Annotated in this window: 62 protein-coding genes (2 of these 62 cut by a window edge); 34 read left to right on the forward strand and 28 right to left on the reverse strand. The window is 69.4% G+C overall.

The window, feature by feature from the left end:
• On the reverse strand, nucleotides 1-464 hold the 5' portion of the coding sequence (gene aspS, locus ACFQE9_RS06725) for an aspartate--tRNA(Asn) ligase (protein WP_379742225.1). 850 nt of this gene lie to the left of the window's left edge; 464 of the gene's 1,314 nt are visible here — the first part of the coding sequence; its start codon is at nucleotides 462-464; its stop codon lies beyond the left edge, outside the window.
• 553 nt (nucleotides 465-1,017) lie between these two features.
• Between aspS and ACFQE9_RS06730 the strand changes: the two genes are divergently transcribed.
• Nucleotides 1,018-1,278 (forward strand): DUF7575 domain-containing protein, encoded by a 261-nt coding sequence (locus ACFQE9_RS06730; RefSeq protein ID WP_379742228.1) that lies wholly within the window; start codon nucleotides 1,018-1,020, stop codon nucleotides 1,276-1,278.
• Nucleotides 1,279-1,407: 129 nt separating this feature from the next.
• Here ACFQE9_RS06730 and ACFQE9_RS06735 read toward each other — a convergent pair whose 3' ends face one another.
• From ACFQE9_RS06735 to trpC, 5 genes are all read right to left on the reverse strand, one after another.
• The gene (locus tag ACFQE9_RS06735) at nucleotides 1,408-2,589 is read right to left on the reverse strand and encodes a 3-dehydroquinate synthase II (RefSeq protein WP_379742232.1); all 1,182 of its coding nucleotides are present in this window, start codon (nucleotides 2,587-2,589) and stop codon (nucleotides 1,408-1,410) included.
• A 79-nt stretch (nucleotides 2,590-2,668) separates the two neighbouring features.
• Nucleotides 2,669-3,460 (reverse strand): 2-amino-3,7-dideoxy-D-threo-hept-6-ulosonate synthase, encoded by a 792-nt coding sequence (locus ACFQE9_RS06740; protein WP_379742235.1) that lies wholly within the window; start codon nucleotides 3,458-3,460, stop codon nucleotides 2,669-2,671.
• A gap of 168 nt (nucleotides 3,461-3,628) precedes the next feature.
• The gene (trpA, locus tag ACFQE9_RS06745; RefSeq protein WP_379742238.1) at nucleotides 3,629-4,486 is read right to left on the reverse strand and encodes a tryptophan synthase subunit alpha; all 858 of its coding nucleotides are present in this window, start codon (nucleotides 4,484-4,486) and stop codon (nucleotides 3,629-3,631) included.
• Nucleotides 4,487-5,899: a tryptophan synthase subunit beta gene (trpB, locus tag ACFQE9_RS06750; RefSeq protein WP_379742241.1), complete on the reverse strand. Its 1,413-nt coding sequence runs from the start codon at nucleotides 5,897-5,899 to the stop codon at nucleotides 4,487-4,489.
• Entirely contained in the window at nucleotides 5,896-6,828 is a 933-nt protein-coding gene (gene trpC, locus ACFQE9_RS06755) for an indole-3-glycerol phosphate synthase (RefSeq protein ID WP_379742244.1), read from the reverse strand. Before trpC ends, trpB begins: the two co-directional genes overlap by 4 nt.
• Nucleotides 6,829-7,062: 234 nt before the next feature.
• Between trpC and ACFQE9_RS06760 the strand changes: the two genes are divergently transcribed.
• On the forward strand, nucleotides 7,063-7,530 hold the full coding sequence (locus tag ACFQE9_RS06760; RefSeq protein WP_379743053.1) for an MGMT family protein: 468 nt from the start codon (nucleotides 7,063-7,065) through the stop codon (nucleotides 7,528-7,530).
• Between the two features lie 112 nt (nucleotides 7,531-7,642).
• Nucleotides 7,643-8,449 carry a 4-phosphopantoate--beta-alanine ligase gene (locus ACFQE9_RS06765; RefSeq protein ID WP_379742247.1) on the forward strand — a complete coding sequence of 269 codons (807 nt, stop codon included), beginning with the start codon at nucleotides 7,643-7,645 and terminating at the stop codon, nucleotides 8,447-8,449.
• Between the two features lies 1 nt (nucleotide 8,450).
• Here ACFQE9_RS06765 and ACFQE9_RS06770 read toward each other — a convergent pair whose 3' ends face one another.
• Nucleotides 8,451-9,485: a glutathione S-transferase family protein gene (locus ACFQE9_RS06770; RefSeq protein ID WP_379742250.1), complete on the reverse strand. Its 1,035-nt coding sequence runs from the start codon at nucleotides 9,483-9,485 to the stop codon at nucleotides 8,451-8,453.
• A gap of 320 nt (nucleotides 9,486-9,805) precedes the next feature.
• Here ACFQE9_RS06770 and ACFQE9_RS06775 point away from each other — a divergent pair, with 320 nt between their 5' ends.
• The 3 genes from ACFQE9_RS06775 to ACFQE9_RS06785 all read left to right on the forward strand — a co-directional run bounded on the left by ACFQE9_RS06775 (nucleotide 9,806) and on the right by ACFQE9_RS06785 (nucleotide 11,518).
• Complete coding sequence (locus tag ACFQE9_RS06775) at nucleotides 9,806-10,885, forward strand: aliphatic amidase (protein WP_379742253.1); 1,080 nt, start codon at nucleotides 9,806-9,808, stop codon at nucleotides 10,883-10,885.
• Between the two features lie 74 nt (nucleotides 10,886-10,959).
• Complete coding sequence (locus ACFQE9_RS06780; RefSeq protein WP_379742256.1) at nucleotides 10,960-11,115, forward strand: DUF7559 family protein; 156 nt, start codon at nucleotides 10,960-10,962, stop codon at nucleotides 11,113-11,115.
• A 1-nt stretch (nucleotide 11,116) separates the two neighbouring features.
• A complete protein-coding gene (locus tag ACFQE9_RS06785) occupies nucleotides 11,117-11,518 on the forward strand; it encodes an Hsp20/alpha crystallin family protein (RefSeq protein ID WP_379742259.1) in 402 nt (133 codons plus the stop codon).
• A 6-nt stretch (nucleotides 11,519-11,524) separates the two neighbouring features.
• Here ACFQE9_RS06785 and ACFQE9_RS06790 read toward each other — a convergent pair whose 3' ends face one another.
• Nucleotides 11,525-12,988: a hemolysin family protein gene (locus ACFQE9_RS06790; protein WP_379742262.1), complete on the reverse strand. Its 1,464-nt coding sequence runs from the start codon at nucleotides 12,986-12,988 to the stop codon at nucleotides 11,525-11,527.
• A gap of 278 nt (nucleotides 12,989-13,266) precedes the next feature.
• On the opposite strand from ACFQE9_RS06790, the gene ACFQE9_RS06795 reads away from it, so the two are divergent.
• From ACFQE9_RS06795 to ACFQE9_RS06805, 3 genes are all read left to right on the forward strand, one after another.
• Nucleotides 13,267-13,845: a mechanosensitive ion channel family protein gene (locus ACFQE9_RS06795; RefSeq protein ID WP_379742264.1), complete on the forward strand. Its 579-nt coding sequence runs from the start codon at nucleotides 13,267-13,269 to the stop codon at nucleotides 13,843-13,845.
• A 141-nt stretch (nucleotides 13,846-13,986) separates the two neighbouring features.
• Complete coding sequence (locus ACFQE9_RS06800) at nucleotides 13,987-15,834, forward strand: radical SAM protein (RefSeq protein ID WP_379742268.1); 1,848 nt, start codon at nucleotides 13,987-13,989, stop codon at nucleotides 15,832-15,834.
• A 3-nt stretch (nucleotides 15,835-15,837) separates the two neighbouring features.
• Nucleotides 15,838-16,710 carry an MBL fold metallo-hydrolase gene (locus ACFQE9_RS06805; RefSeq protein WP_379742271.1) on the forward strand — a complete coding sequence of 291 codons (873 nt, stop codon included), beginning with the start codon at nucleotides 15,838-15,840 and terminating at the stop codon, nucleotides 16,708-16,710.
• A 44-nt stretch (nucleotides 16,711-16,754) separates the two neighbouring features.
• Here ACFQE9_RS06805 and ACFQE9_RS06810 read toward each other — a convergent pair whose 3' ends face one another.
• The 8 genes from ACFQE9_RS06810 to ACFQE9_RS06845 all read right to left on the reverse strand — a co-directional run bounded on the left by ACFQE9_RS06810 (nucleotide 16,755) and on the right by ACFQE9_RS06845 (nucleotide 23,194).
• On the reverse strand, nucleotides 16,755-17,246 hold the full coding sequence (locus tag ACFQE9_RS06810; protein ID WP_379742274.1) for a hypothetical protein: 492 nt from the start codon (nucleotides 17,244-17,246) through the stop codon (nucleotides 16,755-16,757).
• Nucleotides 17,247-17,277: 31 nt separating this feature from the next.
• Nucleotides 17,278-18,102: an adenosylcobinamide amidohydrolase gene (locus ACFQE9_RS06815; RefSeq protein ID WP_379742277.1), complete on the reverse strand. Its 825-nt coding sequence runs from the start codon at nucleotides 18,100-18,102 to the stop codon at nucleotides 17,278-17,280.
• Nucleotides 18,095-19,108, reverse strand: coding sequence for a threonine-phosphate decarboxylase (locus ACFQE9_RS06820; protein ID WP_379742280.1), 1,014 nt, complete (start codon nucleotides 19,106-19,108; stop codon nucleotides 18,095-18,097). The genes ACFQE9_RS06815 and ACFQE9_RS06820 overlap by 8 nt, the downstream gene beginning before the upstream one ends.
• An 86-nt stretch (nucleotides 19,109-19,194) precedes the next feature.
• A complete protein-coding gene (locus ACFQE9_RS06825; RefSeq protein ID WP_379742283.1) occupies nucleotides 19,195-20,010 on the reverse strand; it encodes an NTP transferase domain-containing protein in 816 nt (271 codons plus the stop codon).
• Nucleotides 19,995-20,825 (reverse strand): adenosylcobinamide-GDP ribazoletransferase, encoded by an 831-nt coding sequence (gene cobS / locus ACFQE9_RS06830; RefSeq protein WP_379742286.1) that lies wholly within the window; start codon nucleotides 20,823-20,825, stop codon nucleotides 19,995-19,997. Before cobS ends, ACFQE9_RS06825 begins: the two co-directional genes overlap by 16 nt.
• Complete coding sequence (locus ACFQE9_RS06835) at nucleotides 20,822-21,853, reverse strand: CobD/CbiB family cobalamin biosynthesis protein (protein WP_379743056.1); 1,032 nt, start codon at nucleotides 21,851-21,853, stop codon at nucleotides 20,822-20,824. The genes cobS and ACFQE9_RS06835 overlap by 4 nt, the downstream gene beginning before the upstream one ends.
• A 37-nt stretch (nucleotides 21,854-21,890) precedes the next feature.
• Nucleotides 21,891-22,511, reverse strand: coding sequence for an HAD family hydrolase (locus ACFQE9_RS06840; RefSeq protein ID WP_379742288.1), 621 nt, complete (start codon nucleotides 22,509-22,511; stop codon nucleotides 21,891-21,893).
• A 77-nt stretch (nucleotides 22,512-22,588) separates the two neighbouring features.
• Nucleotides 22,589-23,194, reverse strand: a complete 606-nt coding sequence (locus tag ACFQE9_RS06845; protein ID WP_379742291.1) for a translation initiation factor IF-2 subunit beta — start codon at nucleotides 23,192-23,194, stop codon at nucleotides 22,589-22,591.
• A 181-nt stretch (nucleotides 23,195-23,375) separates the two neighbouring features.
• Between ACFQE9_RS06845 and ACFQE9_RS06850 the strand changes: the two genes are divergently transcribed.
• The 7 genes from ACFQE9_RS06850 to ACFQE9_RS06880 all read left to right on the forward strand — a co-directional run bounded on the left by ACFQE9_RS06850 (nucleotide 23,376) and on the right by ACFQE9_RS06880 (nucleotide 28,013).
• Complete coding sequence (locus tag ACFQE9_RS06850) at nucleotides 23,376-23,987, forward strand: double zinc ribbon domain-containing protein (protein WP_379742294.1); 612 nt, start codon at nucleotides 23,376-23,378, stop codon at nucleotides 23,985-23,987.
• Between the two features lie 218 nt (nucleotides 23,988-24,205).
• Entirely contained in the window at nucleotides 24,206-24,388 is a 183-nt protein-coding gene (locus tag ACFQE9_RS06855) for a ribbon-helix-helix domain-containing protein (protein WP_379742297.1), read from the forward strand.
• 2 nt (nucleotides 24,389-24,390) lie between these two features.
• Nucleotides 24,391-25,563 (forward strand): cell division protein FtsZ, encoded by a 1,173-nt coding sequence (gene ftsZ, locus ACFQE9_RS06860; protein ID WP_379742300.1) that lies wholly within the window; start codon nucleotides 24,391-24,393, stop codon nucleotides 25,561-25,563.
• A gap of 135 nt (nucleotides 25,564-25,698) precedes the next feature.
• On the forward strand, nucleotides 25,699-26,529 hold the full coding sequence (locus ACFQE9_RS06865; protein ID WP_379742303.1) for an amidohydrolase family protein: 831 nt from the start codon (nucleotides 25,699-25,701) through the stop codon (nucleotides 26,527-26,529).
• A gap of 185 nt (nucleotides 26,530-26,714) precedes the next feature.
• Nucleotides 26,715-27,269, forward strand: coding sequence for a GMP synthase subunit A (locus tag ACFQE9_RS06870; protein WP_379742306.1), 555 nt, complete (start codon nucleotides 26,715-26,717; stop codon nucleotides 27,267-27,269).
• Nucleotides 27,270-27,375: 106 nt separating this feature from the next.
• A complete protein-coding gene (locus tag ACFQE9_RS06875) occupies nucleotides 27,376-27,750 on the forward strand; it encodes a hypothetical protein (RefSeq protein ID WP_379742309.1) in 375 nt (124 codons plus the stop codon).
• Nucleotides 27,747-28,013 carry a HalOD1 output domain-containing protein gene (locus tag ACFQE9_RS06880; RefSeq protein WP_379742312.1) on the forward strand — a complete coding sequence of 89 codons (267 nt, stop codon included), beginning with the start codon at nucleotides 27,747-27,749 and terminating at the stop codon, nucleotides 28,011-28,013. Before ACFQE9_RS06875 ends, ACFQE9_RS06880 begins: the two co-directional genes overlap by 4 nt.
• An 18-nt stretch (nucleotides 28,014-28,031) precedes the next feature.
• Here the strand turns inward: ACFQE9_RS06880 and ACFQE9_RS06885 are convergent, their stop codons facing one another.
• The 6 genes from ACFQE9_RS06885 to ACFQE9_RS06910 all read right to left on the reverse strand — a co-directional run bounded on the left by ACFQE9_RS06885 (nucleotide 28,032) and on the right by ACFQE9_RS06910 (nucleotide 29,884).
• The gene (locus tag ACFQE9_RS06885; RefSeq protein ID WP_379742315.1) at nucleotides 28,032-28,229 is read right to left on the reverse strand and encodes an HVO_0649 family zinc finger protein; all 198 of its coding nucleotides are present in this window, start codon (nucleotides 28,227-28,229) and stop codon (nucleotides 28,032-28,034) included.
• Nucleotides 28,230-28,347: 118 nt separating this feature from the next.
• Entirely contained in the window at nucleotides 28,348-28,620 is a 273-nt protein-coding gene (locus tag ACFQE9_RS06890) for a DUF3194 domain-containing protein (RefSeq protein ID WP_379742318.1), read from the reverse strand.
• Nucleotides 28,621-29,007 carry a prefoldin subunit beta gene (locus ACFQE9_RS06895; RefSeq protein ID WP_379743059.1) on the reverse strand — a complete coding sequence of 129 codons (387 nt, stop codon included), beginning with the start codon at nucleotides 29,005-29,007 and terminating at the stop codon, nucleotides 28,621-28,623.
• A gap of 58 nt (nucleotides 29,008-29,065) precedes the next feature.
• Nucleotides 29,066-29,407: a KEOPS complex subunit Pcc1 gene (locus ACFQE9_RS06900; RefSeq protein WP_379742321.1), complete on the reverse strand. Its 342-nt coding sequence runs from the start codon at nucleotides 29,405-29,407 to the stop codon at nucleotides 29,066-29,068.
• 76 nt (nucleotides 29,408-29,483) lie between these two features.
• Complete coding sequence (locus ACFQE9_RS06905; protein ID WP_379742324.1) at nucleotides 29,484-29,618, reverse strand: DNA-directed RNA polymerase subunit P; 135 nt, start codon at nucleotides 29,616-29,618, stop codon at nucleotides 29,484-29,486.
• Nucleotides 29,618-29,884, reverse strand: coding sequence for a 50S ribosomal protein L37ae (locus tag ACFQE9_RS06910; protein ID WP_379742327.1), 267 nt, complete (start codon nucleotides 29,882-29,884; stop codon nucleotides 29,618-29,620). Before ACFQE9_RS06910 ends, ACFQE9_RS06905 begins: the two co-directional genes overlap by 1 nt.
• A 163-nt stretch (nucleotides 29,885-30,047) precedes the next feature.
• On the opposite strand from ACFQE9_RS06910, the gene ACFQE9_RS06915 reads away from it, so the two are divergent.
• Nucleotides 30,048-31,205, forward strand: a complete 1,158-nt coding sequence (locus ACFQE9_RS06915; protein ID WP_379742330.1) for an ArsA family ATPase — start codon at nucleotides 30,048-30,050, stop codon at nucleotides 31,203-31,205.
• Between the two features lie 88 nt (nucleotides 31,206-31,293).
• On the opposite strand, the gene ACFQE9_RS06920 is transcribed toward ACFQE9_RS06915, so the two are convergent.
• The 3 genes from ACFQE9_RS06920 to ACFQE9_RS06930 all read right to left on the reverse strand — a co-directional run bounded on the left by ACFQE9_RS06920 (nucleotide 31,294) and on the right by ACFQE9_RS06930 (nucleotide 34,188).
• Nucleotides 31,294-32,145 (reverse strand): SDR family oxidoreductase, encoded by an 852-nt coding sequence (locus tag ACFQE9_RS06920; protein ID WP_379742333.1) that lies wholly within the window; start codon nucleotides 32,143-32,145, stop codon nucleotides 31,294-31,296.
• 73 nt (nucleotides 32,146-32,218) lie between these two features.
• Nucleotides 32,219-33,112: an endonuclease V gene (locus ACFQE9_RS06925; protein WP_379743062.1), complete on the reverse strand. Its 894-nt coding sequence runs from the start codon at nucleotides 33,110-33,112 to the stop codon at nucleotides 32,219-32,221.
• Between the two features lie 119 nt (nucleotides 33,113-33,231).
• A complete protein-coding gene (locus ACFQE9_RS06930; protein ID WP_379742336.1) occupies nucleotides 33,232-34,188 on the reverse strand; it encodes a rhomboid family intramembrane serine protease in 957 nt (318 codons plus the stop codon).
• A gap of 101 nt (nucleotides 34,189-34,289) precedes the next feature.
• Between ACFQE9_RS06930 and ACFQE9_RS06935 the strand changes: the two genes are divergently transcribed.
• A complete protein-coding gene (locus ACFQE9_RS06935; protein WP_379742339.1) occupies nucleotides 34,290-34,556 on the forward strand; it encodes an HAH_0734 family protein in 267 nt (88 codons plus the stop codon).
• A 60-nt stretch (nucleotides 34,557-34,616) separates the two neighbouring features.
• Here the strand turns inward: ACFQE9_RS06935 and ACFQE9_RS06940 are convergent, their stop codons facing one another.
• Entirely contained in the window at nucleotides 34,617-35,717 is a 1,101-nt protein-coding gene (locus ACFQE9_RS06940; RefSeq protein WP_379742342.1) for a tubulin/FtsZ family protein, read from the reverse strand.
• A gap of 174 nt (nucleotides 35,718-35,891) precedes the next feature.
• On the opposite strand from ACFQE9_RS06940, the gene ACFQE9_RS06945 reads away from it, so the two are divergent.
• From ACFQE9_RS06945 to ACFQE9_RS06995, 11 genes are all read left to right on the forward strand, one after another.
• Nucleotides 35,892-36,689 (forward strand): DUF7310 family coiled-coil domain-containing protein, encoded by a 798-nt coding sequence (locus ACFQE9_RS06945; protein WP_379742345.1) that lies wholly within the window; start codon nucleotides 35,892-35,894, stop codon nucleotides 36,687-36,689.
• Complete coding sequence (locus ACFQE9_RS06950) at nucleotides 36,686-37,216, forward strand: DUF7311 family protein (protein WP_379742348.1); 531 nt, start codon at nucleotides 36,686-36,688, stop codon at nucleotides 37,214-37,216. The genes ACFQE9_RS06945 and ACFQE9_RS06950 overlap by 4 nt, the downstream gene beginning before the upstream one ends.
• 24 nt (nucleotides 37,217-37,240) lie before the next feature.
• The gene (locus ACFQE9_RS06955) at nucleotides 37,241-39,295 is read left to right on the forward strand and encodes an ATPase, T2SS/T4P/T4SS family (protein WP_379742351.1); all 2,055 of its coding nucleotides are present in this window, start codon (nucleotides 37,241-37,243) and stop codon (nucleotides 39,293-39,295) included.
• Nucleotides 39,292-41,217: a type II secretion system F family protein gene (locus ACFQE9_RS06960; protein WP_379742354.1), complete on the forward strand. Its 1,926-nt coding sequence runs from the start codon at nucleotides 39,292-39,294 to the stop codon at nucleotides 41,215-41,217. Before ACFQE9_RS06955 ends, ACFQE9_RS06960 begins: the two co-directional genes overlap by 4 nt.
• Before the next feature lie 42 nt (nucleotides 41,218-41,259).
• The gene (locus tag ACFQE9_RS06965; protein WP_379742356.1) at nucleotides 41,260-41,727 is read left to right on the forward strand and encodes a DUF7283 family protein; all 468 of its coding nucleotides are present in this window, start codon (nucleotides 41,260-41,262) and stop codon (nucleotides 41,725-41,727) included.
• The gene (locus ACFQE9_RS06970; RefSeq protein WP_379742359.1) at nucleotides 41,708-42,241 is read left to right on the forward strand and encodes a DUF7285 family protein; all 534 of its coding nucleotides are present in this window, start codon (nucleotides 41,708-41,710) and stop codon (nucleotides 42,239-42,241) included. Before ACFQE9_RS06965 ends, ACFQE9_RS06970 begins: the two co-directional genes overlap by 20 nt.
• Entirely contained in the window at nucleotides 42,238-42,852 is a 615-nt protein-coding gene (locus tag ACFQE9_RS06975; RefSeq protein ID WP_379742362.1) for a DUF7284 family protein, read from the forward strand. Before ACFQE9_RS06970 ends, ACFQE9_RS06975 begins: the two co-directional genes overlap by 4 nt.
• Entirely contained in the window at nucleotides 42,839-46,081 is a 3,243-nt protein-coding gene (locus ACFQE9_RS06980; protein ID WP_379742365.1) for a DUF7286 family protein, read from the forward strand. Before ACFQE9_RS06975 ends, ACFQE9_RS06980 begins: the two co-directional genes overlap by 14 nt.
• Before the next feature lie 70 nt (nucleotides 46,082-46,151).
• A complete protein-coding gene (locus ACFQE9_RS06985; RefSeq protein ID WP_379742367.1) occupies nucleotides 46,152-46,574 on the forward strand; it encodes a DUF5791 family protein in 423 nt (140 codons plus the stop codon).
• On the forward strand, nucleotides 46,571-47,464 hold the full coding sequence (locus ACFQE9_RS06990) for an SDR family oxidoreductase (RefSeq protein WP_379742370.1): 894 nt from the start codon (nucleotides 46,571-46,573) through the stop codon (nucleotides 47,462-47,464). Before ACFQE9_RS06985 ends, ACFQE9_RS06990 begins: the two co-directional genes overlap by 4 nt.
• Before the next feature lie 74 nt (nucleotides 47,465-47,538).
• The gene (locus tag ACFQE9_RS06995; RefSeq protein ID WP_379742373.1) at nucleotides 47,539-48,714 is read left to right on the forward strand and encodes a DHH family phosphoesterase; all 1,176 of its coding nucleotides are present in this window, start codon (nucleotides 47,539-47,541) and stop codon (nucleotides 48,712-48,714) included.
• Nucleotides 48,715-48,720: 6 nt separating this feature from the next.
• On the opposite strand, the gene ACFQE9_RS07000 is transcribed toward ACFQE9_RS06995, so the two are convergent.
• Complete coding sequence (locus tag ACFQE9_RS07000; RefSeq protein WP_379742376.1) at nucleotides 48,721-49,161, reverse strand: DUF5788 family protein; 441 nt, start codon at nucleotides 49,159-49,161, stop codon at nucleotides 48,721-48,723.
• 163 nt (nucleotides 49,162-49,324) lie between these two features.
• Between ACFQE9_RS07000 and ACFQE9_RS07005 the strand changes: the two genes are divergently transcribed.
• Both ACFQE9_RS07005 and ACFQE9_RS07010 read left to right on the forward strand, forming a co-directional pair.
• Entirely contained in the window at nucleotides 49,325-50,209 is an 885-nt protein-coding gene (locus ACFQE9_RS07005; protein WP_379742379.1) for a YkgJ family cysteine cluster protein, read from the forward strand.
• A 106-nt stretch (nucleotides 50,210-50,315) separates the two neighbouring features.
• A complete protein-coding gene (locus ACFQE9_RS07010) occupies nucleotides 50,316-50,723 on the forward strand; it encodes a TRAM domain-containing protein (protein ID WP_379742383.1) in 408 nt (135 codons plus the stop codon).
• Between the two features lie 57 nt (nucleotides 50,724-50,780).
• Here the strand turns inward: ACFQE9_RS07010 and ACFQE9_RS07015 are convergent, their stop codons facing one another.
• Nucleotides 50,781-51,497, reverse strand: a complete 717-nt coding sequence (locus ACFQE9_RS07015; protein WP_379742386.1) for a class I SAM-dependent methyltransferase — start codon at nucleotides 51,495-51,497, stop codon at nucleotides 50,781-50,783.
• Nucleotides 51,498-51,706: 209 nt separating this feature from the next.
• Between ACFQE9_RS07015 and ACFQE9_RS07020 the strand changes: the two genes are divergently transcribed.
• The 3 genes from ACFQE9_RS07020 to ACFQE9_RS07030 form a co-directional block, all read left to right on the forward strand.
• A complete protein-coding gene (locus ACFQE9_RS07020) occupies nucleotides 51,707-51,979 on the forward strand; it encodes a MarR family transcriptional regulator (protein ID WP_379742389.1) in 273 nt (90 codons plus the stop codon).
• 51 nt (nucleotides 51,980-52,030) lie between these two features.
• Nucleotides 52,031-52,957 carry a glycosyltransferase family 2 protein gene (locus ACFQE9_RS07025; protein WP_379742392.1) on the forward strand — a complete coding sequence of 309 codons (927 nt, stop codon included), beginning with the start codon at nucleotides 52,031-52,033 and terminating at the stop codon, nucleotides 52,955-52,957.
• 121 nt (nucleotides 52,958-53,078) lie between these two features.
• Nucleotides 53,079-53,558 carry the 5' portion of a DUF7095 family protein gene (locus ACFQE9_RS07030; protein WP_379742395.1) on the forward strand. It continues 189 nt past the right edge of the window, so the window shows 480 of its 669 coding nt (coding positions 1-480); the start codon lies at nucleotides 53,079-53,081; its stop codon lies off the right edge, out of view.

The following is a 53,558-nucleotide window of genomic DNA, read 5'->3' on the forward strand; positions in this document are numbered from 1 at the left end:
TTCGCCTCGCGGAACGCCTCTCGGGCCGCCCGGAGGATCTCCGCGCGGATCTCGAAGATGGCCTTGACCTCCGGCTTGCGGAGGTCGAGCGTCCGGTTGTCCAGACGCGTCGGCAATTCGGCGTCGACCTTGCCCGAGGGATCGAGCGGGAGCTCGGTGTCGGCCTCGGCGACGACCTCGAGCGAGTCGGGCGTCACCTCGACGCCGGTCGGCGCGCGCGGCTCCTCGTCGACGTCGCCCGTGACGGCGATCACGGACTCGCGGGAGACGCCGAGTCCGGTCTCGACGAGGTCGTCGTCCATCTCGTCCTTCTCGAATTTGACCTGGATGCGTCCCGTCGTATCGCGGAGGATGAGGAAGGCGATGCCGCCCAGATCGCGAATCTCGTGGACCCAGCCGGCGATCGTGACGCGATCGCCCGGCTCGGCGTCGGCCGTGTACGTGCGGTCGTCGAGTCCCTGCATACTCCACCGTTCCGTGAGAGGCGGCTTAAAGGACGTTGATTCGCGTCTCCCGGCCGGCGCGAATCCCCCCGTTACGATCTCGAGACTCCCGTCGAATCGCGACGCTTCGCGGCGAGATCGACCGACTGAACCGAGTACGCGAGGGGCGGGACAATCAGAAGAGCGATCAGATGATTACAGCACGGTTTGTGGGTTGACGGCCCATCAAAAGGTCAGAGCGAGGGAGAACATACGTTCTGGCGAAGTTGTGGAATGCAGAAGTTTCAGGAGGATTCCCCAACAAGTAGGGTTAATGCGAGATCGATTTCGACCGTGGCTGGCCGCGATATTCGCGTTTCTGTTTCCGGGGCTTGGTCATGCATTTCTCCGCCACTGGGGCCGTGCATTCGTATGGATCTTAACGATCAGCTCAATTGGAGTCATATTACAGGTATTCTACGGAACGATCCCAGAAGATCCAAATGTGGGCCTGATAGAATACTCGGAATCACTTCCTCCAGAGGTAGTAGTTCCGATCCTATTTTTAACGTTATTATCAGTACTCGACGCGTTCGTGATCGGACGCCGCGAGCGTCGCCAGGCCGGACGGCGAGAGTCGATCGTCGACGTGGGCGGGGCCGGCACCGCCTCGAGTGACGGGTCGCCCGAGTCCGAACGGACGGAGGGCGACCGGAAGGCCGGGATCCGCGGACGGGATCACCAGGACGTCGAGGGGGCGACCCTCAAGTGTCCCCACTGCGGCAAGGAGACCGACGCGGAGCTCGACTTCTGTCACTGGTGTACGGAGCCGCTTCCGGGACCGGACGAGGAGTGAATCGAAGAGCGAGTCGGGGAACGAGACCGGGACGCGACCGATGTGAGTCCCGACCTCGATGGGCAGTTCCCGATGGGTCGGTTCGCGGGGGGACCAGCCCACGACGGTGCGCCGTTTCTCGGCGGTGCGTTATTTTTCGATGATGCTCTCCTCCACCGTCTCGCCGAAGTGGCGAGCGACGTCCTCGTAGTGGAGGAGCACCTCGTCGCCGACCTCGAGGTCGGTCACGGCGGTGCGTCCCTCCCGGGTCGCGACCTTGATGGTCTCCGCGTTCTGCAGGAGGGTCTCGACGCGGTCGACGCCGTCTTCGGTCTCGACTTCCGCCTCGACGCGGAACATGGGCCGTTTTTCGATCTTCACGCGACCGACGATCGCCTCGCGGGTGTGGCCGTCGGTGTCGAGCACCTGCACCTCGTCGCCCGAGCGCAGCCCGGCCAGGTATTTCGTGCCGCCGTCGGGGGTGCGGACGTACGCGTGAACCGCGCCGGCGTTGACCCGGAACGGCCTGGAGGCGACGTAGGGGCTCTCCGCGGTCTCGGCGTGGACGAAAAAGAGCCCGCGGGACATCGATCCCACGAGCATCCCCTCGTCGTGGTCCATCAGGCTGCCCGTGTCGATGCAGACGCGGTCGGCCATGCCGGTGCGTTCGACGTCGATCACCTCGGCGTACCGGAGGTCGAGCTGCTCGCGGGCGGCGGTGTCTCGGGCCTCGACGGCGCCGCGGATCTCGTCGGGCGAGTCGCTGTCGACGAGCACGCCGTCGGCTCCGGTCTCGAGCGTCTCGAAGGCGGTCCGGGCCTCCTCGGCGGAGGTGACGCCCGCCACGAGGTGGGTGTCGTCGCCGACGCGAGCGATGAGGTTCTCGAGGGGAATGATCGTCCAGTCCTCGCCGACGACGATCGTGTACTCGGCGTCGTTCGCCGCGTCCTCCGCGAAGGCCTCGTAGCGCTCGTCGAGGATGCGGGTGTAGACGCCCTGCACGCGGTCGTCTCGACGCCGAAGGGTCGTGAGGTCCGCGGAGCCGGCCAGGTCGTCGGGCATCGAGACGGTCCCGTCGCCCTCGCCGTCCTTGCCGACGACGTAGGCGTCGGCCTCGGCGTCCGCCGCGTCGGCCTCGGCCTCGTCGACGACGTCGGCGTCCGACCGGAACGCCGCCACGTCGACGTCGCCCAGCTCGCGCACTCGCGGAACGTCGTACTCGTCGACGAGCACCCAGTCGACGCCGGCCTCGATCCCGGCCGTGATCCGGCGTTTTCGCTGCTCCCACTCGCCGACCTCGTCGTCGGCCTTCACCCAGACGCTACGTGTCATTGTCGATAGGTCGACCCCTCGGTGCTTGAAAACTGCGGAAACGGACCCGACGTCGAGCGGGAAGAATTGTCGGCCGCGATCAGGCCTGTACGAGTCCGGCGGCCCGAAGCGCGTCCTCGGCGTCGCGGTCCTCGTGGACGACGGCGCTCACCGCGCGGGTGATCGCCTCCGGATCGTCGTGTTGGAAGATCGACCGTCCCATCGAGACGCCGGCGGCGCCGCCGTCCATGGCGCCGCGGACCATCTCGATCGTCTCGCGGTCCGAGCCCTTCGACCCGCCGGCGATGACGACCGGCAGCCGGGTCGACTCACAGACGTGCTCGAAGGAGTCCGCGTCGCCGGAGTAGCCCGTCTTGACGACGTCGGCCCCGAGCTCCTCGGCGAATCGAACGGCGTGGCCGAGCGCCTCGGGGTCGGTGCCGTCGACGTCGGGGCCGCGCGCGTACGCCATCGCGAGCACGGGCAGGCCGAACCGATCGGCCTCGCCGGTGAGCTCCGCGAGGTCCTCGATCTGTTTCGGCTCGTAGGTCGACCCGACGTTGATGTGCAAGGAGACGGCGTCGGCGCCCGCCCGGATCGCCTCCTCCGCGGTCGCGGTCAGCCGCTTGTCGTTCTCGTCGGGCCCGATCGTCGTCGACCCGTTGAGGTGGACGATGTAGCCGGCGCCGTTCTTGTTCGGGTGGACGCGGGGTGCGACGCCCTTCTGGGTCAACACGGCGTCGGCGCCGCCGGCCGTGACGCCGTCGACGGTCGCCTCGATGTCCTTGAGCCCCTGGACGGCACCCATGGTGAGGCCGTGGTCCATCGGGACGATGAGGTAGCGGTCATCCGTGGAGATGCGGTCGAGTCGTGCGTTGAGTCCTGCTGTCATGGTCTTTGGCTCGGTCGTGCGTCGGTCCGCGGTTGCGGTTCCGGGCTCGGGATGGATCGCGTCGAACGACGCGACCCGGTTCGTATGCCAAACTGTGGCAATAGCGGATAAGTGGCTTTCGTTCGGAGTCGGCCGGGACGGTCGAGCGCCTCCCGATCGCGTCCCGGCTCACTCCGGGTCGGCGACGGCCGATCGGGCGGAATACCCGCGTTCGGCGCCGGCGACGAGTTCGCGCGAGAGGTCCTCGAGCCGATCCGCGACCGTCTCGGCGGGAAGCCCCTCCGCCGCGCCCTCGGCGACGACGTCGACGAGCGCGGAGCCGACGATGATCCCGTCCGCGCCGGCGGCGACGATCCGCTCCGCGTGGTCGCCGCTGGAGATGCCGAACCCGACCGCCTTCGGCACGTCGTACTCCCGAAGCCGCTCGAGGCTCTCGGCCGTGTGATCCGAGACGTCCGTCCTCGCGCCGGTCGTTCCCAGACGCGCCTGGACGTAGACGTATCCCGAGACCTGGCTCATGATCCGGTCGAGGCGGTCGCCGGCCGTGGTCGGCGCGACGATGAAGACGAGATCGAGACCGAACTCGTCGCAGGCGTCCCGCAGGGGGTCGGCCTCCTCGGCGGGAAGGTCCGGGACGACGAACCCCTCCAGTCCTGCCTCGGCCGCGCGCTCGACGAACGGCCGGGGGCCCTCCGTCTCGCCCCACTGGTAGATGAGGTTGTAGTAGGTCATACAGACGAGCGGGACGTCGACGTCGAGGTCCTCGACGAACTCGAAGAAGCGGGCCGGCGTCATCCCCGCCTCGAGGGCGCGGACGACCGCCTCCTGGATGGTCGGCCCCTCGGCGATGGGTTCCGAGAAGGGCAGTCCCAACTCGATGACGTCCGCGCCGCCGCGCTCGAGCGCCTCGACGTAGGCGAGCGAGGAGTCGTAGTCGGGGTCCCCGACGGCGAGGTACGGGATGTAGGCGGGGCCGTCAGCGAACGCCCGGGCGATCGCCTCGCTGTTTCCGGTCGAGTCGGACATCTACAGCCCCCCCGTGAACATCGACATGTCCGGTCCCGCATCCAGATCGCGGCGATCCGTCTCCTCGATCACGGACTCGAGGTCCTTGTCCCCCCGTCCCGAGACGGTGACGACGACCGTGTCCCCGAGGGCGTCGTCCTCGGCGTCTGCGTCGTACTCGTCGCCTTCGTCGTCCTCACCGTCGCCACCGTCCCCGCCCGCGACCGCCTCGAGGTACGCGATCGCGTGGGCGGACTCGAGCGCGGGGATGATCCCCTCGGTTCGCGAGAGGCGGTGGAACGCCTCCAGGGCCGCCTCGTCGTCGACGGCCGCGGGGGTAACCCGCTCCTCGTCGACGAGGTGGGCGAGCTGCGGGCCGACGCCGGCGTAATCGAGCCCGGAGGAGACGGAGTGGCTCTCGACGATCTGGCCGTGGGAGTCCTGCAGCAGTCGCGTGCGCGCGCCGTGGAGCACGCCCTCCTCGCCGGCGTAAAGCGACGCCGAGTGGGGCGCGACGCCCTCGTCCTCGTCGACCTCGAGGCTCGCGCCGCCGGCCTCGACGGCGTGTAACGCCACCTCGGAGTCCTCGAGGAACGCCGCGAACGACCCCATCGTGTTCGAGCCGCCGCCGGCGCAGGCGACCACGTCGGTGGGCAGGCCGCCGGTCGCCTCGATCGCCTGCCAGCGCGCCTCCTCGGAGACGACCGACTGGAAGTCGCGGACCATCGCCGGGAAGGGGTGAGGTCCGACGACGCTGCCGATGACGTAGTGGGTGTCCTCGACGGATCCGGCCCAGTCGCGCATGGTCTCGGAGATCGCCTCCTTGAGCGTCCCGCGGCCGGCGGTCACCGGGGTGACCTCGGCCCCGTTGAGCTTCATCCGGAAGACGTTGGGACGCTGGCGGTTGATGTCGCGTTCGCCCATGTAGATCTCACAGGGCATATTGAGGTGGGCGGCCGCCATCGCCGTCGCGGTGCCGTGCTGTCCGGCGCCGGTCTCCGCGATGATCCGCTCTTTGCCCATGTACTTCGCGAGCAGGACCTGCCCGAGCGCGTTGTTGAGCTTGTGGGCGCCGCCGTGGAGCAGGTCCTCGCGTTTCAGATAGACGTCACGGTCGTACCGCTCGGAGAGCCGCTCGGCGTGCTGGAGCGGCGTCGGCCGCCCGCCGAAGTCGCGAAGTCGCCGTCGGAGTTCGTCCATGAAGCCGTCCTCGTTCTCGAGGACGTACCGTTCGTAGGCGTCGGTCAGCTCCTCGATCGCGGGCATCAGCGCCTCCGGAACGTACTGGCCGCCGTACCGTCCGAAATTCCCGTCCGTACCGCCCGAAACGGGGGTCGGATCCTCCGGCGGTCGCTCGTCGACGTCGGTTCCCGTCCGTCGCCCGTCGACGTCGGTCCTCGTCCCCTCGTCCGCGTCGGTCGTGGTTTCGCTCATGATGTCGGTGTGTCGTGTTCCGCGGCGTCCGTGGCGTCCGTGGCGGGTCGCGTCGAGTCGTCGGTCGGCGCGCCGTCGGGCGTCGAGTCGTCGGTCGACGCGCCGTCGGGCGCCGAGTCGTCGGTCGATCGGTCCCTCTCCGCGGTGGTAAACGTTCGCGTGTTCGATCGGACGTCGCCGTCCATGATGGCGCTGCCGATCAACAGCGCGTCGGCGCCGGCCGCACGCATTCGGCGGGCGTCCGCGGCGGCGGTGACGCCGCTTTCGGCGATCAACGTCACGTCGTCGGGCGCGTGCGGCGCAACCGACTCGAAGGTCGAGAGGTCGACCTCGAGACGGGCCAGATCGCGGTTGTTCACCCCGACGAACCGCGCGCCGGCGGCGATCGCCCGCTCGAGCTCCTCGCGGTCGTGGACCTCGACGAGGACCTGAAACCCCCGATCGCGGGCCGCCGCCAGAAGCGGCCCGAGGTCGTCGCCGAGGAACCGCGCGATGAGCAGGACGACGTCGCTTTCGACCGCGTCGAGCTGGTCCTCGGTCACGAGGAAGTCCTTGCGGAGGACGGGAACGTCCACGGCATCGCGAACGCGCTCGAGGGTGTCCGTCGACCCGCCGAAGTGGTCGGGCTCCGTCAACACCGAGAGCGCGGCGGCCCCGCCATCGACCATCTCCGTCGCGAGCGCGACCGGGTCGTCCTCTCGGGTGCCCTCGGTCGTCGGGCTGGTCGGCTTGACCTCCGCGATCACCGGCGTTCGACCGTCCGCCTCCGCGGCATCGAAAGCCGCCTCCAGATCGCGAGGATCGGCGTCGACGCGCTCGCCGCCGTCGCCATTGCCGTTATGGCCATTGCCGCCGTCGCCCGATCGCGTCCTCGCGGACTCCAGTATCGACCGGACCGCGGGCGCGAGTTCCTCCGTGTCGTCGTCCATTACTGATCACTAATGTACGTATCTGTTCATAAGGCTTGCGTCCCGGCCGCCGAGATCGGGCGGCCGCGGGGGACGGCGAAGGGTCCGACGGAGGCAACTTGCTTATGGGTCCGGCTCCGACGGTCGTCACATGGATCGAGACGCCACGGGAGGCCGGAAACGGCGGCGGGAACAGAGCGTGGGCGGACGTATCGAGGGGTCGACCGCGAAGCGTACACGGAGGCTCCGGCGGTGGTGAGCCTCGCCGGGACGACGGGCGTCTACGCGCGCTCGTACGAACGACTCGATCGAGCGGTCGAGATCGGCTTCGCGAGCGGCCACGTGATCTCCGCGTCCTTCCCGCGGTCGATCCCGGCGGACGCCGAGTCCGACCACGAGCTGCTCGACCGGATCGGCGAGTACCTCTCGGGGAGCGAGGAGGCGTTCGCGGACGTCGAGCTCGGGTTAACCCTCCCCACCGACCGCCGCGGGGTGCTCGAGGCGGTCGAGGGGATCCCCTACGGGGAGTCCGTCTCGGTCAGCCGGGTGACGCGGATGGCGGGCCGCGACGACAACGACGCCGAGGATCTCGAGTTCGTGAAGGACGCGCTGCGGGACAACCCGACCCCGCTCTTCGTGCCCGACCACCGCGTCGAGGGCGGTCCCTACGCCACGCCGGGAGACGTTCGCGAAGTGTTCCGCGACGTGGAGGGACTTCGCTGACTTGGTACGTGGGTCGAGAACGGAGACCGGGTACGCGGATCGGATACGGGGACCGGGAACAGGGATCGGGCGGGATGGAACGGTTTTAACCCCCCAGCGGCGTACCGGGGGTATGACCGACGTCGAGATCCCCGCGGACCACCCGCGCTACGAGTCGCTCGTGACGCGACACCGGATCGAGGCGGGCATCGAGAAGGGGATCACCTCGAGGCAGGGGCTGATCGCACAGGGGCGCGGGGAGGCGTTCGACTACCTGCTCGGCGAGCGAACCATCCCGTCGGCGAGGGCGGCAGAACGCGCGGCGGCCGCGCTCCTGCTTTCGGCCGATCATCCCGTGCTCTCGGTGAACGGAAACGTGGCGGCGCTCGTCCCCGAGGAGATCGTCGAACTCGCGGCGGCGACGGAGGCCGACCTCGAGGTGAACCTGTTCAACCGCACGGAAGAGCGGATGGAACGGATCGCAGAACACCTCCGCGAGCACGGGGCGACCGAGGTGAAGGGCCTCGCGGGCGACGGCCGGATCCCGGGGCTCTCCCACGAGCGGGCGACGGTCGACGCCGACGGGATCGGGGCGGCCGACGTCGTGCTCGTTCCCTTAGAGGACGGCGACCGCGCCGAGGCGCTCGCGTCGACCGGGAAGACGGAGATCGTGATCGACCTCAATCCCGGCTCGCGGTCGTCCCGCTCCGCGGCCGTCCCGATCGTCGACAACATCGTGCGGGCGATCCCGAACGTGACGCGCCACGCCCGCGAGCTCTCGGACGCGCCGATCGAGGAGCTACAGTACGTGATCGACTCCTTCGACCGCGAGGAGGCGCTCGAGGCGGCCGAGACGGCCATCCGACGGGGATCATTCGACGACGACGGGGACGCGGAAGCGGACGGCCGGAACGACGACGCGGAAGCGAACGACGAGTGACTCACTCCGCCTCGATCGAGGAGGCCGACGCGAACGGGTCCTCGCCGAGGCGGTCGCGGTCGTGGGACGCCTCGAAGTCGAGGTCGGGACCGCGGGCGACGACGCCGGAGGGGTTGACGTCCGGGTGGGTCGTGTAGTAGTGTTCGGTGATGTGGTCCAGCTCCACCGTCTCCGCGACGCCCGGAAGCTGGTAGAGGTCCCGTAGGTACCCCCAGAGGTGCTCGTACTCGTGGATGGCCCGGACGTTGCACATGAAGTGGGTGTGGTAGACGTGATCGAAGCGGATGAGCGTCGTGAACATGCAGACGTCCGCCTCCGTGAACCGGTCGCCGGCCAGGAACCGCCGGTCCGCGAGCACCTCGTCCCACCGGTCGAGAGCTCCGAAGAGGTCGTCGATGGCCTCGTCGTAGGCCTCCTGGGAGGTCGCGAAGCCGGCGCGGTAGACGCCGTTGTTGATCGGCTCGTAGATCTCCGTGATGATCTCGTCGACGCGGTCGACCGCCGCCTCGTCCTCCGGTAGGAGCCGGCGGCCGTTTCCGAGGTCGCCGAAGGCGGTGTCGAGCATCCGGAGGATCTCGCGGGACTCGTTGTTGACGATGGTGTCCTCGACGGTGTCGTAGAGGACGGGCACCGTCACGCGGCAGGTGGCCTCGGGGTCCGCGCGCACGTACAGCTCGCGGAGGTAGTCGCTATCGTGGACGCGGTCGCGGGTACAGCCCGCCTTCTCGGGGGTGAACTGCCAGCCGTCGTCCCCGCGCCAGGGGTCGACGACGGAGACGTCGATGACGTCCTCGAGGTCGAGCATCGAGCGGGCCAGCAACGCGCGGTGGGCCCACGGACACGCGTAGGAGACGTACAGGTGGTACCGTCCGGGTTCCGGCTGGAAGCGGTCGTCCGGCTCCGCGTCGACGTGAGAGGGGACCTCAGATCCGGCGACCCAGTTCCGAAAGGTGGTCGTCTGTCGGGTGAACGCGCCGGAATCGTCGGTCGACTCGTGGGCGTCCACGCGCCACTCGCCGTTCACGAGCTTGTTCATACGGGACCGACGGGCGCGATCGTGTTAACGGTTGCTGGGACGAGCGAGTCCGAGAGTCCGACGATGGGAGGACGGTCGGTCGCGAACTAAACAGCAGGCGTCGTGGGAGCGACCGCGGAGAACGTGAAAGCGAGGGGAAACGGATTGATCCTCATATGTGGAACCATTAGTTGAATAGTTCCAAAGTGTATCGGGATATAGCATATATAAATAAACTGTTTCCTTATACAGATTGAAGAACACACAAGAATTCCAAGTATTCTATCCAATACCCACGGAACAATTATACCGGAGTGGACGAACGATGCGATCGTGATACGATGAGACACGGAGACGTTTCCTCCTCGAGCGACACCGTCGGCGTGGCAGTTCACCAGACCGCGGCGCCGAGTCCCGACTCCACGGAGGAAGTGCTCGAACAGTGCGAGACCATCGCCGACCGGATCGAGGGGATCACGACCGGCGCGCCCGGCGTCGATCTGGTGATCTTCCCGGAGTACTCGACGCAGGGGATCACCTACGACGAGGACCAGATGATGGAGCTGGCGACCGAGGTTCCGGGCCCCGAGACGGAGATCTTCTCGCGGGCCTGCGAGGAACACGGCGTCTGGGGGGTCTTTTCGATCACCGGCGAGAAACACGAGGACCATCCCGACCGGAACCCGTACAACACCCTGATCCTGATCGACGACGAGGGGGAGATCAGACAGAAGTACCGAAAGATCCTGCCGTGGTGTCCGATCGAGGGCTGGACCGCGGGCGAGGAGACCTACGTCACGGAGGGGCCGAAGGGGCTGAAGATCAGCCTCATCATCTGTGACGACGGGAACTACCCGGAGATCTGGCGCGACTGCGCCTACAAGGGCGCGGAGCTGATCGTCCGCTGTCAGGGGTACATGTATCCGGCGGCCGAGCAGCAGGAGATCGTCGCGCGACACGCGGCGTGGTCGAACAACGCCTACGTCGCCGTGGCGAACCTCGCGGGCAACGACGAGGTCTACTCCTTCTTCGGGAAGTCGAACATCGTCGGCTTCGACGGCCGGGTCCTCGGCGAGTGCGGCAGCGACGGGAACGTCTGGCAGTACGCGGAGCTTTCCGTCCCGGCGATCCGCGACGCCCGGGCGAACTGGCAGAGCCAGAACCACCTCTACAAGCTGTTGCATCGCGGGTACACCTCGAGTGAGGCGGCCGGCCTCGGCGACGGCGAGTCCGCGAACCCGTTCTCGTTCTACGAGGACTGGGTGACCGATCCGGAGGCCGCCGAGGAGCGGATCGAGGAGATCACCAGGTCGACGACCGGCACCGCGGACGCCCCGATCGAGGGGCTCACGACGGACGAGGAGGAGGAGCCGTCGGAGTCCGCCGAGCCGGAGTCGGTCGAGGTCCCGAGCGACGACTGAGGGAGCGGTCGCCGCGCTCGAGCCCGAAGGCGAGCCCCACGGAACTTAAGCCCGCAGCGGCCCAATCCGGGAGCATGCCCGCGACGAAGGAGGTCAAATGCGAGAGCGCCGACTGCGAGCTCGACATGTTCGAGAACCACTACACCTACGACGTCCCGGAGGACCACTCGGTCGACGACCTGCGGTGTCCCTACTGCGGCGGCCGGGCCCTCTCCGTCATCGAGGTGTGAGATGCCGGCGTTCCTCTCCGCCGGCAGACGGACGGTGAAGGGCGTCCTCGAGCGCGTCGGACGCGGCTGGGGAAAGTACCAGGAACGGCGCCCCCTCGATCACGACCTGCTGGAGAGCGACGACGCCTACCTCGTCGTCTTCGACGCGCCGGGGATCCACGGGGACGACGTCGACGTTCGGTTCGTCGACCGAACGATCGAGGTCACGCTCCGGCGCCCCGTCGATCAGGAACGCCGGAGCGGGTTCGACCTCGTCTTTCCGGGACGGGGACGCACGCTCGCCGGCAGCGTCACGCTCCCCCCGGAGGCCCGCGTGACGCCGCGCGGCGCGAACGCGACGGTCACCCGGGCCGGAACCCTCGAGGTGGAGATCCGAAAGACCGACGCCGCGGCGAGCGGATAGTCGGAGCTACTTCTCCGCTGACTCCGAATCGCGCGCGTCGGGGCCGTCGTTCGACCCGCCCCTCGTAGCCGATCCACCCTCCACATCCGAATCGTCCTCCGAGTTCGTTCCGGCCCCCGCGTCCGGATCCGAATTCGCCTCCGGCCTGAGGATCACGGCCGAGACGCGCATCCCCTCGACCTCGGAGACCTCCAGTTCGTGCTCGCCGACGATCACCCGGTCGCCGACCTCCGGGGGTCGACCGAGCCTCGAGAGGACCAGTCCGCCGACGGTCTCGACCGTGTCGGTCGCGAAGTCGGTTCCGAGTTCGTCGTCGAGCGCCGAGAGCGCGAGCCCGCCGTCGACCACCGCTGGGCCGTCCTCGGGGCGGTCGATCCCCGGTTCGCGACCGCGAACGTCGAACTCGTCGCGGATGTCCCCGACGACGACCTCCACGATGTCCTCGATCGTGACTATCCCCTCGAGGACGCCCCACTCGTCGATGACCGCCGCCATCTGCGCGTGTCGGTCCTGGAGGTCCGAAAGCAGCGTCGCGACGTTGGTCGTCTCCGGGACGACGTGGATGTCGCGGGCGATGTCGCCGGCGGTGGCCGCGGACTCGGTTCCGGTCCCGTTCGGCGAGCCGTCGACGAGCTGGATCGCCCGCACGACGTCCTTTGCGTCGACGAGGCCGACGACCTGGTCGGGATCGTCAGCGTCCACGACGGGATAGCGGGTGTGGCCCGACTCGACGATGATCGATCGGAGGTCGACGAGCGAGGCGTCGGCGGGAACGGTTCGCACGTCGGGACGCGGAACCATCACCTCGCGGGCGACGACGTCGTCGAGCTGGAAGACGCGCTCTATCATCTCGACCTCCTCGGCGGCGACGTGACCCTCGTCTCCGGCGTTCGAGAGCGCCATTCGAAGCTCCGTCTCGGTGAGCGTCTCGTCCGTCTCGGAGGCGGGGGGAACGCCGATCAGGCGCGTGAAGGCGTTGGCGGTCCCGTTGAACACCACGATCCCGGGATAAAACAGGTAGTAGAAGAGGTGCATCGGCGCCGCGACGAGCAGCGCGATCCGCTCGGCCTGGGCGATGGCGATCGTCTTGGGTGCGAGCTCGCCGAAGACGACGTGGAGGAACGTGATCACGCCGAATCCGATCGCGAAGGCGACGAGGTGGACCAGGCTGGCGGGCAGAAATTCGCCGAGCACGGGCTCGATGATCGCCGCGACCGCGGGCTCGCCGATCCACCCGAGTCCGAGCGAGGCGATCGTGATCCCGAGTTGGGTCACGGCCAGGTAATCGTCGAGGCTGTCCATCGCCTCCTGGAGCAGTCCCGCGCCGGCTTTGTCCTTCGCGACGGCCTCCTCCACGGCGGTCGCGCGGACCCGAACGTACGCGAACTCGGAGGCGACGAAGAAGCCGTTCAACGCGACGAGCACGAGCGCCGCGAGGATCCGGCCGACCGAGAGCGCGACGTCTACCATCGGTCCTCCGGTCGGTGACTATTGCGTCGGCGTGCATCGGACTGGCGTGGCCATCGAGCGGTGCGGCCTCGACGGCTCGACTGGCGGGTCGGGGGCGGTCCGTGATCGAACATACGTCCCCTTCAGTCGGTCGCCACTAAACGGTACTGTCCGAGAGCGGAGTGTCCGATCGCACCAACGGACACCCGTTTCTTCCGACGGTTGCGTCGAAAGCTAATCGACGGAGCGGCCCGAATCCACCGCAACGGCTTTCCGAAAGCCTCCGGAATCGGTCCGCCATGGAACGCCACGACATGCCGGTGCAGATCGACGGATCGATCGGCGATCGGATCCTCACGGAGTTCCTCGAGGACGTGATCGCGGCGATCCCGCAAGTCATCGCCGGCGTGGTCTTCTTGATCCTGGCGTTCGTGGTGATCAAGCTCGCGCTCGCCGCCACGCGAACCGCGTTCGACCGGATCTATCCCGAGGAGCAGCGACTCATCGTCGACCTCTCCGTGGCGGTCGTCGGGCTATTCTTATGGTTCGGCGCGGCGCTCGCGCTGTTGAAGATCGTCGGCCTCGGCGACGTCGCCGCGAGCCTCGGAACCGCCGGCGGGTTCATCGGGCTGGGCGTCGCCTTCGCGTTGAAGGAGATGATCGCGGACACGGTCGCCGGCGTCTACCTCCTCAAGGACCCGGACTTCACGCCCGGCGACCGCGTGGAGACGGCCTCGGTTACGGGGACCGTGACGCAGATCGACCTCCGAAAGACCCGGATCAGGGCCGACGACGGGGAGCTCGTCGTGCTGGCGAATCGCGACGTCGAGAAGAAGTGGACGAACCGATCGCGTGGGGAGAACGCCGACGCCGGGTGAAAACCATCATCAAAGGAGCCGACGCCGGCTGAAGTCGATCGTCGGAGGACGCCGACGCCGGCCGAGATCGATCGTCGCGGACCTGCACCCGCACCCGCATCCGCGCCGTTTTACCGTCTCGGGCGAGTAGGACGCGCCAATATGACCGATCCGGCCGCAGTCGACGGCGGGACCCCCGCCGATCCCGCGGACCTGTCCGTCACCATCGTCGACGGGTACGTCGACGAGCCGGCGCACTTCGGCGTGCCGCCGTACATCTCCACCTACCCGCGGTACACGGCCGGCGCGCTGGTCGACGCCGGCGTGCCGCAGTCTTCGATCACCTACCACACGATCGACGAGCTCCGCGAGGAGCGGAACAGGCGGGCGGACGTCGCCGACGCCGACCTGTTCGTCTACGTGGGCGGGATGACCGTCCCGGGAAAGTACGTCGGCGGCACCCCGGCGGAGCCCGACGAGGTCCGCGAACTTGCCTGGACCGCGGAGGGGACCACGCTGCTCGGCGGCCCGGTCCGGTTCGGGGTCGGCGAGGAGAACGCCGGCGCCCAGGAGACCGAGCGGGACGACCTCGACTACGACTTCGTCGCGAAGGGCGACGTCGAGGCGGCCGCGTACGACCTCGTCGCGAACGGGCTGGAGGGCTTCGGCAATCGGATGCGCGAGAACCCCGAGGTCGACCGCTGGGCCCGCCTCGGTGCGTTCGTGGTCGAACAGCACCCGAACCACCCCGACCACCTCATCTGCGAGCTGGAGACCTCCCGCGGGTGCGCCTACCGGTGTTCGTTCTGTACCGAGCCGCTGTACGGCAACCCGGCGTTCCGCGACGTCGAGGGCGTCGTCGGCGAGGTGGGGGCGCTCGCCTCGCGCGGCGTGGGGCACTTCAGGCTCGGCCGCCAGGCCGACATCCTGGCGTTCGGCGGCGACGGCGAGGCGCCGAATCCGGACGCGCTCCGCCGGCTCTACGGCGGCATCCGCGAGGTCGCGCCCGATCTGGAAACCCTCCACCTCGACAACATGAATCCGGTGACGATCGTCGACTACCCCGAACGGTCCCGCGAGGCGATCCGGATCATCGCCGAACACAACACGCCGGGCGACACCGCGGCCTTCGGCCTCGAGTCGGCGGACCCGGTCGTGCGCGAGCAGAACAACCTCCTCGTGTCCGCCGACGAGTGTCTGGAGGCCGTCCGCGTCGTCAACGAGGAGGGCGGCTGGCGTCCCGGCGACACGCCCGAGGCGACGCCCGGCGGCGACGATCGCGTCCTCGGCCCCTCGACCGGTCCCGAGGCCTCGCCGCGCCTCCCGAAGCTGCTTCCCGGGATCAACCTCGTTCACGGGCTCCAGGGCGAACGCGAGGAGACCTTCGAGCACAACCGGCGGTTCCTCCAGCGCGTCTACGACGAGGGGCTGATGCTCCGTCGGATCAACATCCGGCAGGTGATGGCGTTCGCGGGCACGGAGATGGCGGAGACGGGAGCCGACGTCGCCGAGGACCACAAACGCCAGTTCAAACGCTACAAGGAGGAGGTTCGCGAGACGATCGACAATCCGATGCTCGACCGCGTGGTCCCGCCGGGAACGGTCCTCCCGGACGTCCACCTCGAGTACCACCAGGACGGGACCACCTTCGGCCGCCAGCTCGGCACCTACGCGCTGCTCGTCGGCATCCCTGGCGAGCGCGAACTGGGACGTGCGATCGACGTCGCGATCGTCGACCACGGGTACCGGTCGGTCACCGGGGTTCCCTACCCCCTCGACGTCAACGAGGCGTCGATGGACGAGCTGACCGCGATCCCCGGCATCGCGCAAAGTACCGCCGGCGACGTGATCGTCGGCCGCCCCTACGAGTCGCTCGCGGAGGTCCCCGTGGAGACGATCGACCTCTCGCGGTACTTCGTGGCTGGCGACGGCGACGAAGGCGACGGCGGTCGGATTCCGGGAGCGGCAGGAGCGGGGATCCACAAACCGGCGTCCGGAAGAAGCGACTGATCGATGTCGGACGAGGACCGGGACGCGGATCCCACGGGGACGTCACCGTCGACGTCGACGCCTACGACGAGATCTCGAACGGGACGTCCGTCGATCCGCCGAGTCCCGATCCGGACGCCCTCGACGCGAGCGCCCGGCGGGACGACGAACGCGTACGTCCTCGGCGACCTTCTCGTCGATCCGGCCGGCAGGCACCCGGACCTCGATCGAGTCGCCGAGTCCGTCGAACACGTCGCAGTCACCCACGCCCACCCCGACCACGTCGGCGCGGTCGCCGAGTACGCGGCCGCCGCGGAAGCGACGACGTGGGCCCCGTCGGCGTTCGCGGACCGCTTCGAGGAGGCGACCGGGGCGGAGCCCGACGCGACCTTCACGGAGGGCGATGCGATCGGGAGCGCCGACGCGATCGCCATCGCGACGCCGGGCCATGCCGTCGACCACTTCGCGTTTGCGGTCGGCGAAGGGACGGAACACGAGGGGGCTCCCCGCGGCGGGGAGGCGATCCTCTGCGGCGATCTGGCGCTCGCGGAGGGCAGCGTCGTCGTCAGCCGGGAGGGCGGCGGCCTCCGAGCGTATCTCGAGAGCCTCCGTCGGATCAGGGATCGAGGCCCGACGGTCCTGTACCCGGGCCACGGCCCGGCGATCCAGGATCCGCGCTCGACCCTCGATCGGCTGATCGACCGCCGACTCGACCGGGAGCGGTCGGTGCTCGAGGCCGTCGAGGCGGGCGCGAGCGACGTCGATGCGGTTCTCGAGGGGGCCTACGATCGGGACCTGATCGGCGTCGAGGACCTCGCCCGCGCGACCGTTCGCGCACACCTCGAGAAGCTCCTCAAGGATGGGCGGATCGAGGGGGCGTGGCGCGATCGGCTCTGATCGGACCGGCCAGGAGAATCGAACTCGCCTCGGCGACGCGGTGCTCAACTCGCGACGTCGTCGGTTCGCTGCCGTGGGAGGTTCCGCCGGTGGAGGACGTACTCGGCCAGCGTGCGGACGAGGATCGAAACGAGCGCGAGGAGGCCGAGGCCGACTCCGACGAACAGGAGTCCGATGGCGCCCGGCCCGGACATCGGCTCGTCCGAGAGGGTGGCGATCAGGACCGCGAACGCGCCGCCCGCCAGAAGGGGCACGACGACCTCGACTGCACGAACGACCGTGTACGCCGGACGAGCGGCGAGCCGGTCGGTCGGCGAGTCGTCCTCGGAACGGAGCGTCCGATACCCCGCGACAAGCGCCTCGGCGAGGACGACGAGCGCGAGAACGGGCCCGAGGAAGGCGACGAGGAGGAGAACGCGGAGCTGTTGGCCGGGGAGGATCCGAAAGAACCCGAGCGTGGCGATGGCGAGGATACAGACGACGGCGACGAGCTTGCAGGCCTGGAGGGGCTTTGCGGCGAGGAACCGGCGGATCATGGGTTGTGGTACGAATCTGACCCCCTCGACGTCATAAATCCCCGTCCCGGTCGACCGGCGTCACCCGCGCACGCTCGTTCGACACGACGCCGTGATCGGCGTCCGCGACGTCCGAGGGGATCGAGTCGGCGGTCCCGGCGTATCGAGATCGGAGCGAGGCCGCGACCGCGTCGCGCACGCAGACGCGCGCCGCCCGTCCGACCGGCGTAGCGCTTCCGGAGAACCGCGCGTGCTCGCCGTCGGGGTCGTCGCCGACCACGATCGCATCGGAAGTCGTCCCCGGAACTCCGGTCGTCGCGAGCAGCGTGGCGGCCTTGGCCTCGGCGACGACGGCGAGCAGGTTCGCGAGCGCGCCGGAGGCGAGCGACCGCGTGGTGACGGCGATCACGTTGACGGTGCCGTCGTGGCGGTGCTCGTCGAGGGACACCCCGCCGACATCCGCGTTCGGATCGCGATCCGCGATCGGCAACGCGGCGGGATTCGAAATGCCGGCGGTGGCGACGGCCGCGACCGGGCCGAGACGGGCACGTCGCGCGTGCGCCTGGTCGACCCCGGTGAGGAGCGCGGGGGCGGCGCCGGAGCCCGCACCCGATCCGAAGCCGGCCCGGTCGAGTCGCTCGGCGACGTAGGATCCGAGGTCCCGGTCGTCGAACCCGTCGGGAACGGTGAGGTTGTAGGCGGCGTCGGCGACTTCCTGCCCGCCGTCGAAACCGGTCGAGAGGAACCGCGTGTCCGGGCGCGCCAGCCGACAGACGCCGTCGGAGACGGTCGCCTCGAGGACCGGATCGGAACGTGGTGACGAACCGGATCCGGAGCCGGAATCGGGGCCGGAGTCGGAGCCGAAACGATCAGACATCGAGCGCCTCGAGGAGCCCGTCGTTCTCCGTCGGCCGACGCACGGCGACGCGAACGTGGCGATCGAGCGTGCGGAAGGTTCGAGCGTCCCGGATCGCGTAGCCGGCCTCGCGCGCGTCGTCGATCAACGCGTCGACGGACGCGTCGTCCGGGTCGACCTCGAGGAGCAGGAACGGGGCGTCGGAGGGGAACACTCGAAAGCGGGTCGCGAGGCGGTCGGCCATCCGTTCGCGCTCGCTCGCGACGCGCTGGCGGGTGCGTTCGAGGAACGCCCCGCGACCGAGACAGTGCGCGCCGACGGCGGCGGCCGGCGTGGAGAGCCCCCAGGACGGCCGCGCCGTCTCGAGCGCCTCGCGCCACTCGCCGGTCGCGACGAGGAACCCCGCACGCAGCCCCGGGAGACCGAAGACCTTCGTGAGCGATCGCGCGACGACGACGCCCGGTGCCGGACCGAGGCTCTCCCGATCGGTGAAATCGAGGAACGCCTCGTCGACGAGGAGCGGCGTGTCTCCCCCCCGACACCGCGCCGCGAACGCTTCCAGGTCCGGCTCCGGATACGCCTGGCCGGTCGGGTTGTTCGGGTGACAGACGACCGCGAGCGCGTACTCCGCCGGATCGGCCTCGAGGATCGACTCGTGGGAGACGAACTCCGGACTGCCACCCTGCAGGCGGACCTCGCGTGCGTACTCGCCGAAGGAGGGCTCGGGGAGGAGCACGCGGTCGCCCTCGGAGACCGCGATCGAACAGACGAGCCGGATCCCCGCGAGCGCGCCGGCGGTCGGGATCACCTCCGGGCCGTCACACCCCACGGCGTCGGCGGCGGCGGTTCGGAACTCGGTGTAGCCGTCCGACGGGTACCGCCGCGAGACGGAGAGGGCGGCCTCGTAGACCGGCGTGACGCCGGGGGGCGACTCGGGGTTCGTGTTCGCGCTGAAGTCGACCACGGCGGGGTCGCTCGTCCCGCCGTGGGGGACGCGGTCGAGGGCGGCGAGGGCGTCGCGGTCCATACGGTACGGAGGGCCGCGATCGGCTACAAAGGTTCCGCTCCCCACAACGTCGATCGGCGTCGGGGACCCGCGTCATCGATCGCCGCTTAGATCCGATCGCGTGCGACGGCGAGGTCGCCGGGACGGTTCACGTTCACGGCGAGGGCCGGATCGTCGCGAATCCACCGACGACCGGGCTCGTCGCGGTCTCCATCGTCACCGTCGTCATTCCCGTCGTCGTCACCTCCGTCGTCGCCGACGACGTTCAGCCCCGTCGGTGCGAGGGGCCGACCTCGGTCGTCGGAGCCGAGCGTGGCGTCGACGCTGACGCCGAGACGTCGTTTCGTCCCGGCCGGAACGCAAACCGAGAGCGAGCGCGGCACCGAACGATCGGATCCGGACGTCGCTACGTCCGGTCCGGTCCAGAACCGCTCGACGGTCGCGTCCACGTGGGACGCGCGAAGCAGCGGGAGGTCGGCGACGACTGTGAGTGCGGGCGTTCCGACCGTCTCGATCGCGGCTCGAAGATCCGCGACGTACCCCTCGCCGGTACCCTCGTGGACGACGAGATCGATCCCCTCGGCACGTCCGACCGCCTCGGGTCGGTCGGTCACATCGTCACGTCCGACCGCCTCGAGGTGTTCGATCGTCTCCGGCGCGTGCGGGGAGGCGACCGCGTGAACCGAACCGATCGAGTCCGCCTCGATCAGGGCAGAGAGGACGCGGTCGACCATCGGTCGCTCCCCGACCGTCACGAGCGGCTTCTCGTCGTACTCGACGTCGATCGTCCCCTCGGCTTCGTCCTCGCACGCGTCGAGGAGGCGCGTCCCCCGACCGCCACAGAGCAGGACGGCGGGAATCCGTGAGGACGCCGGAGGCGGCACGGTCGAGGACGACGGATCGGGGGTCACGCGATCGCCCACGCGATCACCCCCGCGTGTAGCGCGAGCGCCCGGCCGAGTTCGTTCGCGGCCCCGATCACGTCGCCGCTGACGCCGCCGAGCCACGACCGGGTGCGAACGAGGAGCACGACCGCGACCGCGGGCCCCGCGAGCAGCGCGGCGAGCGCGGGGATGTGAACGCCGAGCGGGAGGCCGGTCGCGACCTGAAACGAGGGACCGAGGACTACGGGAGACGCGAGGAGGGCCGCGGGAATCAGGGCTCGAGCGTCGGAGACGTCGACCAGTTGCGATCCGAGTCCCTCGTGGGCCGCGGTTCCGAGGGCGACGAGCAGCGCCATTCCGAGCTTGGCGCCGACCTCGGCGGCGAGGACGATCCGGGCGGCGTCGAGGGGACGCATCGACGGCGGCGAGGCCAGCCCGACGGCCCCGAGCGCGAGGACGAACAGGGTGACGACGAGCGCGAGCGCTCCGCCGACTCCGACGCCGGCGTCCCGAAGCGCCTCGCGTCGACGCTCCGGATCGTGGGCCGCGATCGCGTCGCCCAGGTCGGCCAGCCCGTCGGCGTGTGTGACGCCGGTCGACAGGTAGATGGCGAGCAGGTAGATCGCCGCGACGGTCGGCCAAGGGAACGGGAGGAGAAATCCGGCCCCCGCGACGGCGCCGACGAGCGCGCCGACGACCGGCATCGTCCACGGGGACCGCCGGAAGGCCCCGAAATCCGCCTCGGAACGGCCGGGGACCGGGATCCGGGTGAGAAACGCGACGGCACCGCGAACAGCGTGAACGGCGCTCGCTCCGCCGCCGTCGGAGCTGTCGAAGTCGTCGGACTCCGTCATACGACGAGGACCCCCTGCATCGACATCGACCCGACGACCGAGAGATCGACGACGCCCGCCGCGATCGTGGCGAGCGCGATCCCGAGCCACCCCGCCCGGTCGACGATCCGGACTCCGACCGCCGCGGTGGCGGCGTCCGGGAGGTCCCTCTCGGGGTTCAACGCGTAGGCACCCGGCTTCTCGAGCCGGCGGTCCAACGCGAGCGCGGCCGTCGCCATCGGCCAGCCGGAGTTCGGCGATTCGGGGACGGCGGCGAATCGGCGGGCGGCGAAAAGCGTCGCCGGCCGACCGGCCGCGAGCGCGACGAGCGCGGCGGAGACGCGCGCGGGGATCCACATCACGAGGTCGTCGAGCCGCGCCGGAGCCCACCCGATCCGGCGCGTGGGGTAGCCGACCATCGAGTCGAGGGTGTTGACGCCCTTCACCCACGCCGCCGCGCCGGCGGCGACCGACAACGCGAGGTCGGGCCGACCGGCCGCCGAGGCGATCGCCGCCCCGGTGACGAACCCGAGGAGAGGGGCGATCAGCCCGTCCGCGAGGTTCTCCGCCGCGCTCTCGACGGCCGCGGAGCGGACCTCGCCCGCGGAGAGATCGGTCGCGTCGCGACCCGCGAGCGCACGGAGGTCCTCGCGGGCGCGGGAGAGATCGGTCTCCGTTCGTTCGACGACACGGCCGGCGATCGCGATCAAGAGACGATGGCTGGAGCACGAGAACAGCACGACTGCGGCGAGCGCGGCCACGAGTACGCCGTCCAAACGGCCGAGCAGTCCCGAACCGGCTCGAGCGAGCGACCCCGAAACGATCCCGACTTCGAAAACGGTCCAGACGTCAAGGACGGCCCCGCCGAGGAGGACGGTCGCGGCGGCGAGGCCGCCGAACCCGATCGGGATCGAGACGGCGAGGACGATGCCCGCCGCCCGTGAGTCCGAGAGGATCCGATCGAGGCGCTCGACGACGGCGCCGAGACGGGCGACCGGGTGGAGACGACCGGGGAGCTCGGCGAACGCGCGATCGAGGACGGCCGCCATCACCACCGCGAGGGCGGCCGACCCAGTCACCGGGCGGTCACCGCCTGGCCTCCAGTCGCGTCGAGAGCTCGGAGAGGGGCGTCTCCGTGACGTCGAGGAAGCGACCGCCGAGATCGGCGATCCCGCCGTCCTCGCTGGGGTCGTCGCCGACGTGGATGAGGTCCTCGACGTCGACGCCGAGGGCGGCCGCGGCGGCCTCGAACGCCTTCGGGTGGGGCTTCCGCCAGCCGCAGCCGATGCTCGTGGTCACCGCGTCGAACTCGCCGCGGAGGCCGGCCCGAACGAGCGTTCGGGGGACGAGTTCGGGGACCGAGCAGTTGGAGAGGATCCCGACCGGGCCGCGGTCGTTGGCAGCGGCGATCGCATCACGGGCGCCCTCCCGAACCGTCACGTCGGGGTCGAATGCGGAGACGACCGCGTGGCGGGCGGCGTTGTCGGAGACGTCGACGCCGCGCGAGGCGAGCGCGCGGCCGACGTGAGCGGGCAGGGGAACGGCGGCACCCTCGGGGGCGTCGACGTGGACCTCGCCGTAGGCGACGTGCCAGTCGTCCGGAACCGTGACGTCTCGGGCCTCGAGTTCGCGGGCGACGGCCTCGGCGGGGTCGGTCGGATACTCGATGTCGACGAGCGTGCCGAACAGATCGAAGGTGACTGCCACGTTGAAAAGCCGTAGGAGCGTGCCGGGATTGAACCTGTCGATCGGGGGGACGGGAGGACCGTCGAACCGGCGACCGATCAGACCTGCCGGGCGAACGCGAGGGTGCCGGAGACGTTCTCGATGTACGCGCGAACGGTCTCGCCCTCGGAGGCGCCGGGCACGAAGATCGTGTACTCGCCGCGCTCCGCGACGCCGTCGCCCTTGCGACCGGTGCCGACGATCTCGACCTCGTAGGTGGTTCCCTCCTCGACCGCCTCGGCGCGCGTCCGGCTCGTGGTCGTTTGCTTCGCGACCGGACGGAACGCGCCGCACGCCTCACACCGAAGCATCGGCGTGCGGTCCTCGGTCACGAGTCGCGTGTCGGGGAGACCACACTCGGAACAGGTCACGTAGGAGGCGACGTAGGCGTCGATCGCCTCCTGGAAGTCGTCGGTGCGGAAGTTGCCGTTGTACCGTGCGACCCCGTTTTCGTACTGCCCGGCGGTACCGAGCTCGCGCTGGATGTTCGAGTGGACGTGTTCCGGGTCACGCGAGAGCGCGTCGGCGATGGCGGAGAGGTTCGTGAGTCGGGTGAACGCGCCGTCCTTCTGGGCGGTCGGGTCCGGAACGCGGAGGCGCTCGTCGTCGCCGCCCAGATCCGGGAGCGCGTCGATCGCGCGGTCGAGACTGGCCTGGTAGTCCATACGGCGATGAGACGACAGAGACGGAAATCGCTTCCGGGTCGTGAGACGACACGGAAACCCTCTCCGAGTCGCGAGACGAACACGGGAGGGGCGCGTCGGACGAGCGTGATCACGAGTGACCGACGACCGTCCGACACGGAGGAAGATACTTATACGTACCGTCAATATCGGGAGACGGACCATGAGCAAGATCACGTTCCGCGCCGACGACGACCTCGTCGATCGCCTGGAGGAGTACGACGCCTCCAAAAGCGAGGTCATGCGGAAGGCGCTCCGCACCTTCCTCGAGGAGGCGGAGGACGCCGATCCGCAGGAGTCCGGATCCGCGTCCGACGTCGACGACGCGATCGCGGAACGTGTCGACGATCTGATCGCGGAGCGGCTGGACGCGGCCCTGGACGAGCGGTTGGGTCCCGATCGATCCGGCCGTCTCGAACCCCACGGCGCGTATACGCCCGAATCGGGGCGGGATATCAACGTAAACGTTACACTCGACGGGGTTTCCGTCGACCGGTCCGACGCGGTCGACGAGGAGGAGCCCGCTCCGACCGACCAGGACCCTGAGCGTAAGACGCGTGCCGAAAACGCCACCGAACGCGCGCAAACGGACCGTAAAACGTGCGGAAGCTGTGGCGAGAACATGCCGGAAGACCACGTTTACTGCCCGAATTGTGGGGAAAAGAGATCCCACCGCGTGTTCTGTGAGTGCGGCGACGAGATCCGATCTGACTGGTCGTTCTGTCCCGGATGCGGCCGGAGAACCCCGGCTGCGGACGTCCTCGATACACCCTAAACCCACGTAAACGGGGGTTCGCACATCGTATACGTCGGTTCAGCAGTTTTGTCTTACACCCGCCGGTAGTTTTAAGTATTCTGCCCATGAGGGTTCATCCGCGTAAGACGGTCGTCTTACAGACGATCGCCACGTCGGCGATTCGGTCGCCGGCGGGCGGTTTTCGTCCGTAGGACACGCACCGGACGCGATATCACCGTCTTACCGGGGGAATGACCATGGAGCGTGTGACACTACGAATCCCGAAACAGCAGATCGAGGAGGTCGAACAGATGGTCGAAACGGGCGAGTTCCCGAACCGGAGCGAGGCGATCCGGTCGGCCGTCCGTGAGATGTTGAACGAACAGGACGGCGAACACGAGACCCGTCGGCGCGCCGAGCGCACCTGGGCGAAGGTGTAACGATGCAGGACATCGTTCAGGACGCACTCGAGAACGCGGAAGCCGAAAAGCGCGAGATGGACGAGGGGATGGACGACGACGACTTCGGCGATCCACGGATCGTCATCGTCGGCGCGGGAGGAGCCGGCAACAACACGATAAACCGGCTGTACAACATCGGCGTCGACGGCGCCGACACCGTCGCCATCAACACCGACAAACAGCACCTGAAGATGATCGAGGCCGACACGAAGATCCTCGTCGGCAAGTCGCTGACCTCCGGGCTCGGCGCGGGCGGCGACCCCAAGATGGGCGAGCGCGCGACCGAGATGGCCCAGGGGACGATAAAGGAGGTCCTCGGCGACGCGGACCTCGTCTTCGTCACCGCGGGCATGGGCGGCGGGACCGGTACCGGAGCCGCACCGGTGGTCTCGAAGATCGCCAAAGAGCAGGGCGCGATCGTCGTCGGGATGGTCTCGACGCCGTTCAACGTCGAGCGCGCCCGCACGGTGAAAGCCGAGGAGGGCCTCGAGGAGCTGCGCAACGAGGCCGACTCGATCATCGTGCTCGACAACAACCGCCTCCTCGATTACGTGCCGAACCTGCCGATCGGGAAGGCCTTCTCGGTGATGGACCAGATCATCGCCGAGACGGTCAAGGGGATCTCCGAGACGATCACCCAGCCGTCCCTGATCAACCTGGACTACGCGGACATGTCCACGATCATGAACCAGGGCGGCGTCGCGGTGATGCTCGTCGGCGAGACCCAGGACAAAAACAAGACCCAGGAGGTCGTGAGCGACGCGATGAACCACCCGCTTTTGGACGTCGACTACCGCGGCGCCTCGGGCGGGCTGGTGCACATCACGGGCGGTCCCGACCTGACCTTGAAGGAGGCAGAGGGGATCGCGGACAACATCACCGAGCGGCTGGAGGCGAGCGCCAACGTGATCTGGGGCGCCCGCATCCAGGAGGAGTACAAGGGCAAGGTCCGCGTCATGGCGATCATGACGGGGGTCCAGAGCGCCCAGGTGCTCGGTCCGTCGACCCAAAAGCAGGCTGACCGGTCGCGCGCGAGCATCAACGGCAGCGAGCCGGCCGATCCCACGGGCGGCAGCGCCGACGCCGCCAGCTGGGAGTCGGACGGCGGCACCGAGCCCACGGAACAGCACAACGGGCTCGACGTCATCCGATAACCGGATCGACGCCGTCCGCCGGTCCGTTCCGTTCGAAACGACACGCGCGAGGTCGCGCCGCCCGATCCACCGCGTTTTTTGCAGTTCCGTAGGACGACCGACAGACACAGGTACTCGGAGCCGGATGTACGGACGATGCTGGGGTTGGAACACGGGTTCCGGATCGTCGACGTCCACGCGCAGTTGGACCCCGACGAGGAGTCCGTGATCACCCACGGTCGCGACATCACGCCCGAGCGGCTCGAACGGGAGATGCACCAGGCGGGCGTGGTTCGCGCGATCGTCTCGCCGGGACGGCGACCGCCGGGAGAGAGCTACCTCCGGGTGAACAACGCGGTCGCGCGATTGAGCGTCGACCGGCCGTTCCTCGCGTTCGCCCGGCTCAACGGTCCCCGCGAGGCGGGGGGAACCCCGATCGACCGGGTTCGGAACCTCCGAACCGAGCGGGCGGACCATCACACCCGGCCGGACGACGTCGAGCAGTACGCCTACGACGACCGGTTTCACGGCTTCAGGATGGAGCCGGCCTACGACGGGATCCCGGAGGCGGACGTCCTCGACCAGCTCGAACGCGCCGGCCAGCCGGTGTTGGTCGACGGCGGGGCCGCCTTTCCGCCCGACAGGCTCGAGGAGACCCTGCTGGCCTACGAGTTCCCGGTGGTTCTGGGCAGCTTTGGCGGCTATCCCCTCGAGACGGGACTGATGCACGAGACGCTCGGCCTCCTCGAGGAGTACGACGATCTGTATCTCGACACGAGCGCGGTCCGCTTTCGCGACGTGCTCGAGACGGGACTGCTCGAGCACCCGGACCGGGTCCTCTTCGGCAGCGGCGTCCCGGACGTCCACCCGAACGTCGCCGTGATGGAGGTGTTGACCCTCGACGTCTCCGAGGACCTCATGCGGCGCGCGTTCACGAAGAACGCCTCGCGGGTGATCCCGGGACTGGCCGCGGGCGCGGATCTCTGAGAGCGGGATTCTGAGGACCGGGATTCGGAGCCAAAGTCGATCCGGCCGAGATCCATCCAGCGGTTGCCTGCCCGACGGTTACCGATCCGTATTCTTGGATCACATTTGGTTCAAGCTCCATCGATCACACACGACCCTGCACGTCCTTCCGATTCGTTTTTGAATGGGTCGGCCCTAACGGCCCCATGACCCGGATCGTCGTGGTGGACAACCACGGACAGTTCACCCACCTCGAGCGTCGTGCGCTGCGCGACGTCGGCGTGGACGCCGAGCTGATCGACAACGACACCCCGCCAGCCGAGATCGACGCCGACGGCATCGTTCTCTCGGGCGGGCCCGACATGGACCGCATCGGCCGCTGTCGCGAGTACCTCGAGTTGGACGTGCCGATCCTCGGGATCTGTCTCGGGATGCAGATCATGGCCGCGGAACTGGGCGGATCGGTCACGGGCGGCGAGTACGGCGGGTACGCCGACGTCGACGTGGAGATCGACGACGAGACCGATCCGCTCGTCGGGTCGCTGGCGCCGACCACGCGGGTGTGGGCGTCCCACGCCGACGAGGTCGAGACCCTGCCGGAGGGGTTCGTCCGGACCGCGAGCTCGGACGTCTGCGCGACGGAGGCGATCTCGAACGTCGAGGACGACCGCTACGGCGTTCAGTGGCACCCGGAGGTCGCACACACCGAGGAGGGCGAGGCGGTGTTCGAGAACTTCCTCGCGATCTGTGAGTCGCCGTGAGTTCCGGGGCTGAGACGCGGCGACACGTTTATGCTGGATCCGGAACAGTTCCACTCGAACATCGTGAGGAACGACCGAGAGGCAGGGTCGAACGCGGGGGGAACGCGTGAAGTCGATCGAGGAGCTCGGGGAGCGTTGGCACCGAATATTTCGAACCCTGGCGGCGGGGCCGCGTCGACAGCTGATCGGAGCGTTGATGGAGTCACCGCCGGAACGATCGCTGTCGCTTCCCGAGGCCGCGAACATGCCGGACTATCGGCTCGACCCCGAACGACTCACGCATGACCTCGTACACCACCACCTACCCATGATGGAACGCGCCGGCTTCATCGAGTGGAGACGGGAACCGTTCGAGGCGTCCAGAGGGGACCGATTCGAGGAGATCGCCGCGGTTCTCGAGGCGATCGCGAGCTACGAGGATCTACCCCAGCGGCTTCGAACCGGCTGTCACCTCTTCGAGAAGATCGGGGGGGATCGATGACCCGTCGATACGAGGTGATCCCCGACGTCGTCGAGGCCATAGCGGAGGTCGAGGGAGTCTCGCCGCACGAGCTCGAGTACACGCTGTACGAGCACATCGACGCCGAGGCGCTCGAGAAGCTCGTCACCTCTCCCCACCGCGAGTGGGAGCTCACGTTTCGGGTACCACGACATACGGTGACGGTTCGCGGAAGCGGACGGATCCTCGTCGACGGCGAGGTGGTCCGCGAGCTCGAGGGGGAGCCGTTCGAGAGGACGAGTTGAATCCGAACCGAGAGCGACCTACAGCCTGAAGGATCGTTCGATCCGCGCGCCGCAGCTGTCGCACTCGAGACGATACAGGATTCTGGATCCGGTGGTTGCCGCCTCCCACCGCGAGTCGGACTGGTCGGAGCCGCACGACTCACAGACTCGACGAGTGGCATCTAACCGCTCCCGGAGCCGGTCGAGGGGCGTGGTTCCGATCGTTTTTCCAGACATATGGTAACAATACACAAGGAACGGGGAAATACCTATCGGTCGCACGACACGGTCGGATCGAAAAGGACGGGGTTCGGCGCGTCAGGCTTCAAAAACGCCGATCAGGCGTAAAGTCCGATCAGACCTCGAGGAGGTCGTCGACCGCGTCGCCGGCGGCCGCGACCGCCTCCTCCGCGACCGCGTCCGGATCGGGATCGGTCTCCCCGTCGGGGGCGTTCAGATAGACGTCGACCTCGAGGACGCCGTCCTCGAAGGTCACGGTGACGTCGAGATCGTCGACGTCGGACTGTCGATACCGGGAGAAGACGACGCCCTCCGCCGCCTCGGCGGCGGCCTGGACGACCTCCTCGTCGGACGGCTCGTCAGTCCCGTCAGGACCCTCGCCGGACATCTACGCGCCGCCGGCGCCCGGACCGCCGGGACCCATCGGACCGCCGCCGCCGGCGCCGCCCTGCAGGAGCTGCTGGAGCTCCTCCTGGAGGCTCTCGAACTGCTCTTGGACGCGCTCCTCCTGTTTTTTCAGCTGCTCGACGCGGACCTCGAGCGAGTCGACCGTCTCCTCGAGGTCCTCGCGAGCGGACTCGTAGTCGGTCTCGACGAGGATCTCGCCGATCTCGCGGTACATCGTGGCGTCCTCGTCGACGTCGTCGAGCGCGTCGAGGGCGGTCTTCGAGTCGTTGAGGACCGTCTGGGACTGCTCCTTCTGTTGGGCGACCTGCTGGGCCGTCTCCTGAAGGTCCTGCAGCTCCTCGATCTTCTCCTGTGCTTCCGGCGGCATGTTGCCCTGCATGCACGGGAGGAGACGGTCCGGACTGAAAAACCCCCGACTTTGTCCCTCACGCCGACCCGTCGCCGCCCGCCCCACGCCGGCCGGCGATCGCGACGGTCTCCGCGACGTCGACGAGCCGCGTCCAGCTGTTGAATCCCGCACGGAGCGCGACGAGGTCGCGCGCGCGAACGCGAACGATCACGGTCGAGCCGTCCCGCTCGAGGTCGGCCCGCGATCGGTCGTCGTCGATCGCGTCGACCTCGGGGCTTAGGGCGTCCGCCACGGTCCGGGCGCGCTCGGCGTCGGCGTAGGGAAATCGGACCACGAGGTCGTGAACGAACGTCGAGTCGGCGTCGGTCTCGGCGATATCGGCGATATCGGGCCCACCGGGAGCGTCGTAGTCGGTCATGGATGGTGGATCGAATCGAGAACCGGCGCGAGAATCGTCGAGTCGGATCCGAAGCGGGAAGGGCGCGGTTCGGGGTCTACTCGACGTCGACTTCCTTGATGCCGCCGCCGCGTTCCTTGAGCAGGACTCGGTGGCCGCAGTAGGGACAGCGCACGCCACCGTACTCGTCGAGCGTGACGTCGCGCTTACAGCGGGAGCATCGGTAACTCATTATTCCTCGTCGGCGAGCGCCGCGCGGATCGATCGTCGCACGGTTCGTCCGCCGGGGGTCTCGGGGCGGTAGGCGCCGCCGGCGAAGGTCTCGCCGGTCTCCTCGTTCACCCAGATGCCGGTGCCGATCCGCTTTACGGAGTCGCCGTCGACGGTGGCCTCGCGCATCTCCCGCTCGATGTCCTGGACGCGTTTCCGGGCGACCCGCCCGTACCGCGCGCCGAAACGACCCGCGCTGCCGGTCGATCGTGCCTTCTTCTCGGCCATAGTACCGACTCCTACCGCCAGCACGAGTAAAAAGGCTACGAGTCGCTCCCGATGTGGGAACCGGAGACGGGCGTCCGCCGCCGATCGACGGCGTGTCGATCGCGGCGGTCGCGGAGGACGTCGACACCGACGCGCTCACAAGTCCGGACGACGAGGTCGGGACATGGACGAGATCGACGTCGAGCCGGTCGAGAGCGTCGAGGAGGGACGGGCCGGAGACGAGGACGCCGTGGACGACGATCGGCCGTCGGGAACGATGGCGTCCACGGACGCCGACCTCCCGACCGGGGTCGACGCCCCCGAGTACGTGCTCTACGGCGGCAAAGGCGGCGTCGGAAAGACGACGATGGCGGCCGCGACCGGCCTCTCCTCGGCCGCCGGGGGGACCGCGACGCTCGTGGTCTCGACCGACCCGGCCCACTCGCTTTCGGACACCTACGGCGTCGAGATCCCGCCGCGGCCGGCGCGGATCCGCGAGGACGTGCCGCTTTATGCGGCTGAGATCGACCCGGACGCCGCGATGGAGGAGGGACTCTTCGGCGCCGAGGGCGATCCGCTCGGCGGACTCGGCGATCTCGGCGGGATGGCCGGGACAGGAAACCCGGGCGCCGATCCGGACGCGACGGAACCCGGCCCGGACGGGGAGGGCCCCCTCGGCGGGTTGCTCGGCGGAACCATGCCCGGCGCGGACGAGGCGGCCGCGATGCGCCAGCTGCTCGAGTACCTCGACGACCCGCGGTTCGACCGCGTGGTCGTCGACACCGCGCCGACCGGACACACGCTCCGGCTGCTCCAGCTGCCGGAGATCATGGACTCGATGATCGGCCGGGTGATGAAGATGCGCCAGCAGTTCTCCGGCATGATGGAGGGCATAAAGGGGATGTTCGGCGCCAGCGACGGGGACGCCGACCCGAGCGCCGACCTCGACGACCTCAGAGAGCGGATCGAGCGCCTCCGGGCCGTCCTTCGCGATCCCGACCGGACCGACTTCCGCGTCGTGATGATCCCCGAGGAGATGGGGGTGATGGAGTCCGAGCGGCTCGTCGACCGGCTCGACGAGTTCGGAATTCCGGTCGGGACGATCGTCGTCAACCGGGTGATGGAGGACCTCGCGGACGTCGCCGACGTCGATCCGGAGTGGGTCGTGACGCCGAACCACGAGGACTGTGCGTTCTGCGAGCGCCGCTGGCAGGTACAGCGCGACGCGCTCGCGCGGGCGACCGACCTGTTCCGGGGTCGCGAGGTGAAACGCGTCCCGCTGCTCGCCGACGAGGTGCGCGGCGAGGACGCGCTGCGGGTCGTCGCGACCTGCCTGGAGTGACCGGCCGGTGATGAAACTGGGGTGGTCGGCCGAACAATGGAACTCGAGTGACGGACCGGAGATCACGCCCGGCGTTCGAGGGATCGAGCTATCGTGAGAGCTTCCGCAACAGGTCGTATGCCGCGTCCCGCACGCCGTCCGGGAGGTGTCGCGCGAGCACGGCCGCACGCGGGAGGGTTCCGGGCTGGACGCGAGCGGGCGGCTGCGTCATGCTCGCGGCGTTCACGACGGCGTCCGCGACCGTCTCCGGCTCGACCGATCCGGGCCCGTCGCCGGCGACGAGCTGGGTGTCCTCGAAGACGCGGTAGAACTCCTCGTAGGCGCCCGACCGGCCGTCGTCGGAGCCACTGGAGGACGAATCGTCCGAACGGACCTCACGGTCGGCACGCTCGGAGAACGCGGTTCGGACCGGGCCGGGTTCGACGACCACGACGTCGACGTCGTACTCCGCCAGCTCGTTTCGGAGCGCATCGGACATCGCCTCGAGCGCGTGTTTCGAGCCGGAATAGACGCCGGTTCCGGGCATCGAGAGCCGGCCGAGGACCGAGGAGACGTTGATGATCGTCCCGTCCCGTTCGCGACGCATGCTCGGCAGGACGGCCCGCGCGAGCCGGTGGGGGCCGTAGACGTTCACGTCGAACTGGTCGTGGACGTCCGCGACTGGGACGTCCTCGATCGGTCCGAACCGTCCGTATCCGGCGTTGTTGACGAGACAGTCGATCGCGCCCTCCTCGTCGAGGATCCGGTCGACGACGCGCTCGACGTCCCCGTCGTCCGTGACGTCGAGGGTCGCGATCTCACAGCCGGCCTCGCCGAGCGTCTGGACGTCGGCGGGGTTGCGTGCGGTCGCGTACACGGTCCAGTCCTCCTCGAGGAACGCGAGCGCGCTCGCCCGACCGATCCCGGAGGAACAGCCCGTGATGAGTACCGTCTCTTGCACACTCGCCCCTCGTTCGGCAGGGCCATAACTCCCACCGTTCCGATCGAACGGACCGTCCGGCGGATCGAACGTGTCAGTCGTCCGCGAGGATCGACCGCTTCACCTCGTCGGCGTACGCGTCCGCGAGCCGCGTCGGCGCGGGAAGCTTGTAGCCGGCACACAGCGCCTCGACGATCTCCAGGGTAGTCTCCGCCGAGATCCGGTGGCCGGGGCTCACGTACAGGGGGTTGATGCGCCGCTCGTTCGGGTACTGCCGGGACTGGTAGGCGTGGCCGATCACGGTGCCCGCGGGCGCCTCGACGCCGTCGGCGGCGCGGATCGGCGTCGACCACCCCGCGGAGCGCTCGTCGACGGAGGCGTCCGGAACGCCACACAGGAGGCTCTTTGCGACCCCGACGGCGGGGATGTCGAGGAGCACGCCGACGTGCGTGGCGATGCCCGCCTGCCGGAAGTGGATGCGACCCGACCCGTCGAGAACGAGGAGGTCGGGGTCGATGGACAGCGTCGAGAGCGCGTCCAGGATCGGGCCGCCCTCCCGGAAGGCGAGCAGGCCGGGGATGTACGGGATCGAAAGCGGGGAGACGGCGTGGGTCCGCTCGACGATCCGACCGTTCCGGAGGGCGACGACCGCCGAGACGACAGCATCCTCGAGGAACGCCTGGTCGACTCCGACGACGATCGGCGCGGACCGATCGACGTTCGACTGCTCGCCGAGCGTCGACTGCCTGCCCGGGGGAACCGGGTCCGAGTCCGAATGCGAGTCCGAGTCCGAATGCGAGTCCGAGTCCGAATGCGGGTCCGAGTCCGAATGCGAGTCCGAGCCCGAGTCCGAGTCCGAATCCGAACTCGGACCCGGAACGCCAGACGAGAGGTCGAAGGAGTCGTCGATGGCGACGTCGGCAGGAGCCACCTCGAGGGCGTCCTCGAAGACCGCGACGTCGGCGATGTCGCGCTGGAGCGCCTCCATCTCGCCCCGCGAGAGATCGGGATCGGGGAGGAACTCGGGTCGGGCGAGATCGAGGGGGGACCGATCGGGGGACGGAACGGAGGATCGCTCGATCGCGTCGCGCTCGCGGTCGGACATCCTCACCGACCCGGACCGCCCGGTCCGCGGGGACCGCCGGGGCCGCCCGGACCGCCCGGACCGCCGAACCGGAGCTGGCTCGGCGCGCGCATCTCGCCTTTGACGTGTTTCCCGTAGGCGAGCCCGACGAGAAGACCCGCGAGGTGTGCCCAGTGGGCGATCCCGCCGGCCGCGCCGCCGAACCCGAAGAGGACGCTGACGACCGCGAACCCGACGGTCAACAGCCAAAGCGGCATCGGGATGAAGAAGTAGAGGTAGACTCGAAGGTGCGGGTTCAACACGGTGAGCACGCCCATGATCGCCATGATCGCCCCGGAGGCGCCGACGACGCCGGGACCGACGGAGCCGAGGGCGAACCCCATCCCGATCTGGGCGAGCCCGGCGATCACGCCGGCGCCGAGGAACAACGCGAGAAAGCGGTTCGACCCGATCCGTCGCTCGACGGGGGGGCCGAAGAAGTAGAGCACGATGGAGTTGAGCGCGATGTGCGCGAAGTTGCCGTGGGCGAACACCGAGGTGACCCACGTCCAGACGTACTCGAGGTGGTCCGGCCGAAGGACGAAGAGCGACCGGGAGAACTCCTGGCCGACGAATGCCGCCGCCACGAGCTGGGCGAGAAAGGTCGTCCACATCGCGGCGAGGAACACGAACGTGAGGTTCCCGCGGAAGTAGCCGAGCAGGCCGCCCGTCGAGGTCTCGGCGGCGATCCGTCCGCGAACGCGGTCGGTCACGGAGCGAGATCGGTTCGTTCCGGTCCGTGAACCGGACCCGTCCCGCGCGTCCGCGGCGGCCGAGTCGTCGAAGCCGCTGTCGAAGACGCCCGATGGGTCGTCCCACTCCCCGAGGCCCGGACAGTCGTGGTTCTCGGGGAGCCGGTGTTCCGCACAGAACGTCCGTCCACAGCGGCGACACTGGTAGGGGAGGTTCTCGTAGGCACCACACTCGTCGCACGTCGCCATTACCCTCCCGTTGTGGCGGGGCCGGTAAAGCGGTTTGGCTCTCGGTTCCGGCGGAACCGGCTACCGAAGCGATTAAGCGGTGGTGACGCCAACCGCCGGCCATGCAACACCTCATCGTCCGTGGCGACCCCGGCATCCGTCGCGACGCGGTGATCGACTACGAGGGCGAGGAGATGGTCTGTTTCGCCGTGAACCGCCAGGGCGACTGGCACGGCCCCGACGAGCCCCAGCTGTGGTGTACGATCGGCACCGAGGACGAGCGAGAGAGCTTCGAGAAACGCGAGTACGTCCCCCACTGGCTCGAGGTCGAGTCGATCGACGCCGAGGACCTCGAGGTCATCAAGGCCAAAGGCGACCTCGCGGTCTGAACACCACACGCATCGCACCCGGACGCCGAATCCGAAAGTCCCTCTTCTCCCGAAGGCCGCTCAAAACAGCCCGTCGAGGTCCTCGTTGTCGAAGGCCGCGGCGGGGTCGGACCGCTCCTGTTCCAGTTCGTCCGTCTCCCGTGCCGCCTCGCGTGCGCGCTCGAGGAACGTCTCGACGCGCGCCGAGCGTTCGACCCCGCCCAACAGGACGATCGCCGCGATCCGATCCGAGGAGAGCGGAAAGTCGCCGCCACGGACCGCCGCGCTCCCGGTCTCCTCCTCGAGCCACCGTCGCGCCCGCTCGACGCCCTTTCGCGGGATTCGGTCGGGTTCGCCCGCCGCGACGAGCAGGGCGGCGTCCGCCTCCGTCGCCTCCGGAAGGCTGAGCCCGGTCATCACCGCCTTCCTGGTCGTGCTCATCACTGCCGAGATGTTCTCTTCCGCCTCGGGGGCGGCGGTCGCGCTCGCGTAGCCGACCGCCGCGATGCCGCCCGCACGAAGCGTCTGTATCACCTCGCTCGTGTCGACGACCGACTCCGGGACGTCCCGGCCGTCCTCGCCGGTCGCCTCGCCGGCCGCCAGGACCAGCCCGACCCGCCTGGCGAGCTTGCGGTTGATCCGATCGTAGCCGCTCCCCACGCTGTCGTCGGCCGCCCGCCAGGCGTCGTTGTCGACGAGCAGGGTGGCGTCGGCCTCCCGAACGACGGTCTTCAGCGACCGACCCGCGTTCACCTGATAGAGCGCGCCCTCCTCGCGGCTGGGGAGAACGCCGAGCGCGTACACGGGGACGTCGTGGACGCGGCGGAGTTCGCGTACGAGCACGGGTGCGCCACCGGATCCCGTACCGCCGCCCAGGCCGGCGACCACGAATATCGCTTCCGCCTCCGCCGTGATCCGTCCCGACAGCGCGTCGAGGACCTCGGTCGCGTCCTCGTCCATGAGCGACGCCGCGAGCTCGTTGTCGCCGCCGACGCCGTGGCCGTTGACGCGCGACTGGCCGATCAGGAGGGTGTCGATCGGAAGCGACCGGAGGTCGGCCTCGGCCGTGTTGACCGCGAGCGCCCCGCGAACCGCGTCGAAGCCCATCTCGGCGTCGAACTCGGCGAGCGCGGTCGCCACCTTGCCGCCGGCCTGACCGACGCCCACGAGAACGACCTTCATACGGGAACCACCGTGTGACCGATCCATCAAGGTTTCCCCGCACAGCCGAACGAACGTCGAGGATCCAACCGAACGGGCGTCAAACCGGACCGACGTCAAACCGGACCGACGTCAAACCGAGTCGCCGACCGATCCCGCCCCGCAGTTTACATACGGTGACGACACACCGGCCCCATGACCGAACGCGATCCGAACGCGACGCCGACGTCGGCAAGCACCGATCCCGCCACGCATGACAGCAAACCGGCCGAGAGCCGGAAGGGAGGGGACGAAACCGGGAACGCGCCAACGGCGGAGCTGGACGGACACGGGATCGTCGAGCGTGACCGGCTCGCCGACCGCGTCGACGCGATCGAACGGGCGATCGCCGGCGACGGGGACGGTTCGGTGGCGGAGCTCTCCGAACGCGCGGCACTCGAGGGGCGGTTGTCGGATCTGGAGTCGGCGGTCGAGACGGTCGAGGATCGGATCGACGAGATCGACGCCGCGACGCAGGCGGTCCGGGGCTACGTGGGTAGCATCCGCGCGGTCAACCGCGAGGTGGAAAGTCGAGCGGACCTCGCGCTTGCGACCGCGGAGCGCGTCGAACGACGGTGCCGGCCGGCTGCCGGTCACGATTCGTCCGTCGAGTCCCGGAACCCGCCGGCCCGAACCGGCGGGCGGACGGACGGCGGCAGGATCGCGTCCGGGTGCGCCGAACGGGACGAGCGAGTTCGACGGCAGCCCCAGGATCGCGGGGGCGAACCGTCCGACGGATCACGAAGCGACCGGACGACGTCGGAGCCGGACCGGGAGTGCAGTGACCGGCGGCGCCGTGAGCGGACCGCGGATCGGCCGCCAGCGGTCGCCGCCGCGATCCCGAACGGGACGAACGGGACGATCCCCGAGAAGATCGCAAGGGCGCCCGACGTCGCGAAATCGGATCCCGACGTCGATTCGGGGATCCTGGCAAAGCTCCGGAACACGTTGTGATCCGCGCGGTGCTCGCGGTGGCGATCGCGGTCGCGCTCCTCGCGACGACGACGCCCGCGCTCTCGGACGCACGGGAGGACGCAACTCGAACCGAGATGGACCGGATCGCGACCCACGTCGAGCGAACGGGCGCGGATCTGGCGTCGTCGTCGCCGGCGGTCGCGGAGGCCGATCTCGCGCCGCGGTCGGTCCTTCGAGTCCGACTACCGACGGGGTTCGCGAGGCGGACGATCGAGGGGGCGACGATCGGCTGTCGAGCGGACGTGGGACCGAAACGGGGGCCAAAACGGGATGCGGCCGAGGGAGGTGAGGGTTGTGAGTTGGTCCTCGCCTGGCGAACGGACGAAAGCGGCGTGGAGACACACCGGATCCGTGGAGTCACGCTCGCGCCGGAACGATCGCCGATCGAGTTGTCCGCGGACGGGACGTGGCTCCGGCTGGAACACCGCGGACGCGGCGATGGCGACGCCGTCGAGCTACGCGCGATTCGGCCACCGGAACAGGGGGAGGGTCGGATCGAGGTTTAAATCGGATGCCGGCACAGACGGCCCATGACGACGCGCCGGGGACTCTCGGAGGTACTCGAGACGGTCCGCCGCCGATTCGGCGGGGCCGGGTCGCAGGGGAACTCGACCGAACCGCACGGATCGTGCGGGTGTCGGTGGGCGTTCGAGGACGCCGCCGGCTCCGACCCGAACGCCCGAACCGCACTTCGGATCGACGCGAACGGCTGTCCGGGCGACGGAGCACTCGCCGCGTCTTCCGACTGTCGGGCGACGGCGGTTCACGCGCTTGCAGACCGGGACGCCGACGTCGTTCGCGTCACGACGGGGGGACGGGAGTTCGCCTATCTCGATCGGGCGCTGGCGCTTTTGATCGCCGCGGGCCGGTTCGTCGAGCGGACGCGGCACCGGGAACCACGAACCGCCCGGATCGCCGCACGTGATCCGCTTCGAGCCGCGCGGGAGGCGACCGGGAGGGCAGGAGACGTCGAACGCGCGGCCGCGGAGACGGGATTGATCGAGGTGGCAGAGCGGGTCGAGGGATACGCGGACGCGCTCCGTCCGTACGTGTCACCGTCGTTCGCGACCTGTGCGGTCGCGACACGCCTGCCGGAGGAGGCGACGATCGTCGACCGGTGGGAGACGTCGACGGGTGCGACGGTCCGTATCTACGAACACCCCGGCACGCTTCGCAGCTACCACATGACTCCGCCGGAGGCGGAACTCGACGGGAAGGAGATCGGGACGGTGAGCGCCGCGCGGAGCCGCCTGATCGCCGGCGCTGGGAGCGGAAACGGGACTGGAGGAAGACGCGGGAGCGCAAGCGGAGACGGAAGTGGAAGCGGAAGCGGGAGCGGAAGCGGGAGCGGCACCGAACTCGTCGATCGATCCCTCGAACGGGCGATCCGGGCGGTCCGGGGCGGGGACGGGGGCCGGGGCGGAACGCCGGCTGCGGATCTGGCCTCGATCCTCCGTCGACACACACGCGGGTACGGGGTGCTCGAGGACGTCTTCGGCGACCCGCACGTCTCCGATGCGTTCCTGACGCCGCCGGTCGCCGAGACGCCGCTCCGGGTGGTCGTCGACGGTGAGCGACTCCGGACGAACGTGCGGCTGTCGCCGCAGGGGGCCGCGACGCTCGCCTCCCGGCTCCGGCGGGTCTCCGGACGGGCGTTTTCGCGGGCGTCGCCGACCCTCGATGCGACTCTCAAGACGGGATCGGGGCCGATCCGGGTCGCGGCGACGACGCGGCCAGTGAGCGACGGCTACGGGTTCACGTTCCGCCGTGGCGGCGAGGAGGCCTGGACCCTGCCACGGCTCGTCGAATGCGGGACGCTCACCGGCGAGGCGGCGGGGCTGTTGTCGGTGGCGATCGAACGCGGCGTCGCCGGGCTCGTCGCGGGGGGACGGGGCGCGGGGAAGACCGCCACGCTCGGGGCGTTGCTCTGGGAGCTTCCGGCCGGAACCCGCGGCGTCGTGATCGAGGACACCCCGGAGCTTCCGGTGCGGCGGCTCCAAGAAACGGGCCGGGACGTCCAGCGACTCTCGGTCGAGGACCGAGGCGACGCCGGCGAGATCGCCCCGGCGGAGGCGGTTCACACCGCACTCCGACTCGGGGACGGCGCGATCGTCGTCGGCGAGGTTCGCGGCGAGGAGGCCGCCGCGCTCTACGAGGCGATGCGCGTCGGGGCGAGCGGCGAGACGGTCCTCGGAACCATCCACGGGAGGGACCCGCAAGCAGTCCACGAGCGCGTGGTCACGGACCTCGGCGTTCCGGAGGCGGCCTTCGCGAGCACGGATCTTCTCGTACAGCTCGCCGACCATCGCGTGCGGTCGATATCCGAGGTTTCGACCGGACGCGACGGGGCCGTCTTCTCTCGACTCTTCGAGCGGACCGAGGACGGTCTCGTCTCGACGAACCGGATCGAGCAGGGAACGAGCGTGCTCGTGAACGATCTCACGCGGGACGAGGAATCGTACGCGGCGGTTCGGACGCTGATCGGAGAGCGGGCGAAGACGATCGTCGAACAGGCTGGATCGGGCGAGACGTCCGCCGAAGCGGTCTCGAAGACCGTGGCCGAACGGGGGAGACCGGATAGATGATCCGCGAGGCGATATCGGGATCGCGGTCGTGGTGCCGGGAGCTTCGATCGCGGTACTCGCGAAACCAGGGAGCGAACTCGCGAAGCCAGGGAGCGTCCGGTGACTCCGTGAGAGGCGGTGGCGTCGGAACGAAGGCTAACGTCACGGGCGGCGACGGCGGGCACCGAAGTCGAATCGAGAATCCCGGGGTCGACAGACACGAGGAGCTTCGGCGGGCGCTCGCGTTTCTCGAACGCGATCGAAGTCCCGAAGCGATCGAACGCCGGGCGCGCCACGTCGGTCTGCTCGTCGCCGCCGTGGTGATGGTCCTCGCGATCCCCGTCGGCGGGAGCCTCCCCGGCACGTCGACCGCGGCAGTGCTCGGTCTCACGGCCCAGCACGTTCGCCGGCGAACGCCGTGCTGGCTCGCCGAGCTTCGGCGAACGCGGGCACTCGGGACCGCGCCCGGGCTGGTCGGGCGGATCGTGCTTCGAATGCGACTGGAGCCGGCGACGGAGCGGGCCGTCGAGTTCGCGGCCGAGACCGGAACGGGGCCGCTCTCGCGGAGCCTCGCGGACGCCGTTCGCCGGTCCGATTCCCGACCGGGATCCGGGCTTCGGACCTTCACCCGGGAGTGGCAGCCGTGGTTCCCCGCGCTCGAACGGGCCGGTTCCCGGATCCGCGCGGCGGCGGCCGCGCCCGCCGAGCGGCGCGACCGGGGGCTCGATCGGGCGCTCGAGGCGGTCGTCGACGGCACCACGGACCGCATGGCGGCGTTCATCGGCGAGATCCGGGGGCCGGTCTCGGGGATCTACGCCTTCGGAGTGCTGTTGCCGCTCGCGCTCGTGGCGCTGCTTCCGGCGGCTCGCGCGGCCGGGGTGCCGCTCGGAGCTACCGCGATGGTGGCGGCGTACGTCGTGATCCTCCCCGCGACGTTGACCGCTGCGAGCGGCTGGATCCTGTTGCGACGCCCGGTCGCCTTCCCGCCGCCGAGGATCGACGGGACCCACCCCGACGTGCCGGACCGGCGGGGACTTCCGGTTGCCGCGGGCGTTCTCGGAGCGGCGATCGGATGGGCGGTTGGACACGCGCTCGCACCCTGGAGCGCACCGCTCCTCGCGTTCGGCCTCGGGGTCGGTGCCGGGACGTTCCTCCACGTCCGGCCACGCCGGGTCGTGCTCGCTCGGGTTCGGAAGATCGAGGCGGAACTGCCCGACGCGCTCGCGATCGTCGGCGGGCACGTGGCGGACGGAATCGCGGTCGAACGGGCGGTCCGTGACGCGGGCCGGGCGATGGACGGACCGGCGGGCGACGCCCTCGAAGCCGCGTCCCGGCGGAGCCGAACGCTCCGAGTCGACGTTGAGACGGCGCTCCGCGGGACGGCGGGACCCCTCGCGGACGTACCGAGCCCCCGCGTTCGCGGCGCGATCGAGCTCCTCGCGATCGCCGCACGCGAGGGAGCCCCAGCGGGCGACGTGCTCGTCGAGTTCGGAGAGCAGCTCGAGGCGCTTCGAACGCTCGAGCGCGACGCGACGAGACGACTCGCGACCGTCACTCGAACGCTCGCGAACACGGCCACCGTGTTCGGCCCGCTCGTGGGCGGCGCGACGGTGGCGCTCGCCGCGGGAATGGACGGCGGGACGATCGCGGCGGGCGCGTCCCTGGATCCGACGGCCACGGCGGCGGTCGGCGGCCCCGGTGGAGCCGGAGGACTCGGCGGTGAAACCGTTTCTAGAGCGGCGGTGGAACCCGTCCCCGTTCCGGTTCTCGGTCGGATCGTCGGCGTGTACGTGCTGCTGCTGGCGGCGATCCTGACGGGGCTGTCGACGCTGCTCGAGCGGGGACTCGATCCGACGCTCGTGCCCTACCGGATCGCCATCGCGTTGCCGACCGCGGCCGCGACGTACCTCGCGTCGTTCCTCGGCGCAAGCATGCTGTTTTGACGTCGCGAACCTTTATTACCGAAACCGGAACCACTCCGGGCCATGTTCGACGTGCCGATCGACGGGTGGTACGCGTGGGTCGGGATCGCGGGGATGAGCCTCGTGACCCTGGGGATCGCGGCCGGGATGCCGGCAGGTCCGACGCCGGACGCGGTCGGCGTGGCCGACACGATCGATCGCGTGGCGGCCGAAGAATACCCGACGACCGCGGAACACGGACTCGCCGCGGATCGGATCCGGCTCGCGCCGAACCGTATCTCGTTACGGGGGCCGGGGGGATCGACGACCGCGATCATCGAGTTCGCGCCGGTGACGCCCGCGAGCGGGGACGAACGGCTGTCCCGGATCCTTCGAGGGGAGCCGCCCGACAGGGTCTTCGAGTCGCCGGAGGCCTTCTCCGAGGCCGCGAGGGAGAGTCGACAACGGGAACCGCGGTGGCGCTCGGCGCCGACGCGGTTGCGGATCCGGGCGGTTCACTGGGAGGAGGAACGTGTCACGCTCGTCGGATGAGGGCACGGAGGGAATCGTGAACGGAGCCGCACCCTCGGCCGAACCGATCGCTCACGGGCGGATCGACTCGGCCGCTCGCAGGCAGGTCGGATCGGCCGCTCGCAGGCAGGTCGGATCGGCCGCTCGCGGGCAGGTCGAACCGATCGCGGCGCTCGTCGCCCTGCTCGCCGTCGGCGTCGGGCTCTCGCTGTACGCGGGTACGATCGCCTCCGTCGACGCGACCACGGAGAGCCGGGAGACCGCCGACGTCGTGCTCGACCGCGTGCACGACGAGATCACGGTGGCGGGCGTGAGCCATCCGGACCGGCTGGCGGTTCCCGCCGACATCCCGATCAGCGACCGACGCGTCGGCGTCGGACTGTTCACGAGAGAGGGACGATGGCTCGCGGGGAAGCGAAACGCGAGCCGCCCGTATCCGCCGGACGTGACGGTCGTCGAACGAACGGTGAGCGTCCGGATCGCGCCGGGCGAGCAGGTGCGCGGTGAGCTTCGTGCGGTGGTGGCCGAGCGATGACGAGCACCGTTCTCGACGTGGGGCTGTTCCTGCTCTGTGTCTCCGCGAGCATCGTGACCGTTGCCGGGGTCGATCCGGCGGGCGACGGGGGCGGGTATCACGCCGACGACCTCGCGGACCGAATCGCGACCGAAACCGTGACCGTCGAGTACGAGACGGACGACGGCGGCCGCCGTCGCCACGCCACCCTCGCCGAGCATCTGGTGACCGCGGCGACGATCGAAACGGACGGAGGGGAGGGGATAGGTGGGGTGGGTAGGGCAGGTGGAGTAGGGAGGGCGAATACCGGTTCAAACGAATACGTGGACGCCGTCCACGGGACGGTCGAACCGCGTCTCGATCCCGGAACCGCGGTCGTGGTACGTCTCCCGGTTGACGCCGGGGGCGACGATCCGGGCGAAACACGATCAACGGACACGGAGGGAAAAACCGAGAGACGCGGTACGGTGCTTTCGATCGGCGGGTCACCGCCGAAGGCCGCGCGGGTTCGAACCTCGGTCGTACAGGTTCCGGTCGGAGACGAGTGGAGGTCGGCCGGCGCGGAGTCGAGCGGGGGGAACACGGAGACAGCGCGGATCGTCGTCCGCAGGTGGGACGATGGTCCGTCCTAACCGGATGCGCCCGGGCGAGCGCGAGTCGAGGGGTCGCGACCGGATCTCCCTCGCGTCGGACCGGCGGGGTCGCGTCCCGTTCGCGCTCGTCGGCGTGCTCCTGATCGTGACGAGCACGGCGTACGCGAGCGGGCTCGCCGCCACGGACGTGACCGTCGATCGCTCGGTGGAACGGGCGATGGAGCGGTCGAGCGCCGACGCCACGCCCGCGCTCCGGATCGCAACGGCGAACGCGGCACGCTCGGCGGCGGAACGGCCGGTGACCCGGCCGGCGGAGACGGCGGCCGGAGCGGCCGTCAGACCGAACTCCGCCTTCGAGGACGCGCTTCGGATACGGATCGGGGTCGCAGCACGCGAAGCGCTCTCCGCGACCGCCGTCCGGGAGGGCGGCGTCCGCGCCGAGACGACGCTCCCGTTCGGGGAAGAACTCGAGGGGAACGCGGGCCGACTCACCCCGGAGGACCTGGATCGGGTTCGCGACAGGGTGACGATCGAGCCGGTCGCCGACGGGACCGCCCTCGAGGCGACGATCCACGGCGTGCGGACGACCGCCAGGCGGGACGGGCGGGTGGTGGCCGAGCGGACGAGGCCGATCACGGTCGTCGTTTCCGTTCCCGTGCTGGCCGCACACGAACGAACGGAGGAGTTCGAGTCGGCGATGAGTCGAGGCGCCCTCGAGGGCCCCGGCCTCGGTCGACAGCTCACGGCCAGGTTGTACGCGCTGGTCTGGGCGCGCGGGTATGCCCAGCGGTTCGGGGCGCCGGTCCAGAACGTCCTCGCGAACCGACACGTCGAGCTCTCGACGAACACCGGGACGATCGCGGTTCAACGCGGGATCTTCGGCGCGGCCGATCCCGACGCGGCGGCCGGAACGCGGCGGGCGACCGCCCGAACCGGTCTCGCCGATCTGTTGGCACCCACGAGCCTCGACGGGACCGAGTGGAGCAGGACGGTTCTCGACGCGCCGGTTCCGAACGGCGGGGAAATCGATGGTGACGTCGGCGACGTCGGCGACGACGGCGACGGTGACGGCGATCGATCCGATCACGTCCGCGAGAACACGACCGAGAGCGTGTCGGTCGGGCCCGCCGCCGACGCGGCGCTCCTCGAGACGCTCGAGCGATCCGACCCGATCGCCCGGGAGGCCTATCGCATTCGTGCGATCCGGCGGACGGAGGTGAGCCGGACGGGCGGGCGCACCCGGCCGCCGCCGCGATCCGCGCCCGGATCGAACTGGACGTTCCTCGGCGAGCGAACGACGAGCGACGCGACGATCGACGGCGCCGAGGGCTCGTCCGGATTCGATTCCGGCGGCGCGAGGGGATCCGACGCGGGTGGCGCGGGCGGGTTCGACACGACGTCGCGTTCCGTCACGGTCGAGCGGCGGATCGTCCGATACTGGACCGACGGGACGAGCCGACGAACCACCCGCAAGCGGTGGGACGAACGGTATCGCGTCACCGTGTCGGTCGACGGGCGTTACGCGCCGCGTGCCGGCGCACCCGAACGACCGACTGCGCCGACGTTCCGACGCGGCGGGGCGATCGACGGACCGAACCTGGAGTCGACGCCGGAGGCGGCACGCCGCGCGCTCGATGCGGCGGACGTCGACGCGGCGGCGCGGCGCGCGGCGACGGACGGCCCGTCGACGCGAACCACGACCGTCTACGGAGAACGTCCGTCGGACCTCGAGGGATGGATCCGCGAGGACGTCGCCGAACTCCACGAGGAGGTTCGAGAGACGGAGACGACGGTCGATATGCGCGCGGTCGCGGCGGGAACCGCGAACCCGTACGGTCGACTCGCCGCCGAACTCCGCGACCGACGCGGAGAACTGGTCGATGCCCCGGCAACGTACGACGGCGCGTCCGATCGCGCTCGGGTCGCGGTTCGTCGCGCGTACGTCGACGCCGTGATCGCGGACCTCGAGCGGCGCTCGAGGGAGGATCGGAACGCGCGGGACGAACTGGAGAAGGCGGTCGCCGACCGGTCACCCGGCGGATCGACGGCCGGAGGTTCCGACCCGGGAAGCGGCGCGTCGCTCAGTGAATACGTCGCCGCCAGCGGACGGGCAGCCGAGTCCGAACCGTTCGTCGTTGGCGAGTCGGGACCGGCCGGCGGCGTGGCGTTCGAGCCGAACGGGACCCCGGGATACCTCCCGCGGACGAGGATCGGAGAAACGCCCGAAGGAGCCGCGTTCGAATCGGGGACGCGACCACTCGCGACGCGCAACGTGAACGTCTTCACGATGCCGTACGGCGACGTCTCGAGCGGCATCGTCGATCGAGCGTTGGCGTTCGGCGATCGGGTCCCGCTCCCGCGGGCGGCGGGAACGCTCGTCGCCGCTGACCGGACGCTGGCACGCACGTCCGGCGAGTCCGAGGCCGGTACGTCCGGAGACAGACGCGAGACGCTCCGAACACGACGAGACGATCTGGAGGCGGACGTCGCGGAATCGACGATCCGGATCGAGCGTGACGTCGAACGCGACCTGCGAGCCGTGACGTACCTGTCCGCGGTGGAACGTCGATCGGCGATCCGACGCACCCGCGATGAGTACGCGACGACCGGCGAGTTGGCCGCAGCGATGGCGAACGGCGGGTACGCCGGGGCCCTCGCGAGCGAGATCGAGCGGGCGCGCGACGGCGAACTCGCTCGGGGCGAACGGGCCCGTCTGGAGGCCGTCATTCGGACCGCGTTGACGGACTCGATGGCGTCGAAGCGAACGGGCGTCTCGCGGGCGCGAGCCACCGAGGTGGCCGAAGTGGTTCGACCGATCGCCCGGTCGCGGATCGAGTCGGCCGTCGAGGACGGACTTCGAAACGGAGTCGAGGAGGCCGAGATGCGCTGGGGTACGGACGTGACGAAGCAGGTCGGTTCCGGACTCCCGATCACGCCCGTCCCGGGATACTGGTACGCGACGGTGAACGTCTGGCACGTCGAGGTCGCGGGCGAGTATCCGCGGTTCGAGCTGCGGGCGGACGTCGGTCCGCCGGACGAGGAGTTCCGCTACGTTCGATCCGGGAGGCGATCGACGATCGAACTCGAGGGGCGGGAGGTCACGCTCGGACACGCGGAGCCGGTTCGGTTCCGAACGGGAACGACCGTGGTGATCGCGGTCCCGCCGGGACCGCCGGGCGTCGGCGACGTCGACGGCACGTGGTCCGAGGAGTCGAGCGGCTGGCCGTGTCCGGGACCGGACGGCCGCCGGTGTGAGGTCGAGTCCTGAACGACGCATCGAAACCCCGAGGGATCCCGGCGACCGCAGCCGTTTTCCGCCGCGACCGCGGAGAACCCGTATGTTGCACGAGGCCGCGACGGAGGCCGAAGCGGAGGCCGAGGCGATACTCGACGCCTATCTGGGGCTCGTCGCCGAGGCGATCGAGACGGTCGGCGACGAGCGCGTCGCCGCGGAGACCTCGATCGACGGGGACCGTCTCGAGGGAACGACCGACGAGGGGCTCTCGGGGCTGTCGATCGAGGAGACGGCCGCGATATTGGCCCTCGCGGGCGACCGCGAGCCGGAGACGATCGTCTACGAGCTTCGCGATCACCTCCTCATGGGAATGACGACGGCGGTTCTGGACGTCGACACGATCGCGGGCGCGATCGACGCGGACCTCTCCGGCCAGGAGGTCCAGCAGGCGCTCGAGGGGCGAGCGCCGATGACGCTCGCCCAGCTCTCGGAGATCCAGGCGGTCATCGAGGACAGAAAGCGATGACGCGGGTCGCGATCGTCGGCTGCGGCTACGTCGGGAGCGAACTCGGCCGCCAGCTTCTGGATCGCGGACACGACGTCCACGGCGTGCGACGCTCCGAGGAGGGCCTCGCTGCCGTCGAGAGCGCCGGAATAACGTCGATTCGGGCCGACGTCACGGATCCCGAGTCGCTTTCGGCGCTTCCGGAGGCGGACGCCGTCGTCTTCGCGGCGAGTTCGGGCGGCCGCGACGCGGCGGCGGCACGGCGGGTGTACGTGTCGGGTCTCGAGAACGTGATCGCGGAGTACGCGTCACGCGAGGAGTCGCCCGACCGGCTCGTCTACACCTCATCGACCGGCGTCTACGGCGATCACGGCGGCGACTGGGTGACGGAGGAGACGCCGATCGACCCGCAAACGGAGAAGACGCGCGTGCTGGCGCGGGCCGAACGCGTCGCGATCGAGGGAGCGGCGAACGCCGGGATCGACGGGACGGTGGCGCGTTTCGCCGGACTGTACGGTCCCGATCGATACCGCCTCGAGCGCTACCTCGAGGGGCCGGTGACCGCCGGGTTCCTCAACATGGTCCACCGCGTGGACGCCGCGGGCGCCGTCCGTCACCTCCTCGCCGAGGACCGCGCTCGAGGCGAAACGGTGCTCGTCGTCGACGACGAGCCGGTCGACAAGCACGCCTTCGCCGACTGGCTGGCCGACGAGTGCGGCGTCGACCGACCGCCGAAGCGATCGACGGCCGAGCGGCTCGCAGAGGGGGACCTCTCGGAGGCGGCGAGACGACGGATCGAGACCGAAAAGCGGTGTCGAAACGACAAGCTTCACGATCTCGGCTACGAGCTTGCGTACCCGACCTACCGGGAGGGATACCGTGCGGCGATCGAGGCGTACCTCGGCGAGTGACCGGCGCGTCCGATCCCAGAGGTCAAAAACGCCGCGTGGTTTCTTGTAGCAAGAGCGGGTGAGAGGGTGTACGGATGGGAGCCGCCACGACCGGGGAACGGCTGATCGCCGACGCGGAGGTGCTCGTGCGCGAGAATCCCGAACTCGCCGTCGCGACCGCGATCGCCGTGGCGGTCGTGTTGGGAAGCGCGTACGCGTTCCTCCGCATCCGTCGCGCGCGCGGCGTCGAGTTTCGCCGCCTGATCGACGAGCGCGAGGAGATCGCGGTGTTGATGCACCCGAATCCGGATCCGGACTCGATGGCCGCGGCCGTCGGCGTCGTCGAGCTCGCCGACCAGCTCGACGTGGATGCGACGATCCAGTATCCGGGACAGATCCGCCACCAGGAGAACCGGGCGTTTCGGACCGTCCTCGAGTTGAACCTCGACCGGATCGACCACGTGACGGATCTGGCCGCCGAGTCGGTCGTGCTCGTCGACCACAACGAGCCGCGGGGGTTCGCCGGATCGGAGGGGATCCTGCCGCTCGCGGTGATCGACCACCACCCCGGGGACGGGTCGGGCGAGGAGTTCACGGACGTTCGGACCGACTACGGCTCGACGGCCACCATCGTCGCGGAGTACTTCGAGGACAACGACGCGACCCCGGTTCCTCCGGACAAACACGCGAGCGAGACCGAGGGCACCTACACCCTCTCGACGCTCGCGGCCACGGGGCTTTTGTACGGGATCCTCTCGGACACGAAACACCTGACCGTCGGCGCCAGCGAGGCGGACTTCGCGGCCGCGAGCTACCTGTATCCCGGCGTCGATCAGGACCGGCTCGACCGGATCGCGAACCCCGCCGTCGACGCGGAGGTGCTCGAGGTGAAAGCGCGGGCGATCGCGGGCCGTCAGGTGGAAGGGTCCTTCGGCGTCGCCGACGTCGGTGCGGTCAACAACGTCGACGCGATCCCCCAGGCCGCGGACGAGCTCATCCAGCTGGAGGGCGTGACGGCCGTGGTCGTGATCGGCGAGCGCGACGACACGATCCACCTGTCGGGGCGGTCGCGTGACGACCGCGTCCACATGGGCAAGGCGATAGAGGAGTGTCTCTCCGCGATCGACGGCGGGAACGGCGGCGGACACGCACGGATGGGCGGCGGGCGGGTCGAGCCGGAGACGACCCCGACCGACGACACCACGGCGGAGGCGGTCGACCGCGACGAACTCACCGAACGGCTGTTCCGTGCGATGACCGGCGACGTGTGAGCGGGCTCAAGATCGCGTGCGCCCCGAGGAGGAGTCATCGCGGCCGAGCGCCTTCTTGAGGAAGTTCATCCACCGCTTTCGATCGGCGGCCTCCCGGCGTTCGGCCTCCGCCTCGAGGGACCCCGAATCGAGGCTCTCGAGCGCCTCCAGGGCCCGGTCGATCCCGACGATCGCGCTCGCGAGTTCGCGCCCCTCCTCGTAGGGGATCGTCCCCTCCTCGATCCGCTCGCGTCGCTCGCGTCGCTCGCGTCGCAGGTTCCGTTTCGCCCGCTCGACGCGGTCGCGCTCGCCCGACGGAACCGTCTCTCGACGCTCGATCTCGAAGACGAACTCCCGGAGGTCGATCGACTCGCCGCGGACCTCGATCGCCTCCGGGATCGAGGTGCCGATCGTCGCCGCCTCGCGGTCGACCCGCTCGAGCAGCTGCTTGCGGCGAAACTCCTTCACGGACGGCGGTAGGGGATCCGATCACTTCGCTCTTCTGGAGCGGACGCCTCGACGACGGCCGGTCCGGCGATCACCCCGACCGGCGTTCGGGCCGACTCGACCGTCCGAGCCGGACGGCCTGTTCGACCGGATCGGGTAAACCGCTCGCGGCCGAGGAACGGACATGGAGGATCTCGAAGCCGAACTCGAGCGGGCCCGCGATCTCGAGATCGACGCGCTCGCGGACGCCATCGAGTCGATCGGGTTCGAGTGTACGCGCTGTGGCGCCTGCTGTAAGGGGTATTACCCGGACGAGGAGGACCCGGCCGAGACGGAGACGGCCGACGGTTCGGACGACGGAATCGACGGCGACGCCGGCGGAACGGCGACGGAGGACGGCATCGCAAGCGACGCCGATACCAGGGACGGGGGCGCCGGCGAGACGGATCGGGAACCGCACACCGCGACGGTGTTCCCCGACGAGGTCCGCGACCTGATCGAGGCCGCGAACGGGGACGATCTGGAGGGGGAGGTGGCAGAGAAGGAGTACGACTGGCGCGACGTCGCCAGACCGATGCCCTACGGGCTGTCCGAGGACGCGGACGGGAATCCGGTCGGGGAGACCTTCGAGTGGGCGCTCCAGACGGACGCCTGTGGCGACTGCACCTTCTACCGCGAGGCGGATGGACGCGGTCGCTGTACCGTCCACGACGATCGGCCGCTGGTCTGTCGGACCTACCCGTTCAGCGTCGCGCTCGGCGGGACGAGCCAGCCGATGGGCGAGGCGGTCGACGGGTCAGGGATGGTCCGCGCCCACGAGTGTGAGGGCCTCGGACGCGACATCGAGAGGGCGGACGCCGAGTCGCTCGCGGCGGCGCTCAAGCGGCGGGCGGTCCGCGAGCTTGAAGAGTCGATCGCGGTCCGCGATGCCTACGATCCCACGGTGCGTGCCGGGACTCACGGCGACGGCCACGACGAGAACGACGGCGGGAACGACGGCGAACCCCGCGACGTGGTGGTCTTCGACTCCGAAGGGCCGAAGCGGGGGGACGGAACGCCGATCGAGTAGACGAACACGAGATCCGATCGCGCTGCCGATCGAACGGCGCTCGATCGCGATCCGGTGGCGGTACACCTATTGTGCTCCGTTCTCACTAACGGGTGGAGGTCTACCTATGGAAATCTCGGATGAACTCCTCTGTCTGTTCAGCGCCGACGTCCGCGAGACGGACGGGTCGTACGTCATCGAGGTACCGAAACGCGAGATCGACACCGGAACGATAGATCCCGGCGAGACCTACCGGGTCGCGCTCATCACCCGCGCGATCGAGGAGGCGAGCGGGGAGGAACTCGGGGAGGCCGCTCCCGAAACCGAGGACGGTCCACAGCCGCCGGTCGAACCCGGCGAGATGCGCTACGTCGAGATCGAGGACATCGGCAAGCAGGGCGACGGGATCGCCCGCGTCGAGCGGGGCTACGTCATCATCGTCCCCGGCGGCGAGATCGACGAGCGCGTCAAGATCGAGGTCACCGAGGTCAAATCGAACTTCGCGGTCGGCGAGATCGTCGACGAGGACGTCTAAGCGGTCCGTCGCAACGGCGTCCCCGATCGCCGACGTTCGAAACGAACCCGAACGAGGTCACTTCTCGGGGGGGACCCTGGCGTCCCAGTAGGAGACGGACGCGACGTAATCGCCGGGGATCGTCTCCCCGATCGCCTCGTCGATCCGCCGAAACGTACGTGCGACGACGCCGGGGAGGCTGCGGTAGAAGCCGTAGGGCAACACGAAGTCGTGTTCCTCGCCGGCGAGCGAGAGATCGGCCGACCGAAGCAGCGAGACGACCTGATCCTCCGAGTAGAGTCGCGACCCCATGGGGAGGATCCAGGTGTAGAGGGTGCGCGCGCTGCGGCGGTTGAACGTGTCGAAGACGATCTGGTCGCTGCTCACCCGACGCATCTCCGCGATGAACCGCTCGGGGTCGTCCATCAGGTGGAAGAACCGCATCGCCAGAACGGTGTCGAAGTGATCGTCGGGAAACGGGAGCCGGGAGGCGTCGCCGCGCATGAACTCGACGAGATCGTCGACGCCCGCATCGCGGACCTTCCGCCGTCCCTGTTCGAGCATCTCGCGGGAGATGTCGAGCCCGACGACCTCGGCGCCGTGGGCGGCGAGCATCGTCGTGAACCGGCCGGTGCCGCAGGCGACCTCGAGGATCCGCGTGTCATCGTCCGGCTCGACCGCCGAGAGCACGGCCTCCCGTTCGCGGCGGTCGATCACGCGCCCGCCGTCGGAAAACCGGACGTCGTCGTACTCCTCGGCGACCTCGTCGGCCTGATACCAGTCCTGTCCCTTCACGCTACCGGACGTTGTACGCCCGACGAACAAAACCGTACTGGATGAGGCGGACGAACGCCGGACGATCCGATCGCAACGATATCGGGCGCGAGCGAACCCGCCTGATCGATCTCTGTCGATCGAACACGATACTATTACCTTATATTGTAGGTATCAGTTTCACCCATATATAGCCAACCTTTACGACGGGTCGATCGGTTTCATACGATATGAGCACTAGTTCCGCGGAGACCAGAACGCCGGAGATCCTGACCGAGGCGGAGTTCCGCGACCGGTTGCGCGAGCTACCCCCGAGCGCGAAGCTCGTGGCGAAGGTCCTCGAGACCGACGCGCCGCTGTCGCAGGGCCGGCTGGCCGAGGAGTCGCTGCTTCCCGACCGGACCGTCAGATACGCCCTCAACCGCCTCGAGGACGCGGAGCTGATCGAGTCGCGCTACAGCTTCAAGGACGCCCGCAAGCAGGTCTACTACCTCCGGAAGTAGCTCGACCGCTCACGAAGGGTCTTTTAGGTCGCCGTGCCTATTCGAGCAGACATGACCCTCTCGGTCGTCGTTCCGACGCTCAACGGGCGTGACCAGCTGGCCGCGGGCCTCGACGCGCTCGCCGCCCACGCGCCCGACGCCGAGGTGATCGTGGTGAACGGTCCCTCGGCGGACGGAACGACGGGAATGGTCCGCAACCGGGACGACGTCGACGTCCTCGTGGAGATCTCCGATCGAACGGTGAACGTCGCGCGGAACGCGGGCATCGAGGTCGCAAGCGGCGACCGGATCGCGCTCGTCGATTACGACAACCGGGTCGGCCCGTCGTGGCTGGAGGGGGTCCGATCCGGACTCGAGCGCGGCGACGTCGTCACGGGACCGGTCTGTCGGTCGCTGCCGGCCGGCCGGACCGCGGAGCGGAGCGAACGGCGACGGATCGCGGGACGGGAGGTCGCGTACTTCGCGGGCGGGAACGTCGCGTTCCGCGCGTCGGTGCTTTATGACCTCGACGGCTTCGACGAGCACCTTCCGACCGGCGGATCGCGAGATCTGGCACACCGGCTCGCGACCCACGATTACGAACTCGTCTGGGAGCCCGAGGCAACCGTCCGCCACGATCCCGGGGAACCGGCCGCGGCCGACGGCGGCGAGCCCGACCACGACTGGCGCTGGAAGTACCGCGCGCTCGCGTATCGACTGGCGAAGAACTACGGTCTCCGTCCGACCGTCCTCCGTCGGATCGGGTCACACGCGGTCGGCGACGCCACCTCGGTTGCCCGTGACGTCCTCTCCGGCGAGGCCACGCCGTCCGGCTGGGTCGGGAACGGCCGGGACGTGGTGGCCGGGACGGCGAGCGGCTTCGGCGAGGGGATGGCCGCCCGAGCGCGCGACCGCTCGCCGAAGCGGAACCCGAACGGCATCTCCAAGCGCGCCGACCGGGCGGTCGCGAAGTACGACTGGCGCGAGGACGCCGCCTGAACCGGCCACCGGCGGACGGAACGTCCCCCAACCGTCGACTGACCATCCGTCGACCGTCCGCCGACCACCCCTCGGCCTCGCGACGTAACCGGTATCCGGACGCGCGAGCAAGGGTTCGTCGATGGAACGAGACGCGGCCGTCGACCGGATCGAGGCGATCCTCGAGACGATCGACGCCGAGACGATGCCTGTTCCGGTCCGGGAGGTGTGGGTCTTCGGGGAGGTCGCGCTCGGGCTCGACCCGATAGACCGTCTCGACGTCTACCTCACGAAGGACGTCCTGTTCGGCGGGGAACGGAAGAACCGGAAGAATCGGGAGGGGGAACGGGACCGCGACTTCGAGGCCGAATTCGGCGTGAAGGGGATCGGCGGAACGGTACGCGCCGAGTGGGCGCTCGACCACCCGGACCTGATCGAGACGAGCGACAACGGGTACGTCGCACCCGAGAAGTGTCTGGCGGCCCACCTCCTGCCGGACGACGAGCCGGTCCACCTCGAGGTGTGTAACGCGAGCTTCGACGCGAACGTCACCCAGCGGCTGGAGGGCGCGCTGGCGCGTGAGATCTACGGGGAGATCCTCGACCCGCGGGGCGTGTGTCTG

Origin of the sequence: Halopenitus salinus (genome assembly GCF_042662125.1) — an archaeon.
GTDB lineage: Archaea > Halobacteriota > Halobacteria > Halobacteriales > Haloferacaceae > Halopenitus > Halopenitus salinus.

Excerpts from the sequence above, each read along its gene's own strand:
- ACFQE9_RS06735 (WP_379742232.1), bottom strand. The coding sequence starts at position 2,589 with ATGACACGTAGCGTCTGGGTGAAGGCCGACGACGAGGTCGGCGAGTGG.
- ACFQE9_RS06740 (WP_379742235.1), bottom strand. The coding sequence starts at position 3,460 with ATGACAGCAGGACTCAACGCACGACTCGACCGCATCTCCACGGATGAC.
- trpA (WP_379742238.1), bottom strand. The coding sequence starts at position 4,486 with ATGTCCGACTCGACCGGAAACAGCGAGGCGATCGCCCGGGCGTTCGCT.
- trpB (WP_379742241.1), bottom strand. The coding sequence starts at position 5,899 with ATGAGCGAAACCACGACCGACGCGGACGAGGGGACGAGGACCGACGTC.
- trpC (WP_379742244.1), bottom strand. The coding sequence starts at position 6,828 with ATGGACGACGACACGGAGGAACTCGCGCCCGCGGTCCGGTCGATACTG.
- ACFQE9_RS06765 (WP_379742247.1), top strand. The coding sequence starts at position 7,643 with ATGACCGACGTCGAGATCCCCGCGGACCACCCGCGCTACGAGTCGCTC.
- ACFQE9_RS06770 (WP_379742250.1), bottom strand. The coding sequence starts at position 9,485 with ATGAACAAGCTCGTGAACGGCGAGTGGCGCGTGGACGCCCACGAGTCG.
- ACFQE9_RS06775 (WP_379742253.1), top strand. The coding sequence starts at position 9,806 with ATGAGACACGGAGACGTTTCCTCCTCGAGCGACACCGTCGGCGTGGCA.
- ACFQE9_RS06780 (WP_379742256.1), top strand. The coding sequence starts at position 10,960 with ATGCCCGCGACGAAGGAGGTCAAATGCGAGAGCGCCGACTGCGAGCTC.
- ACFQE9_RS06785 (WP_379742259.1), top strand. The coding sequence starts at position 11,117 with ATGCCGGCGTTCCTCTCCGCCGGCAGACGGACGGTGAAGGGCGTCCTC.
- ACFQE9_RS06790 (WP_379742262.1), bottom strand. The coding sequence starts at position 12,988 with ATGGTAGACGTCGCGCTCTCGGTCGGCCGGATCCTCGCGGCGCTCGTG.
- ACFQE9_RS06795 (WP_379742264.1), top strand. The coding sequence starts at position 13,267 with ATGGAACGCCACGACATGCCGGTGCAGATCGACGGATCGATCGGCGAT.
- ACFQE9_RS06800 (WP_379742268.1), top strand. The coding sequence starts at position 13,987 with ATGACCGATCCGGCCGCAGTCGACGGCGGGACCCCCGCCGATCCCGCG.
- ACFQE9_RS06805 (WP_379742271.1), top strand. The coding sequence starts at position 15,838 with ATGTCGGACGAGGACCGGGACGCGGATCCCACGGGGACGTCACCGTCG.
- ACFQE9_RS06810 (WP_379742274.1), bottom strand. The coding sequence starts at position 17,246 with ATGATCCGCCGGTTCCTCGCCGCAAAGCCCCTCCAGGCCTGCAAGCTC.
- ACFQE9_RS06815 (WP_379742277.1), bottom strand. The coding sequence starts at position 18,102 with ATGTCTGATCGTTTCGGCTCCGACTCCGGCCCCGATTCCGGCTCCGGA.
- ACFQE9_RS06820 (WP_379742280.1), bottom strand. The coding sequence starts at position 19,108 with ATGGACCGCGACGCCCTCGCCGCCCTCGACCGCGTCCCCCACGGCGGG.
- cobS (WP_379742286.1), bottom strand. The coding sequence starts at position 20,825 with ATGACGGAGTCCGACGACTTCGACAGCTCCGACGGCGGCGGAGCGAGC.
- ACFQE9_RS06835 (WP_379743056.1), bottom strand. The coding sequence starts at position 21,853 with ATGGCGGCCGTCCTCGATCGCGCGTTCGCCGAGCTCCCCGGTCGTCTC.
- ACFQE9_RS06845 (WP_379742291.1), bottom strand. The coding sequence starts at position 23,194 with ATGGACTACCAGGCCAGTCTCGACCGCGCGATCGACGCGCTCCCGGAT.
- ACFQE9_RS06850 (WP_379742294.1), top strand. The coding sequence starts at position 23,376 with ATGAGCAAGATCACGTTCCGCGCCGACGACGACCTCGTCGATCGCCTG.
- ACFQE9_RS06855 (WP_379742297.1), top strand. The coding sequence starts at position 24,206 with ATGGAGCGTGTGACACTACGAATCCCGAAACAGCAGATCGAGGAGGTC.
- ftsZ (WP_379742300.1), top strand. The coding sequence starts at position 24,391 with ATGCAGGACATCGTTCAGGACGCACTCGAGAACGCGGAAGCCGAAAAG.
- ACFQE9_RS06865 (WP_379742303.1), top strand. The coding sequence starts at position 25,699 with ATGCTGGGGTTGGAACACGGGTTCCGGATCGTCGACGTCCACGCGCAG.
- ACFQE9_RS06870 (WP_379742306.1), top strand. The coding sequence starts at position 26,715 with ATGACCCGGATCGTCGTGGTGGACAACCACGGACAGTTCACCCACCTC.
- ACFQE9_RS06880 (WP_379742312.1), top strand. The coding sequence starts at position 27,747 with ATGACCCGTCGATACGAGGTGATCCCCGACGTCGTCGAGGCCATAGCG.
- ACFQE9_RS06885 (WP_379742315.1), bottom strand. The coding sequence starts at position 28,229 with ATGTCTGGAAAAACGATCGGAACCACGCCCCTCGACCGGCTCCGGGAG.
- ACFQE9_RS06890 (WP_379742318.1), bottom strand. The coding sequence starts at position 28,620 with ATGTCCGGCGAGGGTCCTGACGGGACTGACGAGCCGTCCGACGAGGAG.
- ACFQE9_RS06895 (WP_379743059.1), bottom strand. The coding sequence starts at position 29,007 with ATGCCGCCGGAAGCACAGGAGAAGATCGAGGAGCTGCAGGACCTTCAG.
- ACFQE9_RS06900 (WP_379742321.1), bottom strand. The coding sequence starts at position 29,407 with ATGACCGACTACGACGCTCCCGGTGGGCCCGATATCGCCGATATCGCC.
- ACFQE9_RS06905 (WP_379742324.1), bottom strand. The coding sequence starts at position 29,618 with ATGAGTTACCGATGCTCCCGCTGTAAGCGCGACGTCACGCTCGACGAG.
- ACFQE9_RS06910 (WP_379742327.1), bottom strand. The coding sequence starts at position 29,884 with ATGGCCGAGAAGAAGGCACGATCGACCGGCAGCGCGGGTCGTTTCGGC.
- ACFQE9_RS06915 (WP_379742330.1), top strand. The coding sequence starts at position 30,048 with ATGGACGAGATCGACGTCGAGCCGGTCGAGAGCGTCGAGGAGGGACGG.
- ACFQE9_RS06925 (WP_379743062.1), bottom strand. The coding sequence starts at position 33,112 with ATGGAGGCGCTCCAGCGCGACATCGCCGACGTCGCGGTCTTCGAGGAC.
- ACFQE9_RS06930 (WP_379742336.1), bottom strand. The coding sequence starts at position 34,188 with ATGGCGACGTGCGACGAGTGTGGTGCCTACGAGAACCTCCCCTACCAG.
- ACFQE9_RS06935 (WP_379742339.1), top strand. The coding sequence starts at position 34,290 with ATGCAACACCTCATCGTCCGTGGCGACCCCGGCATCCGTCGCGACGCG.
- ACFQE9_RS06940 (WP_379742342.1), bottom strand. The coding sequence starts at position 35,717 with ATGAAGGTCGTTCTCGTGGGCGTCGGTCAGGCCGGCGGCAAGGTGGCG.
- ACFQE9_RS06945 (WP_379742345.1), top strand. The coding sequence starts at position 35,892 with ATGACCGAACGCGATCCGAACGCGACGCCGACGTCGGCAAGCACCGAT.
- ACFQE9_RS06955 (WP_379742351.1), top strand. The coding sequence starts at position 37,241 with ATGACGACGCGCCGGGGACTCTCGGAGGTACTCGAGACGGTCCGCCGC.
- ACFQE9_RS06960 (WP_379742354.1), top strand. The coding sequence starts at position 39,292 with ATGATCCGCGAGGCGATATCGGGATCGCGGTCGTGGTGCCGGGAGCTT.
- ACFQE9_RS06965 (WP_379742356.1), top strand. The coding sequence starts at position 41,260 with ATGTTCGACGTGCCGATCGACGGGTGGTACGCGTGGGTCGGGATCGCG.
- ACFQE9_RS06975 (WP_379742362.1), top strand. The coding sequence starts at position 42,238 with ATGACGAGCACCGTTCTCGACGTGGGGCTGTTCCTGCTCTGTGTCTCC.
- ACFQE9_RS06980 (WP_379742365.1), top strand. The coding sequence starts at position 42,839 with ATGGTCCGTCCTAACCGGATGCGCCCGGGCGAGCGCGAGTCGAGGGGT.
- ACFQE9_RS06985 (WP_379742367.1), top strand. The coding sequence starts at position 46,152 with ATGTTGCACGAGGCCGCGACGGAGGCCGAAGCGGAGGCCGAGGCGATA.
- ACFQE9_RS06990 (WP_379742370.1), top strand. The coding sequence starts at position 46,571 with ATGACGCGGGTCGCGATCGTCGGCTGCGGCTACGTCGGGAGCGAACTC.
- ACFQE9_RS06995 (WP_379742373.1), top strand. The coding sequence starts at position 47,539 with ATGGGAGCCGCCACGACCGGGGAACGGCTGATCGCCGACGCGGAGGTG.
- ACFQE9_RS07005 (WP_379742379.1), top strand. The coding sequence starts at position 49,325 with ATGGAGGATCTCGAAGCCGAACTCGAGCGGGCCCGCGATCTCGAGATC.
- ACFQE9_RS07010 (WP_379742383.1), top strand. The coding sequence starts at position 50,316 with ATGGAAATCTCGGATGAACTCCTCTGTCTGTTCAGCGCCGACGTCCGC.
- ACFQE9_RS07020 (WP_379742389.1), top strand. The coding sequence starts at position 51,707 with ATGAGCACTAGTTCCGCGGAGACCAGAACGCCGGAGATCCTGACCGAG.
- ACFQE9_RS07025 (WP_379742392.1), top strand. The coding sequence starts at position 52,031 with ATGACCCTCTCGGTCGTCGTTCCGACGCTCAACGGGCGTGACCAGCTG.